Raw genomic sequence first — 56,038 nt, 5'->3', positions numbered from 1 at the left:
GAAAATCTACTTGTATTTTTCTTCTGTTTTTTTGAATACATTCTTGTATTTATAAAAGACAGACAATCAATAAAAGCTTGGTGTGCTATGCTTTTTTATCGTTTTGACCAAATAAAGACAAAAAAATAAACAATCTTCTTTTATGGAAAACCGTTTATTTTCGTCTTTTTTTATTTTTCAAGCTATTTTTTCATAAGGAATAAAGAATACTTCATATAAAAATATATAAAAAAAGAACTGCAGCAAGTTTCACTACAGTTCTCAAATTTGTTCTTCATTTCAACATAAGTTTTTCTTCAATTTGCTTATAATTTACGTGCAAAGAATGAAACGACTAATACTAAAATGATTGCACCGATTAATGATGGAATGATAGCCATTCCTGCAATTGTTGGTCCCCAAGTTCCTAATAAAGCTTGTCCAATGGCTGAACCTACTAAACCAGCAATGATGTTTGCGATGATTCCCATTGATGATCCTTTATTCGTGATTGCTCCTGCAATTGCTCCGATGATACCTCCGACGATTAATGCCCAAATAAATCCCATTTTAAATTCCTCCTAACTGACTTTTTACTTCTTATTGTACACGTGGTTCGTTATTTTCTTTGACTTTTTGTGCACCTTTGCCTACAGCAGCTTTTGCTTTATCTGTTTGGCGTGAAGCAAATTGTCCTGTTGATTTTGCTGCTTCTGTTACTTTGTCTTGTACTGTTTCTTGATCTTTTTGGTATTCTTCTTGTGTTTTGATGTCTGCAACATTCACATTCACTTCGATAACATCTAAATGTGTCATATTGTTTACTTCAGTACTGATCAATTCTTTGATTTGGTTGTAGATGTCTTCGATGTCTTTACCGTATTCTACAATCACGTCTAAATCCACAGCTACTTGTTTCTTCCCTACTTCTGTATTGATACCTGCTGTTACATTATCTGTGTTGACTAATTTTTCAGCCATATTTGAAAAGAATCCGCCATCTAATGTCAATAGACCATCTACATCTTTCAATGCATAGCCGATGATTTTTTGGATAACTTTGTCTTCATAAGTCAATTCACCATTCATCATACGGTTTTCCCCTTTTTCATTTGCTAAAACTGATCCATTTGTTGTATTCATGTTTTTGTTTTCCATCTTTGTTTCCTCCTATGATTTAAAAAATTGATCCACTATTCCTGTCTGTTTTAAATAAAACCCGATTCCTGCACCAATTGCTGTCATAATGATGATCAACAATGTTTTGAAAAATCCAATCGTTAACCATAAAACAGCTAGCAGTAGTCCAAGACCCCCAAAGATAATAGGGAGCTTGTATGCTGAAAATAGTTCTTTCATTATTTGGCCCTCCTATTCCACTCGAGAGTGCTTGTAGTCTCTTGTATCTTCTTGTTCTTCATAACCGCTGTATGTGACTGCTACTTTGACTGTTTCTTTTGTTCCAAGTACTCTAGTCACTTCTTCTTCGATGTCTTGCATCAGTACACCTGTTTTCCCTACTAATGAAGAAGTTCGCTTCAAGTCTCCGTTGACATGGATATGGATTCGATTTTTCGTTGAACGTATCCGTACTTTAGGTGAATGAATGAACTCTTCTTCGTGTAAATGGGAACGTACCAGCCCTTCGATCGCTTTTTTGTCGATCGTCAATTTGCCATCTTCCCGTTTCATAACGAAAGTTCCTCTTGATTTTGGATAGAAAAGAACGACTAGCAAGATGATAATAGCAAGAACGGCAAATACTACAGCTGCCCAGAAAATATATTGTTGCATGTAGTAATTCGTTAAGGTAAAGAAGCGAAATCGTTCCAATTGTTCAGGCATAATATACGGCGCATTGATTAACGCAATTGCTAGAAACACTGAAAGTAGCAGCAAACTCATGATAACACCGATTATTTTTAACCCCTTATTCATTTTCCACCTCCTATAAACTTATTTTTACCCTGTAAATAACTCTACCGACAATCACAGTATAGAGAGGGAACAGTTAGTTTAGCACCAATAAATAAAGCGCTACCAAACGATATTGGATCATAACGGCGTTTTATTGTCATTCTGATACTGAAATAACAACTAATCACTTATTCTCTATTTCTTTTTGATTGCTGGCTATACTTAAAGGATATTATTCAAGATTAAAAATTGCAAAGATTATGCTCAGTTATTATTACAAAATTCTATTTATTTATTAAAATTTTCCAGTGAAGAAAAAAACGCAATAAAATAACTTAAGTTACTTTATTGCGTTTTTACTTTATTTTTCTATTATCATTTTTCTTATTTTCTTCTTTGGTTTATACTATTCTTATAAATAAAAACGAGGTATGTCCTATGATGAAAAGATTGTATTATTCATTGATCATAACGATTGGCTATTTGATTGTATCGAATCTTGGAAATATGGTATTTGGTATCAGTAAAGAATTCAGCTGGACTACTACACTATGGGAATCTTTATTCTTTTTCATCTTTGTATTTTTGTTACAAAACTATCGAAAAAAATAAAACTGTGCCAACGATCTGTTGGCACAGTTTTTAGGACTTACGGTACTTTTTATTCGGCAATCCATTTTATTTTTACTTATTTTTCTACTTCTTTTTTTAATGCCTCTGGTACTTTTGGTTCATAAACTAAACCAATACAGGTACTTCCGTTTATTACAGCCTTTTCGGCAACGCTGATAGCAATTGTTGTGATTGCATGTGAGAGACTAAATTTAGTTTGTGTGTGTTTCATTTGATGATCTTCCTTTCTTTTTTTGGAATGAATACAAGTAAGATTGCGGTCAACATACCCAGTAATATCATGACTCTTGAATCATCTGCTGGAATCACTGAACCGATCAGCGTGAGGCTTATTCCTGTTATAACTAGTTTGTTTCTTACGCTTCTCCTTTTTTGTTGGTCTTGTGCGATAAAGGAACTAATGATTCCTAAAACCATACTAAGAATAGCTGCTCCGATGAAATATTCGTAGCGTGTAAGTTCCAAATGGTAATGATTAGCCAAAACAGGTAGCGCCACCAATAATCCCATACTATAGAGCGTGCAGGCCATGCTTCGGCTTGCATGATATCCTTTTGCGTATCTTCGTACAGCAATAAAAGACAAATGAGTGGTTATCACAGCAAGAATGCTATGTAAGAAAAACGCTGATACGTAAATAAGCATGAACTTGAAAAGATTAATGAACAGGATCGCTAATCCATAGTTGACTTTTGCTTCATCCAGTTCTGTTAACCCATATTTCTCTCCGAGTTTTCTGCTCATCTTGCTTGACAGCTTCTCTTCAAGAGACAGATATTCATTTGGCATATCGTTCACCCCTTTCTCACTTTTGATTATACTAAAAATAAGGATGCATATATTAAAAAGTCAAAAGTGCGCGTTTTTTTTACATAACTGCAGTGTTATCTTTCTTAATAACCCCCTTATATTCTTTAGATCTAAAAATATTCTAAAAAAAAGAACGTGACATTCGTCACGCTCCTTTGCTAAATGCAATCAATAATTTTTTTAAACTTCGTGTGGAAACAAGACACTTTTCTCCGTTAGACATAAGGATCGTTCTTTCCTTCTTGTTGATGGAACAAATATTATCCACATTTACAACAAACGATTGATGGCAACGGTAAAAGCTCGGGCTAAACGATTCAATCTCTTTGATTTTTCCATTATATTCTAGCATTCGGTTTTCAAGATGAACAATCACTTTGTGAGGAACAGGACTGGATTCAAAAACAAGATTTCGTCTACGAACAATTTTGTATTGATTGGTCCACTCTTAATACGAATCTGTTCTCTTGTAGGTAAAATTGTATCAAGATATCTTTGGTTAGCCACATCGATACATTTTGTCACACTTTCTTGCAGCAGTGTATCGTTCCCCTTCACAATATAATCCATTGCTTCTACTTTATACAAAAAAGTGAGATAAGCTAAATCTGTGTAACTGGTCACAAAAATAATTTTTGCTAGTGGATCATATTCTCTAATCGTAGCGGCTAGATTGATTCCATTCATATTGGAACTTAAGTCAATATCTAAAAAATAGATGCCTTCTGTTTTATTTGAACGTATATATGAAAGCAACACTTCCGGGTCCGAGGTATCCATTTGAAATTTGATGTCGTAATCTTGCATCATTAAATAATTTTGGATCATCTTTGTTAATTTTAATCTAAATGTTCCGTCATCTTCGCAAACAAAAATTTTCAACATAAAGATTCTACCCCTCCCAAATTGTCAGTATTTGAATAAACTGTCCTTCTTCGATTTTAGTATCTAAGTACACATTTTTATTCAACTGCACTAATTCATCAAGATTGCTTAGACCAATCCCACGTTCTTTCCCTTTTGATGAATAAGATTTTTTCTTTAATACATGTAAATCAGGTATATCAGAACGACATTTATTGGCAATAATAAAGGTTATCGCTTCTTCTTGTCTCAATCCGGCAAACAAGATTTTCGGCTTATCTATAATAGAAGATTCTTCAACTGCATTATCTAGAATGATCCCCAGCATCCGAACTAGCATGATAGAAGGAACGGGGAAAGAATCCAATTTTTGTGGCACATTTACGTCTATTTCTATTCCTTTTTCATGAGCTAAATACAACTTGCTCAACACAATGCTTTTTATTTCCTTGACTTCAAGATTTCTTATCGGTGACATTTCTAATAATTCCTGATCAAAAAGAGTTCCAGTTTCCTTGATATGGGAGTAAAAAAAATGTTTCATCCCATCTATATCATTACTTTGGATATAATTTTCCATAGAAACCAGTATGTTTTTGTAGTCGTGCTTGAACTTGCGTATTTCCATATAACTTTTTTCGATTTGCTCACTATATTCGATAAGATATTCCATTCGATTCTTTTCTTCTTTACTTTTATATTCTGCCTTTTTTATATAAACAGCTAAAAAGCTGATAAGAATAGCAAAAAGGCTATATGCCAGCATAAAAATCCCATGAGCACCCTTCATGAAACAGTCTAAATCTGAAAAGCGTTCAATCATAAGAAAAATGAAATAAATCAAAAACGTAGCAATAACAGTATACTTACTAATATCATATACCATCGATTCAAGGGGTACTTTTTTCAATATATGATTCCTTAAATAAAATGCGAAACATAAATATAAAATAATTGATAAAAAACACATACCCAAATCATTCATCGTTATAGATAATGATTTTAAGATAACGTAAATCAGATAATTAGAAAAAATAAGCAGGATAATAGATAACGAAGCATAGAATAAAGCTGATTGAAGCGTCTCTTCATGATAAATCACGAGAGCACACATGACTAGCCATACCAAACCAGTGGCAATTACATTTATCCATTGATAAAGTACCGATATCAATAGGATAACCAAGATTGATAATAAAGCATACTTTTTATTTCTTAGTTTCTTGTTCAAATAGCCCAATCCAACAAACATCGTCATCAGCTGCCCTGATATGAGTAGAGAATAACTTAACTGTAAAATATTCAATTTTAGAACCTCACTTTATGCATGTTTTACATAACAAAATAAACAGCAATTATGAATAAAAAAATTTATTTTTTAAGTTTTCCCCATAAAAATTGTAACATAGTTTACTAACTATTTGTAAATAACATATTTAAAAGTTTCCTTATAAATCAAAAAGAATCAAATGCTTACTTCAATTAAAACTCTCAAATACTATAAAACCACATTTGCTAAAAACGGCAAAAATTTATTGTTTTTCGATAAAAAGTAATTGCTTTTCAATAATTATTCTGCTATATTTTAGCTATCAAAGATAAAAGAGGGATAACAATGAAATTAAAAACATTATTACTAAAGTTTGTTGTTTTAGGTATAAGTGCCGTATTTATTTTATTCGGTATACTTTTTTATACTCAGATTGCTACAAGCGAAAAAGGATTCACTTTTGATTGGCAGACGACTTTATTTGTTTCTGTCATCTACTTCGCCCTTCTCTTAGGGATTATTATTGCTTATTTCTTATTGAGACTGTTGAAACAAATCGAAGAAAACCAGGCCTTTTCTAATCAAAGCTTAGACATTCTAAAAAAAATCGAACGAACGATTTTGATTATTGGTTTCGCCTTTTTCGGCTTGCTTCCTAAATTTTTGAAAGTAGCAGATTTAGATGATGCTCCTGGTTTGATGTTGGTAGGAATTGCTGTCGTATTCATTCCTTTTGCCGTATACACTTTGACAAGCGTGTTGGAAAATCTGCTCGAACACGCGATTTTACTTAAGACAGATCATGATTTGACAGTGTGAGATGCGACATGGCTATTATCGTTAATCTAGATGTAGTATTGGCTCAAAAAAAGATGAGTGTAACAGAATTGAGTGAAAAAGTGGGTATTACGATGGCAAATATCTCTATTCTAAAAACTGGAAAAGCAAAAGCTATCCGTTTTTCCACCCTCGAAAAAATCTGTGAAGTATTAGAGTGTCAACCGGGAGATTTGTTAAGTTATCAAAAAGACCCCGATCCTATACCAAAAAAATGAATATAAAGCATAACAATCAGTAAAAAATAATCTGAATAATAGATGTATGAGACCTTTAGCGGTCATTACATCTATTATTCAGATATTTTTTATTTTGATGGAATATCCTGTTGTCTATAGATACATATTTACACGTAGAGAGATTTTTCTTCTACTATACGGTACTTCTCCTGATAAAAATGAAGAAGATTTTGGATCTCACGTTGATTTGGAAACAGTGAAATACCGAAGACCGGAATGTTTGTCTCCTCATCTATCATCGCATTTGTAAGGATACAATCGATATCTGGATAGTATAATTTCCTTTCTTTCTGATAAAAGTTTGGGAGAACACCAAATTGATAATAGTCTCCCAATTTTTCTTGCAATCTTTTTGTTATGTATTCCGCCTGTTTTTTTCTTGTATTTGTGACTATCACTGCTTTTAATTTTTTTTCTTTCCCTTCAACGTATGATAGCAATAATGGCCAGTCGAAAAGAATTTCTAAGATAGCATGGCGAACAAATGAATCGAGTTCAGGGATGACGTATCCTTTTTCTCTGCAGTCATCTACCATCCTTCCCTTCAATTCTTCATATAAACAGGTTAAAATCGACGGATCGACTATCGTTGCCTGGCTTGGATCATTTAGGATATATTCTGGAAATCGTGGTTGTGTCAGTATCTCTTTACATCGTTGAACGATCAGATCTTTGTTCTCACATTTCAACTGATATTTTTTTTCTAAGCAATCCATCCATGTCATTAAACAATTGCTGATACAAAAATGATACTCTCTTTGCTCTCTTGCATTCCTTATTTTCAAAGCAGTATAAATGACTTCTGTATCAAATACCCACTGCCAGATTTTTTCTTCCCGTGGCAAAGAAAAATGGCTCAAGTGATTTTTTTCCAAGAATGAAAAGGTGAAACAGCTGATTTTCTTTTGCTCCATTCCCATTTTATTTTTGTTGAATCGTTGTATACGACAAGCAATAAAAAAATGTAAAAAACATAAGGTTTTCGGATCATTTTTTGCTACCTCATATAGCTGGTTTTCTTTTAAAAATAGGATAACCACGTCATAAATTGCTTCGCTAAAAGAACGATTAAAAATACTAGCAGGAGAAGGATATTTTTCCATCAACAAACGAGCTGTAAGACCGTCGATCACCTGACCCTCTCCGACAATCCGAGTCAACCCTTTGATCCTCAAATCGTATTTTTTTAATTTTGATTGGATTTTCTTTACGATTCTTCGCAATGTACTTTCTGAAATAAACAGATACTCTGCTAATTCTAAATAATTCTCTTTTGGATGTAGCAGTATGGTTTCTAAATATTTATATTCAGTAGATTGGGCGATCACGATCTGATAAATATGATCTTTTGTGAAGGCAGGTGAAAATATAGCTGTCACACCAGCATCCCGATCAGTGACGATTTGGATATCGGAAGAATATGTATTGATTTCTATAAAATCGTTCCGCAATGTTTTTCCAGAACTTGCCAATCTTTTTTCTAATTGACTAAGACGGCAACGTTCCCCCTCGAATAGTATTTCTAACAGATTCAACTGACGTTGTAATTTTTTTGAGAGAAGATTCAACATGTTTCCGCCCCTTTCTAACCAGATTCTTTTGATACATCCTGATAGATAAATGTAAAAGCACTCAATGTCGGTTTCCCTTATTGAGTGCTTGTGATTATATTATATCGTGTATCTGCTTTGGAAATTGGAGCTTTGAGAACTATTTTTTCTTACTTAAGCAAAAATCGGTTATTGATTTTCAGCTTTCTCTTTTGTTTTTCTTCTCATAACAATCGCCCCTATGCCTGCTACTAACGCGATACCAATCAATGTCCATGCAGTATTCCTAGTTGCATTGGTTTGTGGCATATTCAGTGAAGATTCATTATCTGCACTTGTTGTTGGATCATCTTGGATGCTTGGCGTCGTTCCTTCATTTCGTTCCGTACTGCCGCTTGTATCTTCATTATTTGTATGATTATTTTGTGATTCATTCGTACTGGAATTCGTTGTGTGATCACGTACTTCATACGGCATATTCAATTCTGTTGAAAAACCGCCATAAGAACTGTCAGTCGTCACGTTGACTGCGACATTGTTCCGACCAGGAGTCGATGTGTCGATTTCAGAATTTAAAGAGACTGTATAAAGATTTTCTGGAATGACCTTGTCATTTACTTTTACATTTTTGATAAATGATTTAAGATCGAGATCCGTTGCACCTCGTGGGATTTCTACTTTATTAGCTTCTACATCAATTTTCCCGCTTGGTTCGAACCCATATTCTGTGACTTCATAATAAGCATATTGAGAACCGTAAGTGAAGTTCTTCTCCTGCTCATCTTCCATCAACATATTTCGTCTAAACTCTTTCGTATGATAGATCCTGACAATGTCTCCTATGTTGACATTTAATGGCTGTCCACTATTGAATCGAGACAATGCTTGTTCGATCGTCCGGTTTCCTGTTACATCATATGTGAATCTGCTAGTGGTATTATCTTTGTTCATCACATCGAATTGATAATAAATCGAGCGATCGGAATAATCATGCACTACTTTGGACAACTCTGTATTTGCCACACCTTGAGATGCTCGGATCATCATTTGAGTATTCTGATTGTTCGGATTTGTCTGTTTGATCAGACTGAATGCGCCAATCGTTGCGCCGTCATTGTTTTTGACTCGGATGGTACTTCCCCATTTCACTACATAAGGGATCTTCACTTCTGTGAATCCAGTACCATCAGTCGTGCTTACTCTCACACGAACCCCTTTTTCTCCCACTGTTGTCGTATCGAAGTTAGACAATTGTTCCACCGTATAAAGATCACTCGTTAGCGGACGTCCGTTGAATGTCACATTTTGGATCAATTCTGCCGGGTTCACTGTATTCGTCTCATGTCCTAACAGCAGTTCTTGTGAAATCGGATCTGCCTTGATATCTGTAAACGGCCCAAACCCTTCTTCTGTTACTTTATAATAGGCATAATTAGAACCACCAGTGTAATCTCTGACCATTTCATCCATCATCAGAAGATTTCTTCCTTGTGTCTCCGCATGATAGACTTTGATGGTATCTCCTACATTGACTGCTAACGGTTGCCCACTGTTAAATCCATTCACTGCTTGACGGATCAAGGTATTCCCTGTCACTTCATAGTTGTATTTTCGCGTGTCGTTTTCCAGTACTTCGATAGCATAATAGATTCCCCTACCGAAAGGATTGTTCACTGGACGGTTCAAGTCCGTGTTGCTTGAACCAGGCGAAGCATGGATTGTGAACTGATCGCCTTCTTTTAATAAACTAAACGCGCCGACGGTCATTTCTTCCAGTCCTCGAAGAACGAATGTACTTCCCCACTGTACTTCATAAGGGACTTCGATTTCGGTTTCAGCTAACCCATCATTCATCGTAATCTTTACTTTTGTCGTTCGTTTTCCAGTTGTACTTGTGTCAATCTCTGACACTTGTTCGATCGTGTAACGATCCTCTGAGATACTTTGATGATTGATTGTGACATCTTTGACTAGTTCTTTGACATCTAATGTGCTGACGTCATCCATCAAAGAGAATGTTTGCGAAGTCCCTTCTGCTTCCATCACTGGAATCGGTTCTAAGCCAAATGCAGTCACTCTGTAATAAGCATATTCGGAATCATAAGTGAAATCCCGTTCTTCTTCATCGATCATGACAATTGAACTGTTTGGCGATTTCTGCGGATGATAGATCTTGATTACATCATCCAATCGTACATCATAGTAACCATTCCCGTTCCCAAAATTATCGATCACTTGGCGCAGAGTTCCTCTTCCAAGTACCTCATAATTGTAGATTGACTGATTGTTTCTCAGGACTTCCAATGAGTAATACAAGGCATGCATCGATTCTTCCGTACCGACCCGTTCATCTAATGCTGAAGGCAACCCACTGGTAACGGTTAATCTAGCTGCATTCCCACTTCTCAGATGCAAGGAATAAGCTCCTGCTGAACCACCTTCGCTTGACTTGATCATGAACGTATCTCCCCAAAGATAATTGACTGATGTTTCGGCTGTTCCTTTGATCGTCTCCCCTGAAATCGGGTGTTTCGCTTGTACCGTGATTCGAATATCTTGTTTGCCAGCGATTGTATTCGTCGGCTCTGTCGATTCTGCTGCTACGAATTCTAGATCATCGACCGCAACTGATTCCCCTTCAAAAGTGGCTTCTTCGATATAATTTTTAAACGTATTCGCAAGTGACGCAGAAGTTTCTCCTAATGTACGGTCTTCCATTGGCTTCAATTTCAGCTGGATAGCCGGATCAGGAAGTACAGGAAGTGGTTCAAATCCGAAAGCCGTGACACGATAATAGGCGTTATCTGTCCCGTAAGTGAAATCCTGTTCTTCTTCTTCTACCATCAAAACTGAACTTCCTGCACTCTTTTGTGGATGGTGGATATTGATGATATCGCCCAACTGTACATCAAGGTATCCATTTCCATTTCCAAATGTCGTGATCACTTGCTGTAAAGTAGCTCTCCCCGGCACTTCATGGTAATAAGCTTGTCGGTCATTTCGTAGCACCTCAATAGAGTAATACAACGAATCTTCAAGACCAATCCGTTCATCAATAGGAGAATCTAATCCTCGAGTTGCCACGATTCGAGCATTGTTCCCATTTCTCAACTGGAAGGCGTATGCGCCTGCTGATTGTCCATTATGGGCTTTCAATAAGAACGTGTCGCCCCAACGGACATTAACAGTTGTTTCAGCTGTTCCTTTGATCATTCGACCTGTAACAGGGTGTCTCGTTTGAACAGTCAGTTTGAGCGGCTGTTCTCCTACGATAGAAGAATCTGGCTCTGTTGATTCATCGGCGACAAACTCTAAATCAGCTGTATCAAGTCTTTGCCCTTCCATCGTCGCTTCTTGGATATATTCACGGAATGAAGAGGAAAGTGCAGGATAATTTCCACCGAGATGTCGATCTTCCACATCCTGCAATTTTAGTTCTACCTCTGGTTGAGGAAGGACATCCATCGTGATGGAACCAGAGGCTTCACGTCCATCAGCAGCTGTTGCTTTTGCCCGCCACGTTTTCGTACCAGCTGAACTCGTATCAGCATCGAGCCACTCTAACTGATGTGTCTGTCCAAGAGGATCTCTCACGTCAAAGTAGTCAGCAGGATTAGGGATTGCTTCGTTCACATAAATGGAATGCGGGCCAGCCTTCCCAGTAACTTGTAAATCTCTTGATTGGACAGTTATTGGAACATCTACTGTAGCCGTTCTGCCCGATCTATCTTCTGTTACCTTGATTCTAGTATTTTGAGTACCAATTGTATTCATTCTAGGTGGAGTTTCCCATTCTGTCTTCAGATCCCATTTGACATTACTCCGATCAATCGTCACATAATCAGAAGGATCAGGAAGGGCATCGTTGTGCCATACAGAATGAGGACCATTCTTTGCTTCGACCTCAATTTTACCTAACACTTGTGCAGCTGAATTAAAAGTGAGATCTCGGATATTCTCCATATTCGAGAGCCTTCCAGCAAACACGTATTGTCCAATAATTGTCGCTTGCTCAAATACTTCTTCTTCTAAAACTGGGTTATTTGCTTTTCTCAGTAATTCGATTGACAGTTGTGCATCACCAGCATTTATCCAGTGGATTCCACCAAAGATATCTCGAAAACCAGCTACACTACCAATTAACCGAATTTCCCAATTTCCACTTTTAGTAGTAGCGCGAAGCTCTGGACGAACGTCCTCCTCAAAAATTCCATTTGTGAATAACCCGATTAAATTCCCAGCAAGTGTATCAATAGGTAAATTAGGAACCAAACCTGGTACCGTTTCTTCAGTATAAACCCAAGCCACCGAATAATCTTCATTTGACCTTATCCTCTCCCCAACGGTAAAAGAATGGTCGTGTTTCTCCATCATATCAGAAAATATATGGCTTAGCTTTCGTGCTATTGCATCTGTTACCTCTTTATCAACTTCACGATCATCTAATCTCGAAGTATTTAATAATCGTAAAGAGTCCTTTTTATGTTCTAATTCCATAAGAATTGGAGGTAACGTAGATGCTCGAGGTTTGTTTTCCTCTTTCTTTGTTTCTTCCTGTTTTTTCTCTTCCTGAGGGCGCAATTGCCTTAATACTGGTAATTCGATCGAATGTAAGGCAGAGGCGGCTTCTACTACGGTACCGCCCATATTCCCTAGAACCAGTCCCAAAGATAGTGTACTAGTTAATAGCTTTTTTATTTTTTTCAATGAACGTTTTACCTCCTTTATTTTTCCTATACAGATCAAAAGCGATCTGCTTTAAACCGTCAGCAAAGAAGGTATGCTATTTTCTTGTCTTAAACATAAATAAATCGTGTAAAAAATAGTTTTGCTTGTTTCCAACCTCCGTAGCTTTTGCTCATTTGTCACAAATCGAATCGATCAAACAATATTGATTTTGCTAAACACCTAACGATCATTTGTTGTGACAAACTTGACGGTCAGCATTGTACATGAATTGCTACTGTTCCCCTTTTTACGATCTTTGAATATGTAGTTCTCTCCCCAATAACCGTAACTGGGTGTCTCCCACTCCTTTCTTTTTGGTTTTATGCGGGAGCAAACTCCCACATTTATACTGTAAAGGGGTTCTTTCTATTATGTAATGCCACTTTTTCCCATTTAATATGGAGTTTTTGACAGAATGTTTCGAATAACAATGACCCACTACTCTTTTTTCTTTTAACGTCAATTTGATAATAATGATTATTTATTTAAAAATACATTAGATAACATTTGTTACGACACGAAAAAGCTTCACAAACAAATATCGTTATTTTAAAATGAGGGCGAACTCACACTATTAGGAGGAATAGTATGCCATTCATCGTTTACTTTTTTCTTTCATTACTCGTGATCTATATCCCATTACCTACATTTTTCCTGCTCGTCAATCGTCTAGCAGAGCAACATGATACGATTACTGCTCTTACGAAGCTTTGTTTACTTCTATTTGTTTGTCTAGATTACTTTACGAGCTATTATTGGCTAAAACAGACAAGAGTAAAAAAGAGATATTATTTCTTCCTTGTCTTTTTCAATCTCTTTGAGTTTCTGATCCATTGCTTTTTACTTCATCAGTATCATACGATCCATTTGTGGATCATCTGGGTCTTTCAAGTGGTCGTACTATTTTGTATGTTCACTTTCCCTATCTCAAGAAAATTTAGGGAGACATTGTTTTATTAAAAAAGGTGGGGAAAGCTTCTCTGTATCAATAAAGACACATTTAAGGAAAATTGGGTCAATATATTGGTTTCCCCTTAAAAAACTTTTAAAAATCTAATTGGGAATTTGCCTACACAAAGAGAGCGTGAGACAAAAGTAAAGAACACTTTTGTCTCACGCTCTAAACACGTATAAACGGCAAACCATGTCGAACTATTTTTGTTTGGCTGTTCTTATTACTTGAGGCAGAACAGCTTTTTCACAACCTCTTTTTAAGAGTCTTTTTACAGTTTTCTAGCAAAGAATGAGACAATCAGTACTAAAATGATGGCACCAATCAATGATGGCACGATTGCCATTCCTGCAATACTTGGTCCCCAAGAACCTAATAATGCTTGACCAAGTGCTGATCCAACTAAACCTGCTACGACATTTGCAATAATCCCCATCGAAGAACCTTTATTCGTGATTGCTCCTGCAATTGCTCCGATAATTCCTCCGACGATAAGTGACCAAATAAATCCCATGTTTCGTTCCTCCTAATGTTTTGCTTCCTTATTACTGAACGCGTGGTTCTGTATTTTCTTTTACTTTTTCAACGCCGCTTCCAGCTGCTGATTTTACTTTATCTGTTTGATTGGAAGCAAATTCACCGGTTTTTTTCGCTGCGTCAGTTACTTTGTCTTGCACCGTTTCTTGATCTTTTTCAAATTCTTCTTTTGTTTTAATGTCCACTACGTTAGCGTTGACTTCGATCACGTCTAAGTGTGTCATATTTTTTACTTCTTTGCCGATTACTTCTTGCATTTCTTCAAAGATTTTTTCGATATCTTTGCCATATTCCACAATGATATCCATGTCAACTGCTACTTGTTTTTTACCGACTTCTGTTTCGATCCCAGCCGTTACATTATCTGTATTCACAAGTTTTCCTGCCACATTAGAGAAGAACCCACCGTTTGCAGATAATAAGCCGTCTACTTGTTCAATTGCGATTCCAATGATTTTTTGCACCACTTTATCTTCATAATTCAACTCACCGCGCATCGAATCTTCTTGCTCAGAGCCATGGTTTTTTTGGTCGTTTGTATGTTGTGAACCAAGTTTTCCTTGTCCGTTTGAGTGTTCAGAACTAAGTTTTTCTTGTGCTTTCGCATGATCAGAAGGATGCTTTTGTTCCTCTAATGGTTTAGAAGGATCGATTGCATCATGTTGTTCTGGAACTTTAGATTCTGGAGAGCCGGGATGATGAGGCGCATGTTTTTCTGCGTCATGTTTCTTTTCTTCTACACCTTGTTGAACATTTGGCACGACTGGATCTGGATGTGCAGATACTGGTGCTGTTTTGTTCTTTTCATCGTTCACACCATTTGATTGGTTTGGTGTCGTTGGGTCTGGATGTGCAGACACTGGTTTTTGGTTGTTCATTTTATTGTTGTTATTATTTTTGTTATTGTTATTCATGGATGTTTCCTCCTAAGATTTAAAATAGTGATCTAAGATTTTCGTTTGTTTCAAATAAAAACCGATAGCGACACCGATAGCTGCCATGATCAAGATCAATAAAGTCTTGAAAAAGCCGACGGTAATCCATAAAACGGCTAGTATCAACCCAAGTACCCCAAAGATGATAGGGAGCTTGTATGTCGAAAATAGTTCTTTCATTTTTGGTCCCCCCCTATTCTACTCGTTTGCGGTCATTGCTTCGTTTAGCTGGTTCTTCAAAGCCTGTGTATTTCACCGATACTTTCACTGACTCTTTTGTGCCTAATATGTGTTGCACTTCGTTTTCGATTTCTTTCATCAATGTTCCAGTTTTACCAATGAGTGCTGAAGTTCGTTTCAACTCCCCTTTTACATTGACGGCGATCTTGTTTTTCGTTGCTTTGACATTTACTTTCGGTGAATGGATAAATTCATCTTCATGCAAGTGAGAACGAACCATTCCTTCGATTGCTTTTTTATCCAACGTCAACTCCCCATCACCATGTTTCAGTAAAAAGGTTCCGATCGTTTTTGGATAAAACAAGAAAACAAGCAATGTGATAATCGTCAAAATAGCAAATGCAACAGCAAGCCAGAATACATATTGTTGCACATATGAATTAGTGATGGAAAAGAATCGAAACTTCTCTAATTGAAAAGGCAGTGGATAGGCTGCACTTAATAGTATCGCAAACAAGAGTATAGATAGCAAAAGTAACGTTCCGATCACTCCAAGCGTTTTTACTCCTTTATTCATTTTCGCACCTCCTCATAGGGGTGAAACGATCAACTTTTTATAAGTTGATCGCTTCTCCACCAGTTACTCCGTAAATTTGAGCTGTGACATAACTTGCTTTATTCGATGCTAAGAAGACATAGACCGGTGCTAATTCTCCTGGTTGACCTGCACGTTCTAGTAAACTTTGCTGACCAAATTCAGGAATCGAATCAGAAGGCTGGCCTTCGTCTAGTTGTAGCGGTGTCCAGATTGGACCAGGTGCTACACCATTTACACGGATTCCCTTAGGTGCAAGTTGTTTTGCTAAGCCAATCGTAAAGTTAGCGATTGAAGCTTTTGTTGCTGCATAATCCAACAAATGTTCACTTGGATTGAAGGCTTGGACAGAAGTTGTTGTAACAATCGCTCCTCCTGCAGGGATATGAGGAACAGCTTCTTTCACTAAAGCAAACATAGCGATGATGTTGACCATGAATGTGTCTTTGATTTGTTCAAGTGGCAGTTCAGTAATGGACTGGCAAGAAATTTGCTGTCCTGCATTCAATACCATCGTATCTAGCCCACCAAGCTCACTTACTGCTTTTTCAATGATTTCTTTAGGTGCTTGTTCATCACGAAGATCAAATGGTAGTAAGACAATCTTACGTCCTGCATCTTTGACGTATTTAGCTACTTCTTCTGCATCTTTTTCTTCTCCTGGGAAGAATTGAAGAGCGATATCTGCACCTTCTCTAGCAAATGCAATCGCTGCTGCACGACCGATCCCTGAGTCTCCACCAGTGATGAGTACACGGCGGTTTTCCAGCTGATTATTACCCTCATAGGATTCTTCTCCGCAATCAGGAACAGGAATCATGTTCTGCTGTAAAGCTGGTGTATCCTGATCTTGCTTAGGAAATTTCTCCGTATGGTACAGATTTCGCGGATCGATTAATTTTGGTTCTGTCATTGCTGTATTCCTCCTAGTTTTTCTAAATTGTATTGCCAAAACAAATTTCTTTGTTTGATACCTGTTTTAAATAGTTTGTTTAATTCGTATAATCTTTTCGGTATAGATGGTAGCCTAAAACCGCCGCTGCTATCAAAGAGCCGAATACTACGAGAATAAATCCTAAAGCAGAGCTTTTACCCGGCAATCCTCCTGTATTCATTCCCCAAATCCCTGCAAACAACGCCGGAACGGAGATGATCAGTGCAGCTGAATCTAGGTACTTCATGATATGGTTTAGGTTATTATCCATCATCCCATTGAATAAATCACCAATACTCTCCAATAAGTCTCGATAGATCTCGATCATTTTTTCTGTTTGTCGCTGTCTCAAATGAACATCATAAAGCAACTGTTCATCGTCTAACCGTTTGATGAACGTTTCAGAATTCCATAATTGATCCATCGTTTCCCGCTGATCTCTTAAGGTATGATCGATATACACAATGTCTCTTTCAAGATCTGCCTGTTTATACAGTTCCTCATTCTCCGTCGTTTTACGAGCTGCTTTATCTAAAGCGTCAATTCTATGCTTCATTTCTCTTAGTTCTTTCACGTAATGGGTATAAATATCCAGTAATGTATACGTGACGATCTTTTCAAACGAGTTTAAATGATCTCCATGCTTTGTCAGTAGGCGATCCACGAACTCGGTTTTTCTATCGATACATGTAATCAAGAGATTATCGGAAAGTACAAAAGATATCGGTGTCAATTTTTTTTCGATACGATTATCTGACTGATCCAGATTGATCACAACCAAAGAAAATGGATGCGCTAGTTTAGTCTCATAAAGGCGTTCCATCCGAGAAACTTCTTCCGGATATTCCGTGCCTACGAAAATGTCATCTGGAAGCTCGAATTCTTTAATTGCCTGCTGGATCTCTTTTGGCTTTGTATTATCGAGAATAAGCCAGTTGTATTTGTTTTCATCTGTTTCTGTGACTTTCTTTTCATCATCCACAAAGTAGTATCTCAATGTATACCTCCTTTCTGGACTTTTCAAAAACGATTAGCTGAAGAAGCAGTTCTTTAATTTGATATTATAATCGAGTACTGCACTTTCATTTTCTAATGAGAAGCTGTCAAGCTGTTTGTTAAAGTCCATGTTCAGTCGTTTACCGAAATAACTTTGTTCTACTTTAGATGTATAGATTTCCAGTAAAGGATGCTCGATTTTTGTAGCATACTCTCCGAATTCCGAAACAAAAGGAATGATTTGGAAAAAGCTGCCTTTTGCAAAAGCACCTTTATCCCTTAAAAATGGATCGGAATCATTGATGAGAGCGAGTGCGATTTTTGTATTTTCCCCCACTTTTTCGATTAACGTCTCTACTGCATTTTTAGACAGTGTAATTTCCATTCCTACTCCCCCTGTTCAGTTGTAGTCTTGTATTATTTAACAACTACGTCTGTTTTTTGTTGAACTTTTGCATATTTTGGATATTTAGGGAATTTAGCCACACAACGGAACGCCGTCATCCCTGCATATTTTTCGTAATATTTCTTCGTTGGTCCTTCAAAATCCTTGCTCCAAGGTTTCACATGTCCTGAAAAATGGATAATGTAAGGATTGTTGCGTGTTTCTTCATATTCACGTTCACCTGCTGCTGTTGGATGTTTCTTTGCTTTAGCCATGATATAGCCTTGTGCATTCCAACGCGGATGAAGCGGAAGCCAACGATCATGTAAGATTGCATTTAATGCATCTTGGTCATGGAATCTTAATTTTTCTGGATTATGTTCGATGAAGTCTAATACTTTTTGCGTAATATTTTCATCTAACCATTTTTTTACATTGATCAGCATCAATCCTGAGTTGAAGTAACGCATTGATTTAGCTGGAATCTCCATTTTTTCTAATCGTTGATGGAACCCAGCGTCTTCAACAGCTGCTACGATTGAATCACCGAAGTCAAGACGCCATAATTTAGAGATATCTTGTAAAGCGATCATGTCGCAATCCATATATAAGATACGTTCGACTTCCGTGCCGCGGAACAATTCTGGAATCGCTATGCGGTAATAAGCTGTTTCTGGAATACGATCGCTGATTACTACATTTGTAAAGAATTCTTTATTGATTTTCAAAAATTCTACATCTGAATTCATTCGTGCATTTTTCACTGAGAAGCGTAAAAGCTGTTTGCTTTCAAAATCGATATCGTCGTCAATCACATAGAACCGAACAAACTTAGACGGGTTGCAATTATCTAATACTGAGACAAATAATGCAGCTAAATGCGGTACGAATTTTGTGTTACAACTTGCGACTACTGCTATTTCTTTTTTATTCATTGATCTCGCCTACTTTCGTTAGAGTACTGTGTGCTAATTTTTTTAAGTATAAATTGGTATACGGATGATCTTTCAATGTATTCCAAGGTTTATCATGTCCTGTAAAATGAACGATCGAAGGTTTTTCATTTCCTTCTTTATACAGACGTTCATATTTTTCATTTGGTGCTGGGTGTCGTTCAAAAATCAAAGAAGTCTGCATGTTCCATTTTGGATGAAGTGGTTCCCAGTCTTCATAAAGGACAGCATTCAAAGCATCTTGATCGTGATAGATGATTCGATCACCATTTTCACTTAAATAATGGATAGTTTTTTCTGTAATTTCTTTTTTATTCCATTGATCGATGTCAATCACCATCACCCCTGAATTGAAGTACAAGTCATCGGAATCTATTCCTAATCTTTCCAATGCTTTCACTTGTCCTGGATCGATAATAGCGCCGATCGTTTTTCCATTTAATGGTTCATCATATAGTTTTACGATATCGTCTAGCACTAACACATCTGAATCTAAGTAAAGGACTTTTTTATAATCCTCTTTAGCTAATAAGTTGGGTAAAGAAATTCTTAAGTAAGCGGTAGTTGTGATATGGTCGCTGACTAGGAAGTCTTCGTAGATATCTTTTTCCACTGTCAGGAATTGGATACTTGCATTACTTGAATATTTATTTACCGTTTCTTCCAATCCTTGTTTACTATATTCTGATAGACCATCGTCAATCACATAAAATTTTATGCGTCTTGTTTTATTGCAATTTTCTAATGCAGTGGCGATCATCACGCTCAAGTAAGGAGCATAATTTTCGTCTGAAGCAGTCACCACAGGAACTACGCCGTATCTCTTCTCCATCAAAATCACTCCTTTTTCTAATCTTTTTCTAACCTGTTCTACATCTAGAATATTCCTCATTTGGCATTAAAGCAAAATATATGCTTTGTTTTCATTGAATATTTTAAAATATTTTCATCACAAAACGCATTGGTAAGCGCTAACTATTCGTTTTTCATGGCTTTTTATTCAAAGGTATTGACCAAAAACTACTATATATAGCCACCTTTTTCTTAAGAATGTTTTTTGAAAAAATTCATAACGGCAAAGCAAGTTAGTTTCATTTTTTTGATTTCTCATTTAATCTTAAGGTAACAGGAAAATAGATATGTAAAAAGAAAGTAGGAAGATAAAATGAAACTAGCAGCGATTGATTTAGACGGTACCTTGCTTGATCGAAATGGAAAGATACCAGAAGAAAATATCCAAGCACTTCGGAAATTTGATGAAAATGGCGGAATCGTAACAGTAGCTACAGGAAGGAACAGCATTTCTGCTAAAGATATTTTTTCCGAATTAGGAATCGGCGGCTATTTGATTTCTTCCAATGGTTCGCTGATTGCTGAAATGAAGGAAGGAAAGATGGCAAAGGTTCTCAGACGTTCGAAAATAGATATCGATACTCTGAAAAGAGCCTTCTTCTATGCTCAAGAAGCAAAAATCTCAATTATTGCCAGCCGAGAAACCCAAGATGATCAGCTGACATTCGATGAATCAAATCTTGTCAAAGACGACCCCTATTATGAACATTTCAATCTGCAGAATCATTCTTTTGATCAAATTTTAAGTATGTTAGAAGATCCTTCTCTTAGCTATCTTAAATTAGCGTTAACAGATAAGAGTGAAGAAAAACTACAGAAGCTACAAAGAGATCTGCAAGCAGACGGCATCAATTCAGTATTCTCTGATCCGCATTTCTTAGAAATCACGCCTACAGGTATCACTAAAGCTCATTCACTTGTTTTTCTGGCGGATTACCTTGGAATCGAGTCGAGTGACATCATGGCTTTTGGCGATCAAGAAAACGACATTGCTATGTTGAATTATAGTGGGTTGAGTATTGCGATGGGGAATGCACAGCGGCAAGTAAAAGAAATTGCAAACCAAGTAACACTGACGAATGAGGAAGCTGGTGTTGCTTATATTTTAAAAAACTTCTATTGAAAATAAAAAAATGACGTCATGAACGTAGGAGGAAAGAAAATGTTAGTTATTATCGATATGCAAAATCATATTCTTGATCCAAACAGCGAATTCTATATTCCAGAATCAGACCAATTGGCGGAACGCATTGCTAAACGATTAGCTAAAGCACGCAAAAACAAGGAATATATTCTATTCACACGGGATATTCCAGTCGAACTGAAGGACAAAGAAGAAGAACGGGAAGATTTGCAATTGATCCCTCTTCTTTCTCCCCAAGGAAATGAACGAGTGATCAAAAAGTATTACTTTACGATCCCCCCTGAAACTTTAGCTGAAATCAAGGAGACTTTGTTTGAAAGCAAAGAAGAACAAAAAGAGATCGAAGTGGTTGGGATCGAAACAAACTTATGTGTGCTCTCTAATTTGATAGGCTTGCAGAGTGCGTTCCCTGAAGCTGATTTTTTTGTTGATCCAACGTTAGTTTCTAGTAGAAAACATGGAGAATCTGCGTTGGAACTTCTGAAAGATTTCAATGTTTCGATCATCGAACCTAAAGAATAGACAGTCACACATATGCTACAGTCTATTCTTTATATAAGTTCTATTATCATTTAGCAAGCAAACTAAAAAAGAAAAAGCACGAAGAACTGTTTTCAGTCTTACGTGCTTTTTCTACAAAAGTAGATTGGCTTTTTCATGACGCCTTGGTAAACGGTGTTCTCCTACCAACTCCTCGGTCACAGTCACAATATTCAACAAACATGAGAAGCTGTTTTTTGAAATTGCTCCTTGTGACTTAGAGTTAAACGGCAGGCTCACGACCTCTTTCTTAAATGGTGTTCAATCAGCTGACTCTCGGTATTAGCTTAACAAACGGCAAAATATGAGGAACTATTTTTCCGTTTGTTAAGCTAATACTCAGGTCAAAACGCTGATTTCACAACCTCTTCCTTAAACGGTGTTCAAAAGCTTGCATCTGCGGTAATAAGTCCAACCAAGTAAAAAACATAAGAAGCTGTTTTTACTTGGCTGTTCTTATTACTTGATGCAGGGCAGCTTTTTCACAACCACTTATGTACCTTGTAGGACTCGAACCTACGACCGGACGGTTATGAGCCGTCTGCTCTAACCAACTGAGCTAAAGGTACATCATCATGAGATATATTTTAGTTACTTTTTAACTATAGCACGAATTATAGACGCTCACAAGCTTCAAAATATAAATAATATGATATATTTATTCTAATTTACTTGACTTGAAACTTGACTGTTTTTTACTTGCTTATTTCAGAAGAAATGTTATTCTTTTAAGTATTCTCAATGCTAGGAGTGATTATTTTGCCATTTATTGCGATTTTATTCGATTTAGTTGCGGCAGCAGCTTACTTTCTCCAATACAATCATCAAAGTTCAGAAGTCCTGTTTGTTGGAATGATTTTCCAAGGTGTGATCACCCTTTTGCTTCTCATCATGATAATCAGCTATAAAGGAAAAAAATATGCACGTGTCCAGACAGAAGTATTTGTTAAATATGTTTCTATTCGTTACGGAATCATCATTCTTTCCTTTTTAGTGAACGCGATTGTCCTCTTTTTATATGTATTGAATTACTTAAATATCAATCCATTGATTTTTTCTAGATAGATAACTTGTATTTAGCGGAATAGTTCTCGCGTATGAGCAGAGAGCTGTTCCGCTTTTTCATCGGTCTATTCTTCTTTGATTTTCCTAGCATTTCATTTGTGATGTATGCAATAACATGTTATCTTTTATTAGAAGAATCGTTGAGGAGTCCGTTACATGATTACGTTGGTTAGAGTTTTGTTTTGGTTGCCTTCGGTCGTCCTGATCGCAATTATTTTTTATCTTATGCATTGGAACAAAGAACGGCTTTATTTAGCTGTTTTGACTCTTCCGGTTATTTATTTTATGTGGAAGGTTTTTAATTACAACTACTTTGAACCTGATAGTGTTTTTGTAAAAGAATTATCAGGGCTGGTTTTGTCTCTATTGATCGTCATTCTTTATTTGATACGTTTAAATAAAAAACATTGAGTGCTGTTGATTGCTTGTGTAGCTTTCTATGGCCGTTACAAAACTATTCTATTATGATGAAAGGTGATTAAATGAGTATCGAAGAAGCTATTTTACTGGATACTTTACGTTGTCGTCTGAATTTTTTAAGAACTGGCCGATCTTTATCTCAAGTAGCTGTTTCTAGCGCGTTAAGTATCCCTTTATTCAAATATCGCAAATACGAACAAGGTGAAGAAATTCCAAGTATCATTGAATTGATCTACATCGCCGACTTTTACGATATTTCCGTTGACTACCTGATTGGTCGCTCAGAAACAGCAAGCAAACTGAAATGATTTTTTCCAGCCATTGTGCTGGTTTTTTCATTTAATGTTTAAAGTGAACAAACTATGTACAAAAAGGAGATGTATCTATGCGTTTATGGCATGAAAAATTGATTTCAAAACTTCCTCGTCAGCAGCTTTTAGGACAACATCGAGAATGCTGTGCGTTGAGAGGAAATGGTTGGGGAAAGAAACACGCTACTGTAGATTATGTCTTCCACTATTCTCCTTATAAATTATTTCAATATCATCAACTTGTCATGGACGAAATGGAAAAGCGTGGCTACAGCCCAGCACCAGAATGGACAAATCCTATGTACCGTGGCAAATCATGCGAAGCATTTTTTGATTTGCCTGCTGTAGAACGTAGCGTTCCGATTTATCCGGAACATGATGAAGTGTATCTAGCAGAGTGTTTAGCAAATTTGGAGCAAAAAGGAATTTATCTTATCTAAAAAAGAGACTGGGACAGAAGCGTTTAACTCCAAGAGATAAGAGGAAATTCACGAAAATTGCTTTTCAAATTTTTGGGAATTTCAGCTTATTTCCGAAGGAGTTGCTTCTGCTTCCGCCGTTTACACATGTTTAGAGCGTGAGACAAAAGTTTTTCTTTACTTTTGTCCCACACTCTGATATAACATGAAAAACTCTTCTACTCTTCCCTCATCGAAAAAGTCTTAACCAACGTAGGGTAAGCTCGAATGGTGCAAGTTGATTCTCAGGTTACCTTCGTCATCACGTATAAATCCGAAAGTATATTCTACTTTTGTTTCATCACCCGTTTCCCCAGAAGTAAAGTAATATTCTCCTGAAGCGATTGCTGAATCCGTATCGATGATCGTTTCATGATTGTCGAAGCGGATGTCTGTCCAAGGCTCTAACGCAAAACCAGAATCTTCACTGATATCACCGCCAACGAAATAAGAAAGTGCTTCTTCTTTTGTTGCCCTGAATGGTAACTCTGCAGCTTTAGTTGGTTTAAAAAGCACAGCACCTTCGTCGTATGCATACAATGTCTCGATGACTTCTTCTGCTTTTTCTGTTGCTTCCTCCATACCTTCCTCGCTTGCTGCACCGATACTTATGATTGCTTCTGCCCAGCGTTCCCGTGCTTCGTCGACTTCGGCTTCTGTGATCGTCTCAACTTTTACCTCTTCTGTCGTGTCTTCAGTTATTTCTGTTGTTGATTCAGTTGCCGAATCGGTTGTAGAACAACCTGCCATTGCTAGTGTTAATGTTAATAGTAAAAATAGTTTTTTTATCATAAGATTATCCCCCCTGAAAACAGACTAAAATAATAACATTTCGTTTTTTTATTTTCAGATAAAGCTTAATAATTTCTAAATGTTCTTAAATTTTATTTAAAAACTCTTATAACTTTTATAATACATAACATAGTTATTTTTAAATAAAAAAATTAGTTCAACACACTTAAAATAAAAGGTATAATTTAAATAATTAAAATAAATTTAGTTATTTAAAAAACAAAAAACTCTTTAAAACCTTACTGCCATTAGGCTTTTTCGTTTTAATTCTCTTTAAATAATTATGAAAAAATAATAGTTGATCTGTTTTTTTATTTTTTTAATAATCGATACACAACTTTATGTAAAATACTTCTCCAAAATACCTATTGACAAACAAACATAGCTATGAAATGAAAAAATCAAAGGACGAAACAAAAAAGCACCAAGAAAAACATCCTTCCGCCTATTCAACGATCGATGAATTTCTTCGTACAAAAAAACCGTCTTTTCTTTCGAAAAGACGGTTAAAAGTCAATTTTTATTAAGCTTTAACAATGTTTGTTGCTTGAGGGCCACGTTGACCATCTTCAACATCGTAAGACACTGCTTGGCCTTCTTCTAAAGTTTTAAAGCCGTCGCCTTGGATAGCTGAGAAATGTGCAAATACATCATTTCCATCTTCACCAGTGATGAAGCCAAAACCTTTGTCTGCGTTGAACCATTTTACTGTACCGTTATTCATAAATAAATTCCTCCTGATACGTATCAATGTACGTTTTTTCGTTGCAATAAATATTTGATAGGCAAAAGGAGTTTTATCTATGTAGATATATCGCTCAAATTACGTTTCAAAATAGATTACTTATTTAATATATCATGCTTTTTCTAATAACACAAGAATAATGCAATGAAATATAAAATTTATTGTCTTCGAATCGATGAAAAAGTTGGATAACCGCGTTTGAGCCGCCTATTGTTCTCCATTTATTTGTTTTTATCTACTAGCATTTGTTTAAGTTGTCTGTTTGCTTCAGAGATTTGTCTCTTTTGATATAGTATTCCTTGTGAATCCATCATGAATCGTTCACTAATATTTTCTAGCATTCTCTCTATGCCTGGTATGGCTTCTTCTGGCGCTGCTCCTTGAACGATCCATAGTACTGGTAACTGGTGCAATGGCGCGTTTTCTGAATCAAGTCCGATTTGGAATAATTCTGTCCAACGGTCAATAAACGTTTTAAGCAGTCCACTAATATCCCACCAATAAATCGGTGTACCAATAACTACGTAGTTCGCCTTCGCCAATCTATCCATAACGGCATCAAAATCATCATTAGCTTTGACTTGACCTAATTGAGCAATATGAAAATCTACAAGATCGATCCTCTCATAATCTATTCCTTCTAGAACTTTCGCTCCCCACTTACTAGTCATACCTTCTTTTTTTGGACTTGCATTTATAAATATAGTTGTCATTGTGTTCCCTCCCCACTTTATTTTACAACATGATTGCTAAATTTTGACTTTAAACTTTCTTAACTATGAAAACCTTTCAATTGGTGATATACTTATAAATGGAATTTCGTTATCAACGCGTTCGTTGCCTTTCAGCAAGTATTTAAAGAAAGGAGAATGGCTATGACATTCTATAACAAAGATATACAATATCGAGTAACCTTGGATACAGATTTGAATCTCTTTGTCGTTTTTGACAAAGAAAATAGCAATCATGTAGCAACAGGTGTTACGATCGAACAAGCAGTGCAAGAATTAAAAAAATCTGCATAAGGAGTGGAAACCCTCATATGGACGATTCTCGTTCTTCTCTTTAAACGCATCTACTGGATGATAACAGTAGGTGCGTTTTGTGTTTTCAATAACTTCTTCTCATCTGACAACCCTCCATCTAATTGACGATTGTATTCGACTAACTCAATCAACTAAATCTTTTCTAAGAAAAGGAAGAATCCTACTATAACAGAAAAAGTAAAAAATCCATTAAAACCTAAAAAGCCATTACCAAATATTTGGTAGTGGCTTTTCGGGTTCTGTAAGGGTGGTACAGAACATCAATAGTCGGTGGGTTAGAACGTATGTTATCACATCTTTGGAGAAGGTTGTATTGGTATTATTCGAGTGACTTATTAGGTGCGATAACAAGGATAGTATACAGCAAGGAAAAATTTATTTTTTCTTTTTTTTATTAGTTTTGTTTCTTATTTTCTAAAAAATAAAAATAAATCTTTGATGAATCAAGCATTCTCTGGACAAAACTGGCTTTCGAATACATATTAGGTTATCGTTTGTAATTTTATTTCAGAGTTGTTATGATTGTTATGTAAAATAAAAAAGTTTAGGATACATCGAATTTTTGGGGAAATTCTTTTGGGGGGTATCCTAAACCTTTTCTATTATTTTCTCATATTTTCCATTATTGGTCTAGACATATACTAATGAACTTTCTATCTATATGATGGATGAATCCTTTTTCATTTATCATGAGATATCTTTGTTCCAAACTTACTTATGATAGATGGATGGTATTTTTTGTTCACGTTCTAACAAACTTGACACATTTATGAATTCTTAATCTATCTATCCTATAATTATAAAAAAAGGAGGTGCTGCGTATGAAAGCTATTCATATTTCTTTGCTTTTTTTCGCTAGTGCATTGATTTTATTTGCTATTCATCTTTGTTCCCAGCCTTATATCAATAACAACGGAATATTAGTAGAACCAGCATTCTTTTGCTTACCGCTCGGACTTTTATCCCTTCTTGCCTCCGCTGGCTTCGGATTTGTTGCCTTTTTTAAACGATCGAAACAACAAATCTGACTTAGAAAATTTACGTAAAAGAGACCGTGGAAAACATCGTATCACCTTTCCTTATTCCGAATAAATATTTTCCATAACAACCTTTTGACAATAGGCTGGACGTCTCTTTCGCGAGAACTGATATACGGTACCTACAAGCTCTTCAGTCACCAGTCCCACTATTCATCAAACATGAGAAGCTGCTTAGTTCCTTCTGACTCGGAACTAAGCAGCTTCTTCATATCCTCTTTTACATCATGAGCGTTTATTCCTTGAAAAATGCTACTAATTTTTGGTATGTTTCTTGCGCTTGTTTATTACTAAAATCAAACTGATATTCATGGTTCAAGACAACATTTTTCTCCGTATAGTCTACTTTTGTGACTTCCACTCCTGCTTTTTCAAATATAGAAGCTGCTTGTTCCATTTGTTTCGTAAACGTATTTGTGTTTCCGTCCGTCAAGAATATTTTTTGCGTCCAATGGTCTGTATGTCTAGCTAATGCTAAATGTTTGACCTCTTCTAAACGTTCAAAGTTCTTATTATCAAAATAAGCCCATCCACATTTTGCATAAAGAAAGCTAGAAATCTTATCACTTACTTGGGTAAATGCAGAAGGGTCTAGTAGTCCAGACAAAGAAACAAATTTTGTGATCTGCTTGTTCTCCAAAGTTGGATCAAGTTGGTCGGCTTTTTTGATTTCTTCGTTTTGAAGTGCTAACAAATACTCTCCGCTAATTTGTGCACCTGCTGAATCGCCACCAATCGAAATATTCGACCAATCCGCTTGCTCTTTTATCTCTTTTTTGGCTGCTTGAATGGCTTCATTCAATTGGATAACTGGTGTAGGATGCTTTGCTTCAGGCGATCGTTCATAATCGATATTTACGACGATTTGCTGCGTGTCTGAACATAGATATTCCAAATAATCACGACAATCGTTTTTATCCCCTCCTACATATGCGCCTCCGTGCATCCAGAAAAGGATTGGCAACTTTTTCTTCTCCGTTATCGGTGTGTAGATATCCATATGATTATTTTTGTACTTTGAAGGATAAGATATTTCTTTATTTCTATCGATTTGTTTGATTTTTTGCTGGAAATCGTCTGGTCTGGCATATACTTGTTCTTTTTCACTTGTGTCAAATTGTTTTCTAACAAGCAAACTAATCGGCTTTGGTGTGATTTGATTAATCAAAAATACAGTGACTAAAATAACTACGATGATAACTGGCACTGCAATCACTATTCGCTTGAACCATTTCATTCATTTACCCTCTCTTTCTTCGCCAAATCCATGTGATAATCGTGCTAGCGGACAAAAATCCACCTGAATAAATGAGAAGCGAATGTTTCTTTTCTCCAGTTTTCGGCAACATTCTTTTTTTTGTATCTGTCTTTTTTTGTACTTTCACTGTCATCTGAATCGGTTGCGTATCATCATTTGATTGATCATCTCGAGGTTCATTCTTTCCCTTATTGTCTGCATTCTCTGTCGGATCTTGTTTTTTTGGTGGAGCTACTGGGATTTTTTTGTAATGGTAAATAATAGTTGGTATCGTCTCGTTAAAAACACCTTCAGTCGGTCCTTCAACATTTGCTAATTCGTATCCTTCGAATGTCTTTTGCTCTGTCACATAATTCTCTCCATAAGCTCCGTAAAGCTGGATTTCGTCCTGGTCTTTGAGTAGACTTTTATTGTTTTCATCCACATATTTCACGTTTATCTGATCATGGAACACTACTTTCAAAAAGTCCGTTACATGTTTCGTGTAGGCAGCATGGTCAACTTCCTGTGCCTTTCCATGCCCTGCTCCTTCTACCAATAAAAGGTCTTTATATCCTCCAGCTAACTCATATAGTTTTTGCGCGTTAGACACAGGTACTACATCGTCTGCCGTTCCATGGATGATCAATTTAGGCAATGAACCAGACATCCCAATCGTAGGTAGAGCGGCTGTTGGATCCAAATGCATCTCCTGATCAAAATAATATTGTTTCAAAAGCCCCATAAACAAATCTTCATGCTCTTGATCCCCAATGATGTCTAACTGATTTTTTATGGCAGGCGGTAATGCAGGGACTACTGTCTGGCTATACGTAAAACGTAGTTGTTCATCGATTGATGCAAATCCGCAATTTTCAATAATTCCTTTGACATTGACTGGGATATCTTTTGCTAATACAGACATCATCGTAGCTGCTCCCATGGAACCACCATACAGCAGGATCTTTTGAGATGGACGTTCTCGCACTTCTTGATTGATCCAGTAAAGGACATCATCTGATTCATATTGTCCATAGGTTACATAATCGCCTCCACTGTTACCAGTTGCTCTGGAATCAACAAATAATAAATTATACCCTGCCTTATAAAAATCATTGTATTCTTCTGTAACGATCCCATTATTCCAATTCCCTCTAAATCCGCCATGGATCATGACTGTTTTATCTGAACCCTGGTCGACATAGTAAGCATACACATCCATCATTTTGCCGTCTTGTTTGTTTAGTACAGTTTGATGAAGTTGTTTTGTGTTTGGATAGAAGCCTGTGTTTGCTGTAGGCGTCGTACCATCATCTGTACCTCCAAGCATTGACATCAACACACTATTTTTAGAAAAAGCGATATCATACAATAGATAAGTAGCAATCAGATGTTTGATAATCTCTTTATCTACACCATAATCCTTACCAAAAAGCTCACTTAATACTAAACCTATTAGTCGTGCGTTAATTTCTTCTACTGGTCCATTAAGTATTTCTGTCATCTGTTTACCGAAGTAATTCAGATATTCTTTACCATTGAAGTTTTCGCCTTTACCGATATCATCATTTTCTGTCCCATTCTCTTTGTCACTTACTTTAGCAGAAGGGGATTTGTCGTTTGGCGGTTTTGTAGCTGCTGCTTCATCTGTTTGTTGGTTATCTGTGGTAGCGGTCGTTTCTTGATCTGAGCTAGTAACAGATGTCTCAGCCGTTGTTTCAGTACTTGTTTCTGTTTGTGAAGTACTCGATTTCGTTTCGTTTCTAGCATCAGTTGTTTCCGTGGTTTCGACCTCCCTAGATCCCGATTCGGAAAAGATACTCTCTCCATATACTGACCATTGCGGGACATTTGTACTTACAGCAAATAAGACGACCAACGCTCCCTTTAACACTTGTTTTGTTCTCAATCGATTCACTCCTTTTTATGATTCTAGGAGAATTATATGTAAACGCAAACATTTTTTATACAAAAAACAAACGGTTTATCCCATAAAAATAGAACAGGATTATTTTCTCAATTTACGTAACAAAGCAGAATGGATAAACCAGTATCCATTCTGCTTTTCTTTAAATGATGAAATAACTTATTGCTCCAAAAATGTCAGAAATCGTTTATCCCAAATATTCTCGTAAAAAGCGATTGTTTCCTTTGCTTTCATAAAAGGATAATCATAAGTCGTCGCTGCTCCTCTGCACATCATAAGCTGGTAACCTAATCCATGAGCAGACTTCACAGTCGTATCTATACAATACTCTGTTTGGGCCCCACATAATTCGATTGAATGACAGTCCAATTCAGTTAATAACATACTCAAATTAGTCTTATAAAATGAATTCGCATGGGTTTTTCTCACAAAATAACTGTGTTCAGGAATAGATAATTCCGACAATAGCTCCCATGGTTTTGTTTGTGGCACTAATTGAGCATCTTCGTGTTGAACGAAAATAACTGATTTCCCAATCGTTTCGTATATTTTGATTCTTTTATTCACTAATGCTGTCACTGTTTCTAATTCGTGTAACGGCGAAGAATCAAAACATACCCCTTTTTGTCAATCGATCACTACTAATGCGTCGGCTGTGTTTGACATACGTATGCCTTCTTTCTTTTTTCTAGTTCTTTCTTCTAATGATGTTTCGTCTACTACTATTTTCCATTTTATGGTTAGAAATCAAAAAAATATATTCCATTTTCTGATTTTTTTATTGGGGTTCCTTTGATAGCGTTTCTTATCTATTTCGTTCCTTTATACGTGACAACATTTTCTTATTTTACACCTATAAATGGCACTTTTCGACTATTTCTTCATGCTATTATTTCATAAATATTTAGCTATTGGAGGAATGTATCATGATTAAATTATATACAGGTTCTGGTTGCTCGTCTTCTAGACGCGCAAAACGTTGGCTTATCGCACATGATATACCGTTTATCGAACAGAACTTAATTCGTCAACCACTAACCAAAAATGAATTTATCCACTTACTAAAATTGACAAACCACGGCGTGACCGAAATGCTCTCTACTCATTCTATTAGTTATAAAAATCTTGTTCACAGAATAGATGATCTCAGTTTGAGTGAACTATATATTGAGATTCGTACATCCCCTTCTTTATTGAAAAAACCGATTATCTACGACCAACCTGCAAAACTTTTGACTGGATTTAGCGAAGATAAAATCAGGATGTTCCTTCCTAAGACTAAAAGAAAGCAAGAGCTCAACGAACTCTTGCTTTCTGGTCATCTTGTTGATTTTAAAGAAAACAATCTTTTGGCGATGTCTTGATCTTGGTATAAGAAATCTGCTGTTCTTAATTAACGAAATCCAATTTTTCCAATATGGATCTATTTTTCTCATTCCTGATTTTTATGATCTCAGCTTTCAGACGCGCCCAATCATTTTTTGTAGGTTGTCCATTCCAGTAAAATATCTGTGTATTCGTCTGGTCATATGCCGTTTGATCGATAGGATAATCGCTAATGACAATATCAGGTAACTGATCAGCGGATGCACTATATTTTATTGGGCGTTCAGTCATAGATAATATCCTTTTCTTTGCCCATAATTCCTGTGTTTTACCATACTTTGATTGAATATAGAATATGACAGGTTGTTCGTGTTTTATAAAAATATCCCTGACTAACATACAGTATTGAAAAATCAACCGTCTGTTCTTTTCATAATAAGTATTAAGCTCTGGAATTCTGCGAGCTACCCCACTAAAAAACTGTTGCATAATTGGATACATCACTGGAAATATATGCTGAAAATCTCTGTCTTCTGCTGATTTTCCAAAAGCATCCACCTTCTTTTTTGTCCCAAAAACCCTTGAATACAAATGGATCATTGCCAAATTGACAGATAGATAATTTTTTTCTGAAGTTGTAAAAGAAATCTTGAATTTTTTTTCAAAATTTTCTACAATAGACGATTCAATCCAACCCCAACTTTCTTGTATTTTATCTGGAGCATCCAACAAATCTTCTTCCAAATAGGTATTCATTACACCAAACATAAAATAAAGGTAAGCTTGCTCTGTTGGAGTGATGTGATTCATCGACCAGAAGTTTGCTTCAAAAAAAGGCTCTAGTATGTAATGCGTAAACTCTTCTTTTGTTATCAATGGATGCACAAATTTGTTCATCTCTTCTGGGACATACGTAATTGGGTGGCCTTGTTTCATTCGTTGCAACGAAATTCTTAGGAGGCTGATCCATTTCTTTCTATCTATACTACGCGTATATGGCGCATGTTTTGCAAATTTTTCTAATAGTTGACGTTTATTTTTTATACTTGATAATATGTCAGAATGATTTTCGTCGAATGACTGCCAATACATCAAGTGAAAAAAGTATCGGATACGGTATTCTTCTCCTTCTATCGGATTCCCTTTTTTCAAGCTGCAAGATAAATGATAGTTTTTCAAAATAGTATTGAGTTCTCTTAATTTTCTTTGAATCGTACGCAAACTTATATAATTTTTTTGACTAAGATTTTCTAAGGATTGATAAGTACCTTTGTAAAGTGAATCCAGTAAAATATAGCCAATCGTTCCCTCTAACAGTATAGAATAAACTTTACTCAGTAAAAACTGAGAAGAAAATTCGACTTTTATCATCTTGTTTTCTGAAAGAAAAGATAATTTATATTCTGGATACCTTTCGCAAAACGATTCTGCTTGTTGAATCACCGAATTCATCTTAGCTAGGGTGTAGTTTAGATCTAAAGCGATATCCTTCACTACATATAATTTCTCGTCTCTTTCATAACAATAGTTCAAAAATTGATATACTTGCCTTTCATTGATATCAATAAATTCTTCAAACAAAGTACATACTCCTTTTTATCTATTATTTAGACTTATTCCGACAGCTACATGAATGACGTACAAATAGATTCGTTACTGATTTTTCAGAGATACTACCATGCGTAGTGTGCATTGTCAATTATTCTTGCTCTTATTTTCCATTTGTGTTCCTGTTATTTCCTGTTTCTCAAATAGGTTAGTAAACAAAAATAAACCTGGCAAAGCTACAACTTCGCCAGGCAATACAGCACTCTCGAATGAAATATTCACTCAAAAATCTATCGCTTTATTCAATTTTAGATCTGTTGCTTTTATTCTTTATTTCACTCGATGGAAGAGAGAACGAAAATAGCTTGCTCCTACAATCAAAATGAGTAGCACACCCATCCATGTAATTAGCTTGTTTAAGGTTCTACTACCAGTTTCTGGTAAACCGCTTTTTCTCTTATCTGTTTCTTTCGCTTTTTCTTGACGATCAATTCCACGAGAAACAAAATCAGGCTGTTTTAGCACACTTTTTAGGTTGCTCCCTGCATTTCTCTTTTGTTCCTTAGTTGGTATGATAGGTACCAAATCAAGTTCATTATTTACTTTTCCTGTGCTGCTTTCGCTACTCGTGTTTTCTATGCTGCTTTCACTGCTCGTACTCTCTGTACTGCTTTCATTACTCGTGTTTTCTGTGCTACTTTCACTGCTCGTACTATCCGTACTGCTTTCACTGCTTGTACTCTCTGTACTGCTTTCACTACTTGTGCTATCCGTACTGCTTTCACTGCTTGTACTCTCCGTACTGCTTTCACTGCTTGTACTCTCCGTACTGCTTTCACTGCTCGTACTATCCGTACTGCTTTCACTGCTCGTGCTATTCGTACTGCTTTCACTGCTCGTACTATCCGTACTGCTTTCACTACTTGTGCTATCCGTACTACTTTCACTGCTTGTGCTATCCGTACTGCTTTCACTGCTTGTGCTATCCGTACTGCTTTCACTGCTTGTGCTATCCGTACTGCTTTCACTGCTTGTGCTATCCGTACTGCTTTCACTGCTCGTACTATCCGTACTGCTTTCACTACTTGTGTTTTCTGTGCTACTTTCACTGCTCGTACTTTCTGTACTGCTTTCACTACTTGTGCTCTCCGTACTGCTTTCACTACTTGTGCTCTCCGTACTGCTCGGCGGTCCAACAACTGTCCAACTGCTTGGTTTCAAATTCTCCGTAATCGTCATCTGTCCATCATAAAAAACAATCAAATCAACTTTATCTTTACTCTTGATCTCATCAATCGATAGTTCTGCAGAAATCATTATTGTATACTCAATACCAGCGGTCCATTGTAGGTCTTTTAAATAAACTTCCCCAATAACCTTTTCTGAACTTCCATTACCATCCCAACCATATGTTAGAACAGCATGTACATCACTAGCATTCACGCTTTTGTTTGGTTTGACCGGAATAGTAATGACTTGTTGTGTCATGTCATAAACGATCCGATCAGTTTTCACAGTAAATGAAAGATTCTCATTTGCCCGTTCATTTGCAGAAGTACTGATTCCAATCATTGTTGCAATTATACTTAGCCCAAGAATAACAAATAATACGGTCGCTGTTTTCTTCATTTCTATCACTCTCCATATAATTACCTTCTATTTGATAAAGGAATTATATAAAATGAAAATGATGAGAACACGACAGTCAGTTGTGAAAATCTAACAAAAGATGTCGTGTATTTGTTTGAATTTGTTTACTTTTTAATTTAATCAATGAAAGACTTAAAAAAGCAAGACCGATATCAGCCTTGCTTTCTTCATCTTTTATTGATAAACAGCAGTGTATTTCTTCATCCGCTTTGTTTTATATGCATAGAGTAACAAACCAACAATCAAGACTAACAAGAATAATGTAGTCGATATAGACGCTTCAGCCCCAAAGTTCCCCCCAGTAATTATTGTGTTTTGCGATTGGACCAGAGTGGAGAAAAAACCTTGTTCTTGCGTTCCGCTGACTGGTATACCCAAAATAGCTCCTTGAGTCCAATTCCAAGTAATGTGAGCACCGATGGCCGTAAATAAACTTTCTGTACTGTAGATAAGTGCACTGAAAAAGCAACCTGCTAAAAAGATATTGAAAACTGCCAGAAATGTCATGTTAGGATTCAATCCGTGCAAAAGAGCAAATAATGCAGCAGATCCAATCATTGCTATTAATGGACCAAATCTAAGCAGCTGATGCTGAAAAAAGCCACGGAATAAAAGCTCTTCGGATGCCCCCACTGCAATAAATAAAATAAAACTCGTGATCAGCGGCACAATGTTCGCGTTTCCTGAATCTAACCGATACGCCCCCATCAAATATAATGGACTAGTAATAAGCAGAAACACTCCAATTCCAACAACGAGACCTCCCACTAAATATCCCCAGTCTTTTCCACGTCCAGAAATACCATAATCTTCCACTTTTTTCCCTTCTACCTTACTAGCAAGAAATAAAGCTAGTAAAAAAACAACTAAATGTCCAACCGTACCAGCAATTGCTCCAATCCATTCACTGTCTCCAATAAACATATCCGCAAGTGCATTATTGACAAGAATACCTAAAACAAAACCAACTAAGACTATTAAAACAGATCCAATCAACCGAATAATCCTAATCATCTTTCATCCCTCCTTTATATTAAGTGTAACAACCCTTTTCTTTCTTGTCTCGTGAAAACTATCTAAATGTTCTCCATCATAGAGAGAATAGATTTTTACGAACTAAGAATATCTACAGCAACCTTACGAAAATGAAAGACTGTCTGCCTAGTTCTTCTGTTAGACTGTCTTTAATAAGGAAAGGATGGGAAATTTTTTGAAAAAACAACTACTGATTATGTGCCTTTCAGCATTTGCTATTTTGCTATTCTCAGGTTGTAGCAAGTCCAATGAAACAATTGCAACGTTTAAAGGTGGAACACTTACAGTTCAGGATTTTTATGATAACCCAAAAGTTAAATCAAACAATCAAACACTATTAAAAAAAATGATTGTCTTCAAAGCATTTGATGATGTATACGGAAAAGAGATTTCTTCAAAGGAAGTAACAAAAGAATATAATGAACAAATCAAAAAACTTGGTCCAAACTACAAGGAACAATTAAAAGCAGTTGGCCAAACGGAAGAGACATATAAGAAACTTTTGAAACAGATGCTGGCTTTCCAGTACGGTTTGAAAGCCAATGTAAAATTAACAGATAAAGATCTAGACACTGCTTGGAAAGAATTCCATCCAGAAGTTAGTACACAAATCATCCCACTTTCGACTAAAGAAGAAGCAGATAAAGCAAAAAAAGAAGCAAACGAAGGGGAAAATTTCTCCAAGCTTGTTCAAACTTATGGTAAAAATAAAACATTAAAGAAAACTGATGGAAAAATGAATTTTGATTCAACCAATCCAGGGATTCCTACTGAAGTAAAAAAAGCAGCATTTCAATTAAACAACGGGGAAGTTTCTGATATCATTCCTGTAACAGATCCAACGACTTATCAGCAAAGCTATTATTTAGTAAAAATGGTAAAAAAACAGGATAAAGGTGCCAATAAAGATAAATACAAATCAGAGCTAGAAAAAATCGCCACGGAAACAAAAACTCTTGATACGGAATTCATGGATAAAACAATCCATAAAGTGATGAAAAAAGACAATGTAACTATTAAAGATCCTTATGTAAAAAATATATTCAACTAAACAAGTTTGACCCAATTGGGGATGTGGCAAAAGTGATGGCACATCCCCTTATTTGAATAAATAGTATTCAAAAACAATAAAATTTAAGTAGCTATTTTTCTGTTTTGCTTCTCTAATATTCAGAACAGAACACTGTTTTCACAGCCTCTTTCGTCTGTTTTATTATTATACTAGGTACGGTGTACGGAAAGAATCATTGATTTTTTTTATTTCCTTCAAGTCACATTTTGGTTGTCGATCATAGGTCAACAAGCCATTGATCTCTTGTTCTACATCTGTCAATTGCGTATAACAAAATCCCCAAAGCCCCTTTGATCTATATACAGCATTTATGATCCGCCGGTAGTTTTTGATAAAATCAACCTCATTTTTCACAGAGGTATATCCCCAACCTTTTTGCCCAGAAAAATCAAAACCGATGCCGCCGAATTCGGTCAACAAAATGGGCTGACCTTGATATACAAACCCGTTAGCAAATATTGGCCACGGAGTAGACGGTCGATTAAGCAAATCTTCTCTTGTACTTAAAGTTGTGACGAAATCTTGATACTTATCTTCCTCTTTTTCCTCTCCATGTCCATAATGATGGATGGCACAAATATCTGTCTCCGTCATTGCCCAACCATCATTTGAAATAACAAGACGAGTCATATCCAGACTATGCAGATAATGATACAGCGATTGAGAAAAATGTTGTTGCTGGCGGTCAAACGAAATTTTAGGTACTCCCCAGCTTTCATTGATCGGTACCCATGTAACAATACACGGATGATTATAATCGCGATCAACGATTTCTGTCCATTCCTGCATCAAACGTTTACTGGAATCATGTGTAAACACAGCAGGTGCCGCACATTCTCCCCAAACAAGGTAGCCAAGTTTATCCGCCCAATAGAGGAATCTGGGCTCTTCCGTCTTTTGGTGTTTGCGGCAGCCGTTAAACCCCATTTCTTTTGCGACTTGAATATCTTTTGCTAATGCATCATCAGTCGGGGCAGTCATTAAACCAGTTGGCCAATATCCTTGATCCAATATCAGCTTCTGATAGTAAGGTTTATTGTTAAGATAAATCATTCCGTTTTCTTGATGTATCTTTCTCAGACCAAAATAACTGGAAACAACATCTTTTATATTTTCTTTTTGCTTCAATACAAATTCTACATCAAATAAATTGGGTGTCTCTGGTGTCCAGGACCAACCTTCATGATGGAAATTGGTTCGAAAAATATAGTTCTGCAACAGGTCAACAGTCAGTATGACTCTTTTTTCGACAAAAGAATGGGACAATTTTGCGACAATTCCCCCTTTAAAAGCAATACAGCAATCGACAGTTAATCCTTCTCTAAATTCATTTAGTTCCAACTCAGCTACAACTTTTCCTTCATCGAATAGTGGGGTGAATCTCAAGTGAGAAAAATAAACATCTTCCACCACTTCCAGCCAGACAGTTTGCCATATACCCGTTGAATTGGTGTACCAGATTCCCTCAGGTTTTTCTTGCCAAAATTGCTTTCCGCGCGGAATACTCTCATCTTTATGAGGATCTTCTGCTCTTACTGATAGTTGCTGATGCTTTTCATTTGTCAAATATTCGGTTATATCAAACGAAAAAGAGGTATGTCCACCGCTATGTCGTCCGACATGATGTCCGTTCACAAATATATCGGCATAATAATCTACAGCGCCAAAATGAATGATTGCTCTCTGACCATCCTGTTTGTTTATGTCAAATTCACGGTAATACCAAACAATATCATGAGGCGTTTGATCATTTATCCCACTTTCCAGGCATTGATATACAAAAGGAACAAGGATTTTCTGATCATAATATTGCGGATGGCTTCCCCATTTTTCTTTCATTCCAACACATTGATCATCAAACGCAAAAAGCCATTCTCCATTCAGATTCTGCCATTTTTTTCTAACGAATTGTGGTCTTGGATACTCGGTTTTATTCATCAAAACATACCTTCCTTTACTTGATCCCGCTTTGTAGGGACATTGATTTCATAAAGCTTTTCTGTGCGACTAAATAAAGTGCGAATGTAGGGACAAGCGCCAACAACGCGCCTGCAGCACCTATCCCTGGGTAGGTCAGATATTGACCTTGCAGCAGCTGTAATCCTGGAGTAATTGGCAATTTATCTATATCATTGATAACGATAGAAGGCCAAAGAAAATCATTCCATGAACTGGTAAAACTGAATAAAGCAACGACTGTCAAAACGGGTTTGATCAAAGGTAGGATGATATAATAAAAGATTTGAAATTCATTTGCTCCATCAACAACTGCCGATTCGTCTAGCTCTTTTGGGATTCCAAGAATAAATTGCCTCACTAAAAAAATATTGTAGACACCTGCTGCACCAGGAACGATGACAGCCATAAACGTATTCGTCCAACCAAGCATATCAATGATCTTAAAATTAGGGATAAGATTCATTACTGTTGGAAACATCATCGTGCCTAAAAGAAGAGAAAAAATCACCTCTCGACCTTTAAAAGATAGACGAGTATAGCCGTATGCAGACATAGATACGATAAAAAGTACTAATAGCATATGCGAAAGTGAAATAATCAGCGAATTGACAAACCATCGAAAAACGGGAGACGATTCATTACCCATCAGCTGCAAATAGTTTGCTAACGTCCATTGCTGTGGTAACAAACTGAAACCTGTTGCTTGGATTTCCATTTCTGGTTTGAAGGAAGTGAAGACAGCCCAGATCAAAGGGAACAACCAAATGATACAAACAGCTAGAAGCAAGAAAAAAGCGATTTTTTTACCTAGTTTATTTTCTTTCATTTTCTGTCCTCTACTTTTCTAGTTTTTTCATGCTTACAAACTGGAATATAGATACGATCATGATAGCTAACCCTAAAAGAACAGCCATCGCGGAGGACATTCCCGCTACTGATGTACTGCTTCCAAAAGCATTTTCCTGAATATACATCATCAAGACGCGCGTTGAATTATTTGGGCCACCCCCCGTCAGCATCAAAGGCTGCCCATAAATATTAAACTGAGCAATCGTTGTCATAACTGTCGTAAACAACAATTGATTTTTGATAGACGGGAGAGAAATCTTGAAAAATTTAGTGACGTTGTTTGCACCATCCAACTCCGCGGCTTCTAGCAATTCTCGGGAAACATTGCTAAGCGCTGCAGTATAGATGATGAGATTACCTCCTGCTGTCCACCAAATCGTTACAGCTACTATCGCTAACCAAGCCCATGGTTGCGTACCTGTTAAATGAACATCAAATCCAAAGAGCTCTTTGATAGGTCCAAAAGAAAGACTAAGTAAAAACCCCCAGATGATCATTACAGCTGAAATAGCGAATAATGTAGGCAAGTAAAGAATGGATTGAAAAAAACGGGCAAGTCTTGGTTTAGCTGATAACGCTGCAGCTAAACCTAATGGAATCACGATACATAACGGAACTGACAGTAAAGCAAAAAGCATCGTGTTTTTGAATCCATTGATGAATTGAGTATGATAAATAGAATCTGTATCCCATAGCAACGTCCGAAAGTTATCTAATCCAACAAATACAGGCTGACTGTATAGATCCCATTCTGTCATTGATACGTAAATACCAATCATTGCTGGAATAAGAAAAAATAGGACAAATAAAAGCATATGCGGACCAATAAATAAAGCAGGCCACAAACTTATTTTCCCTTTGTTCTTCAATATTTGTGCACTCCTCTCACTTCAGATTCGTTCGATTTCTTTCGGTTACTTCATTTTTTCATCCACTACTTTTTGGATTTCTTCAAAAGTTTCTTTAATATCCGCCTTTCCGGTAATCATATCCCAAGAACGATTATCATACTCAGCAAATACATAAGAAAGACCATCTTGATCGTTTACCGATAAAGCTTCCTGACCCTTTTCAGTCGCCAATAAAAATGATTGAGGCATATCCGTATACGATTCATTCTCTAACATAGCTAATGAAGTAGGGTTTGCTCCTGATTTGATCCATTCCAATTGATTGCTTTGCAACCAAGTCAAAAATTCGACCATACCAGCTTTTTTATCGTCCGAACGTTCCTCTCTCGTTTTGAACATTGCGAATTGATCAACACCTGTTCCTTGAACAAGATTTTCTGCATCCCATTGTGGCGTGAAGGTCGTTCCCCATTGAAAATCACTAATTTTTTCCATTTGTCCCAACATCCACGTTCCTTCTGGTAAGAAGAGGAGTCTTTGATTCAAAAATAATTTATTTGCATCCTCACCTTCTGGAACCATCAACTTATTATCATGAAGCTTTTTGAATTCTTCTACTGTTCGATACGAATGTTCATTGTTTATATCGATGTTATTCCCGCTATCTAGCCATTCTCCTCCCATCTGCTGATAAAGGTTCGAATAGTTCTGCATCCCCCAAGTATACCCATAACTATATATCCCATCTTCTTTTGCTTTTTGTCCGGCTTCTTCTATCTCTTGGTAGGTGATGATCTCATCATCTAACGCTTGAGGATGGTATTTTTCTACTAGATCCCTATTGTAATACATGATCCACGAGCCCATCGTTGCTGGGATACCATATTGATTCTCTTCTAATTTTCCTACTTCCCAAGCAATTTCTACATAATTCTCTTTTTTCAATTCTGTATCCGCTATCATTTCATTCCAAGTTTCAAGCATGTCCTGATTCTTATAAGTAGGAAGGGCTTCGGATGCAACAAGCGCAATATCTGGAACGCCTCTTCCTGATTTTCCAGCAGTAGTGAGCCGAGAAGTAAATGTATCAGCAGCCATCGAAACAAATTTTACAGGGAAATCAGGGTTTGTTTGATTATATTCGTCGATATTCTTTTTTATCTTCTCCCCATCTGGTCCCGTAGCAGAAGACCATAAAAGAATCTCATTTTTGTTTCCTGAAGAAGTATTCCCCTCACCGCAAGCAGCTAAACCGGTTATTGCAAGTGTTGCTACAGATAATGCCATCCATTGTTTTCTTAACTTCATTTTCCTCTCTCCTTTTTAGTCAACTATTTCGTTTACTTTTTTATCAAATGGCTTGTTTATTAAATCATAACACATGGAAGAAAACGCTGTCAAAAGGATATTAAAAGGATTATAAACAGTAAACTAAACGGTTTATATTTATGTTTAGTTTGTACAAAAGTTCTATATATAGTAAACTTGAAACGAAATAAAAAGAAAGGAGATCCGCTATGGAACTCTCCCTTGATCTAGATTCACTTCTTGTTTACAAGGCACTATCAGCAGAAACTCGATTAATCATATTGGACAAACTAGCACAAAAACCACAGACTTCTAGTGAACTAGCCCAACAAATGAATTTAAGCAAAGCCATCATCTCTCGGCACTTGAAAGTTCTTGAAGAAGCTTCACTTATTTCTCTTTTGGAACTTAGCGAAGTGGAGGAAGACAATCGAAAGAAGATTTATTCTTTATCCGTGGACAAAATAGAAATCCACTTCCCTCAACAAATCTATCTTCCTTATAAAAAAAAGAGCCACGAGATTGCTTTGGGTTATTTTTCGGATTTTTCTGTGCAGCCTTCTTGCGGATTAGCTAGTCCTGAAAAAGTGATTGGAAAAATGGATGACTTGCGTTCATTCGTATCAAACGAACGAGTTGACGCTTCCCTTTTGTGGTTTTCAGATGGGTATGTAGAATATATTTTCCCTAATCCTTTAGAAGCTTCCGATCAACCGGAACTATTGGATATTTCTCTAGAGCTTTCTTCTGAATTCCCAGTTTCCAACAACAACTGGCCAAGCGACATTTCCTTTTATATCAATGATATAAAAGTTGGCACTTGGACCGCCAAAGGAAATTACTCCGACGTCCGCGGAAGATTGACGCCTGACTGGTGGGACAGTCGCTTCAGCCAATACGGTATGTTAAAGCACTTGCGCATCAATACAAAAGACACCGGGATAGATGGAGAGCAGCTATCAATAATCAATCTCTCTGATTTAAAATTGCAGCACTCCCCTTTTATCAAATTCAGGATTGGTGTCGACAAAGAGGCTAAGAACAAAGGCGGATTGACGATTTTTGGGCGCCATTTCGGTAACCACCCTCAAAATATTGTAGTTGATCTTTATTATTCACAAAAAGAAAAACATTGATTTCTCGATAAATAGTATTTATTCCATTAAAATATCCGCTTCTTTAAAAGAAACGGATATAATTAATTATTCTATTTTTATAAATCACTAGGATCGATTTCATCCGTTTCTACGATTGGAACGGATGATTTTTTTAACACTTCAAATCGTTTAACGTCATTCACCCCATACACTTGATACTCGATTCCAGATTTATTTAGTTTATTGATTGTTTCTTCTGTAGCAGCATCATTAGATACTGAGAGCAACGCTTTTTTATAACTTTTTACTTGTTCAATCTCATCTTCAAGTTTATTTTTTTGGTCATATAACCAAGATACTGTGCAGTCAGGATGATTCTTTACGACTTCGTCTCGGATCTTTTTATCCGTCAGTACAAAAAATGAACGTTCATACACACTATTTTGTTTTAGCGTGTTTACGATCTCATTAACAAAATGTTCATCCTGCCAGTTTCCTTTTGAACCATCCACGTTGACAATCAAGTTATTTTTTTTGATTTCCTTTACGGCTTCTTCAAAAGTAGGTATCTTAACTTTTTTATTTACGTATTCTGGATAGTTTTTCGTATCTAAATTAAACTTCTTTAGTTGTTTGATCGTGTATGTCTCTGGTTTTCCCGTTCCATCTGTTGTTCGATCCAATGTGTCATCATGCATCAAAAAATTCACGCCGTCTCTACTTGTCCGAACATCAATCTCGACTGCTTGGTAGCCTAATATTTTTGCTTGATGGATACTCTCCACCGTATTCTCAGGCGCAATAATGTGTGCGCCACGATGAGCCACTAAGTAAGTACCTTCATGTTCCAACCAATTATTCGCTAATGAAACACATCCTGTTAATAAAACAGTGAATAGCATTACTATTCCAATCTTTTTTTTCACTTGCCAAATCACCTCAAAAACAAGTATAGCAAACTTAAACCTGATTAAAAAGTTATTTTAAAATGAGCTAAAAACATCCCTTCTGGACTTTTTCTTCTTATTCTGTTATACTAAAGAAACACGAAAGATATTTTTATGCGACACTTTTCATTTGTTTTTATGAAATTTATTCAAAACTGGCGTAACTTCAGAGTTACAAGGATGTATTAGAGGTTAGGGAATACATCGTTTAAATGAGAAATAAGTAATAGTTAGTAATAGTCACCGAAACTTTAAATTAATGAATATTGAATCGTCAGATAGCCTTCTCGAGTTTTCGAGAAGGCTATCGTTTATTTTATGGATAAGTGAGTCCGCAAGTCATTCCTCATCCCTTATCGGAGCTCATCAAGTATTTCTGACTGTCAATGTTGAAAATCAGACGTTTTGTAAGTCTATTTCTTTTTTTGATTGAAGGCATTATCTGCGATACCTTTACTTGTTTTTCCTCTTTTTGCATCATTTGTTAAAATCCCTGAGCGTTATATAAGCAATGTTTCTCTTTTTGATATATAATTATTTTATCATTTAAGAAAGGAGAATTCTAATGAAAACTTTAGATGCTATTGCATTAACTTTATTGATTGTGGGAGGGCTGAACTGGCTGTTGGTAGGCTTGTTCGAATTTGATTTAGTAGCTATGATTGCTGGTGGTTCAACAACTATTTTTGCGAAGATCATTTATATCATCGTAGGTATTTGTGCGATCTACTGCTTGAAATTTTTCCCTATGATTACTAGAAAAGTTGATGAAAGATATTAGAAAGCTATAATTATTAAAAAAGCTATTATCTTCATGAACCTTCCCATTAGTGGGAAGGTTTTTTCATTTGAAGTCATCTGATTCCACATGGAGAGTGGTATACTGAATTAAGATAATCTATTTTAGGAGGTACCATCATGAATAAAGGGATTTACGTAGGATTGTTGGGGGTTGTACTACTTTTTTCAGCCTGCGGAAATGCTACAAAGAATTCTATTAATGAATCTTCACTAACCAATTCAACAACTGAGGTCGGTTCGACTAAAAGTACTTCTACTACTTCCATTACTAATACTTCTACTAGTAATGTAGATTCGCAATATAGCCAATCAAGCATTCAGTCGTCTCCCATTTCTTCAACATCCGAAATGCAAGAAAGAACTGAACCTTCTCTTCCATTGGAAAACTCTGATGAAGCACTTCTATTTCTTATTGCCCATCGTTCCGAATTACAAAGTGACGATATCGTTACTAGCTTTTATCAAAAAATCGATCAAGATTATTTGTTCACGACTTCTAGCAAGCAGACTCGTGCCCAAGGAGGATCAGGAAGTGTCGGTTTCTATCGAGTGTCCCCAGATGGAGTGATTTCGATTACTGATGCGTACGGCACACCGTTTTGATGATATAGAAAGTTTCACATTTCTGTCTGTTCATTGTGTGTTTTAACGCTATTTTATTTTGAAAAACGCGAACGAGTATCTCAATCGTTCGCGTTTTCTATTTCAAAATTCTCTGGCACGTCCCATTTATTCGCCACCATTTTTTTGTCAGATGCAGTCATACGATATAAGTGGCCATTTGCGTCAACTACATAGTTTGCTACAGCTACTTCTTCCATAAAAATATCTACTTCTACTTCTCTAACTTGATTGATACGAACGTCAAACCAGAAATGGTTAGCGCTTACAATAGTTGGATCTTCTAACTTCAAATGATAGTATGCCCACTTCTCTACTTGCTCTCTTGTTAAATTTGTGGTATCCACTTCGCTTTTTGTCAGTTGTGTAATAAAATTAGTCGCCGGATGGTTTTCTAAATCCAATATTTCTACATTTGGGTAAAAGAATTTGCTTATTATAAAAAATGACACGATGATGATTCCTGCTATACAACATGTGTAATAGACGATTTTTCTTCTACGGGTTTTACGCATCGTTTTTATTTGGTAATTTCGCGCTTCTCGATCTCGCCATTTTCGTTGCTGCAAAGCTGTTTTTTCTTTTTCTAAAAGATAGCCGAGTTCACGTTTCTTTTGTGGATTGTTTGTCCTAGCGATTTCTAATTCTAAATGATAGATTCTGCTTTCTTCTCGCCAATAGGGATTTGTGGTTTTTGCCATATTTTCTCCTCTCCAAATTATTTTCTTACTATTATTCTAGCAAACCCTTTCTCAAATTAGAAAGATAACCTTTGTAATTCACTAGATGAAACATTCACAAAGACAACCGTTATACTTGAATTTTTTTCAAAATAGAGTTATTACATAAATAGGGATAAATAAAAAATACTCTATTGAAAGGATGATCAACAATGGCAAATGTACCTAGCATTCGCGACATGTTCCCTGATTTCAATGATGTGTTTAGTCCAGCGTTCAATGATTTTTTAGGTGTTTCAAGTTATCCAAAAGTAGATTTAGTTGAAAACGAAAAAGAATACAAACTAACAGCTGATATGCCTGGCTGTGACAAAGAAGACACGACAGTTGAATATTCAAACAACACTTTGACGATCTCCGCCAACCATGAGTCCCATACGGAAGATAAAGAAAATGGCAACTATGTACGGAAAGAAAGACATTCGGTCTCTTACAAACGTTCATTCTATCTTCCTGATGTTGATGAAGAAAAAATCACCGGATCCTTTAAAAATGGTGTACTGAAATTAGCATTACCTAAAACGGCGCATCATCCAAAAGAAACGAAAAAAATCGAGTTAAACTAGGAACTTTCGCCTCTCTATGAATGAGAGGCGATTTTTATATTTTTGATAAGAACAAGTGATTTCTAATTGAATTTTATAGTTATTCAGAACCAATTCCATGATCCTAATTAAAAATTCAAAAGGCACAAAAAAATATTTTGTTTTGGCGATAAAGATGGTATGATCTCTCTTGGTAAAAAATATGGGAGTTGATCATTTGATTGTCTTAAGTAAACTTTTATTTTGGATACCATTCATCATAATGACCAGTATTTTCTTTTACTTATTCAAAAAACCGAACAAATACTTACTTTTAGCTGCTTGTCCAATGATTTATTTTATCCATAAAATCAGAGGATTTTATTATTATGACTCTGGTATTTCATTGTTTTACTACGAAATCGGTTTATTAGCTTCGGCCATCTTTTTTATTTGTGTGTTAGGATATTTCAGAAAAAAATAAGCTTCCAGCCAATTTTGGCTGGAAGTTTTTTATTTTGGTATAAATCTTTTCATTTGATATTCATACAAGTTGATCTATTTTTCTATTATTAAGTACATACCATTGTTACTCTTTGAATGTGGGGGAGAAAAAAATAAAAGGAGCTGGTATTTTGTTAGTTATGAGTAAAGCTTTGTTTTTACTTCCCTGCACATTCATGTTTATTGTTTTATGTTATTTCAAAAGGAGAAAAAAATGGTGTTGGATCGATGTTTTGCTATTTCTTCCCTTTTTTCCGCTTATTTATTTTCTGGAAGAAATTTGGGATGACATGGCATGTGATTCTGCTTTTCTTTTTAGTCATTCCTTTGGGCTTATGCTCTCGCTTATGTTCTTTGCCATTGTGCTATTTTTTTTGAATAAAAAATAATGTATAAACACGTTTTTCCCAACTACCGAAATATGATTTTGGTAGTTGGGGGCTATCTTTTTTGAAGTATAAAAAGATCTCAAATCAATCCACTTTACTATCCTATTATGTTATTCATAGTAACAAAATCCCACCTAATTTATCTTGTAACTTGATTTTTTGCATTAAAACTAAATAAAAAGATAAAAAAGTGCGGTATTTCGCACATTTTTATTATAGATAAACGTTTAGACAAATTGGATTACTTTTAGGTTCGTGATACATTGGCATAGAAATTATTTGCAAATTATAAGTTTACATCATTTAATTATAGTTACATACTATTTTCTCCCCTCATTCTCTGATATTCCAAAGATAATTTCTACTTTGTTTTGATTTTTGCAGTGATTCACATGACAAAAATGTTCGACTTTTCGATTGTATTTCTTACTTCAATTCATTAATAATGTGATTGTCACTTGTTTCATTTATTTAATCATTAGGAGGGAAAAATTTGAATACTGTTCGTTCGAAAAGAGGACTTTCTACCTTTGACTTGAAAATTTTAGGGATTACATTGATGTTTATCGATCACATTCATCAAATGTTTTATCCGTTTGGTGCCCCCGACTGGCTGGATTGGTTTGGTAGGCCAGTTGCTACTTTGTTCTTTTTTATAAGCGTTGTAGGCTTCTCACATACACATGATAAAAAGAAATATATGCAGCGGCTTTATCTCTCAATGGTTCTTATGGCCTTCTTTACTTATTTTTTAGGTAATATCGTTCATTATGATGAAGTGGTATTGATGAATAACATTTTCAGAGATCTGTTTATTGGTACGGTCATGATGTATGCAATCGATCTTTTCACTGATGGAAAAAATACAGGAAGTTGGAAAAAGATTGTTACAAGTATTTTCATATTCATTTTACCAATCTTGCTCTCATTATTTATCCCGTTGTTATTTTCTAGTTCTGCTATCCTTCAAAACAAAGTTGTTTTTATGCTGATTACATCATTTTTACCTGCACTGCTTTTAGCAGAAAATAATTTTATGGTTCTTTTGATTCCTTTGCTTTATTTAGCAAGAAATCACCGTAACATTCAATGTGTCATTATCTCGATTGTTGCTGGAATATTCTTCTTTTTAGGTACGACCCAGTGGATAATGATTTTTTCAATCATCCCAATCTTGCTATATAACGGACAAAAAGGAAAAGGAATGAAATATTTCTTTTATATCTTTTATCCGGCACATATTGCCCTATTATATTTGCTGTCTGCCTTTTTATATAAATACTAGACTGATGAATGACCATTTCGATTTAGTTCCTATCTTTAGTCTTTTTTACCCATTCCATGTTACAATCGCTTTGCAATCGATCTCAAAAAAGGAATCAGGAGGGAAAAAGATGAAGCAACTATTACCGTTTTTGACATATAATGGTCAAGCAGAAGAAGCAATCAATTGGTATCACAAAGCTTTTTCTAACTCCCAAATCACTAAGTTGAATCGGTATGGCGATGCGAGTAAAGAGGAATCGGATCTTATCCTTGAAGGTGAACTTAAGTTAGGCAATCAAGTAATTGGATTTTTGGATATGTCAAAAAATTTCCCTGTACCTGTCTCCACCTGGGCATCTACCATTTTGATTGAAGTAGATGATCAGGAAGAATTTGATCAGGCATTTCATACATTAAAAGTTAACGGAACCATAATGATGCATGAAAAAAATTACGAGAAGTATACGGAAGTTTGCTGGGTGACTGACAAGTTTGGCTTTACTTGGCAACTGTTATTCTAGCCATGAGATAAAGTATATCTTATTATATTGATGCAAATATTAAAAATTAATCGCTGAACGAGAAAAATCCCTTACTGTACTATTAAGTGAGGGATTTTTTTTACCAACATAAACAAAAAAACCACCTCATATGAGGCGGTTAACATTCAACATTATTTTACGATATTTACTGCTTGAAGACCACGTTGACCTTCTTCAATATCATAAGTAACTGCTTGGCCTTCATCTAAAGACTTAAAGCCTTCTCCTTGGATCGCTGAAAAATGAGCAAATACGTCATTTCCATCTTCACCAGTGATGAAACCAAAACCTTTATCTGAGTTAAACCATTTTACTGTACCGTTATTCATATATATTTCCTCCTGATACGTATATAATACGTGTTTTATTGCAATTAATATTACTTGGTAAAAGGAGTTTTTATAGTGTGAATATATCGCTCAGATTACGTTTCAAATTAGATTACTTATTTACTGTAACACGGATATAATACTAACACAAGGATAATCACTCGATATAAGGTTTAAAGATGTAAAATTTCAGGAAAATCACAACAATTGGTTAATGAACGAGCGAGAACTCTGATTAATAATCTCATATCTATCTACTTTCTGTTGGTTCTTCGTTAACTACTTGAGTTTTCAACCCGAATGATGGCAAAAGAATTATAGCGGCAATACAATTGCTCGCAACTTTATACGCTGCTTCTGTAGGAACACCGTATTTTTTAAACTTTGCTTTTATTGCAGTTAGTTCTGGTTTTCTGACTTTTTCATTCTGGGATGTTTGTCGACCATTCGGAACCATTATCCTTAATATTTGGTTATTAGTTGATAAAGTGCTATTATCCTAATTGACATAAGACGATATGGGAGATGATACGGTGGTCACATTTAGCATGCTTTTATTTTGGATTCCAGTCTGTATTGGTATCAGCTCTTTCTTTTACTTCACTAAACGTTCTAGAAAAACAGTTATATTAATGCTTTCTTTTCTTCCTACAGCAATTTTTATCATAAAAATAGTGAAATATACATTTTATCAATCGCTTTCAACATTATTTTTTTACGTAGTTGGGTTGTTTTTATCACTTATTCTTTTCATCATTGTTTTGCGATATCTTTATAAGAATGATTAATTGTTATACTTTTATAACTACAAATTTTCTCACTTGTTGTTTTTGTCTTTATACTAGTACTATTAATAGACATCTATCTGTTTCATCTTGATTCTTCCTATTTCTGCCGACATTTTTATTAAGGTATTGACTACAAAATGAATAAGAGATACTCTTTTCTAAAAGTGATTGGAGGTAGAAACATGACACCTATCAACAAACTTAACACTAATATATTTTTATATATCGGAATGATACTTGTTATTCTTAATGCTATTTTTTTAGATTTCCATTTTTTTGTAAATATTTTAGGTCTTGCTCTTATCTTATTTTCTAGCAATATTATAAAATTGATTGGTAACTTTCTAAAAGACGATCACTAGTTGATTGTCTTTTTTTTCTGAATGTCTATGTAACTAAAAAATAAAAAAGAAGCTGTTTATCTTTTCACCTAGCGATAGTCGCTAAACTTTCCTTGCCTTATTTTCTCTTCAGCAAAAATATGGATAGAAACAAAAGCATCATGTATAATTAAATTAAAATTAAAATAATTAGAGAAGGTGAAATTATGGATGAATTCCAAATGATAAAAAGTACTCTTATATCTATAAAAGAATATGTATCGATGATAAGTAGCTTTCCTAATGAAAGTGATAGAAACAGTGTAATAAGACAGTTTAATATTCAGTTCATAGGAAAAGAACGTAAAAAAATTATTTCTATAGAGATTGCTAATTATTTAAAATTAGAAAATAGTATATTTAACAAATATATTCAAGAAGTTGCCAAAGAACTCCACATCAAATTAGAAGGACTCCATAAGGTAAATTCTGCTACTTCGGAAGCTGATGCGTATTATATCTATCTTTGACAATAAGTAATTGATGTATTTTAAATAAACGTAACGTCGATGTTTATAAATTAATAGACAGCAACGGTTTAAAAATAGTAAGAACAATTAGGAAGAGTTGAAATTCACCTCCTTGTTCTTACTATTTCTGTTGCTGTCTATCGCATTTCATCATTCTTTCAATCCGAGTTAATTAGGGTACTTTATCGGCATATCTAGTATTAAACCGTCTATACCATGACTACTAGCGTAACATCTGTCTTTTATTTTCATTCCGTTCCCTCCCATTGACGAGCATCATCTTATATAGAAATCCAAGCTTACGAATAACCTCACTTGCAATAGCAACACCCTGACTTGCCGCTTTATATACTTCTTCTGTAGAAACTCCGTATTCTTTTTCAAATGTTGCCTTCAGTACGTTCGATTCTTGTTTACTCGATTTATTCATTGCTGTTTTTCCAATTCTCATCAATCAATAACATTTTAAGTCGATTTTCTGAACTTATGTATCAATGATCATATAGCTTGAAATCGTTCTTATTATACTGTAGTAATCTACGTATCTAAGCAACCCTTCATTTTTGTATAAGCCTTTTATTACCGACTTCCCCCTTCAATCTCATTTATTTCTCATGATCAATAAATAATGATAAGATAAATATATTGCGAAAGAGAAAAAATAAAGGGGATATAACTTTGTTATTTATTAGTAAAATTTTATTCTGGGTTACTTGTGCATATAAAATTATTGTTCTACACTGTTTAAAAATATGGCGTAAAAAAGATTGTTTACTGATCGTCTCATCCCTCCCATTTATCTATTTCATGATTCAGATTTGGGATGATTCAGATGCTGATCCCCTTTTTTTATCCAATTATTTAGTTGGGTTAGTATTTTCGATAGTATTTTTTATTTGCATACTAATTTATCTGAATACAAAAAATTAGGTTTTCCAGCTCTTACGGCTAGCTTTTTTTGTTTCTAGTCTATTTTTTTTAAAAGTTGCTTGAATAAATACACTTTTTGAGAGATTATAGCCAGACTATTTTTTAAAACAGCTAGGAATTTTGCGCTAACTTAAACGACATCACTCAGTTTATACATGGATTCTTTTGACTAATCCAATGTTGTTTCCGACTAATCCACTGATTCCAGGGCATCCAAGACATGATTAGATGGACACCTATTCTCATATTACAAATAAGATGAGAATTGAAACGGTAGATATCATGGAGAATTTAAGAAAAAATTCTTGAATTTTACCAACAAAAAAAACATCGGTGACAATACGGTGGCAAACCCAAAAGAAATCCAGGCTCGACTTGGTCATTCTAGATTAGTTACTACTATGGATACTTACACACATGTAACCAAAAAATGAAAAAATGAAGCTGTTGATATTTTCACCCAACGTTTGAAAAGATCTTTGATTTAAAATGCAAAAAATTCGCCCAAGTAAAAACTTGGGCGAACATAGGGCGAATATTTTGGAATTTCACAAATTTTAAAAGCTAAGAAAATCCTAAAATCCTTGCTACTTCTTACTTTCTTCTTCATCCATTTTCAGAACGGCCATGAAGGCTTCTTATAGTCTTGTATTCTAAAAGTATTACATACATTTTCAATAAGTTTTAAATTGCTTCATATAGAAGTCTTTGCAATTGCTTCATGTTCTATTGTTTTTTCACACTACTTCGTATCATCTCAAATTTTTATGTGGTTTTATATATCCTCGGTGGGATAAATGTGGGAGATATAATCTTTATCTTACTTTTAACAGTTACTCTGCTGATTGCTAATAAAGTTCTTAATCGCAAAAAATCATAGTTATCGCTTAGGAATCGTCAATACATATTCTGGAAAATCTATATCAATAGTTTGACCATCAATTACATCGCCTTTTAAATCATTGGTTCGGCGTAATTTGATAAAACATTTTCTACCAGCAAATTTCTTAATGTCCATTGTTCCATCTAATCCTAAAGGCATACCTTCTGGAATTTTATAAGCTTTATTTACGTCTTCACGCACCAAACGTTTTGATTCACAACGCCCCAATTCTAACTTAGGGTTTTCGGCATCCATAAAGAATATATAACCATGATTAAAAGGTTGTGCCCCATTTTGAGGAACCAACCAACCAGCGCCACGAAATACACCTAAACTAAACTCGTTAAATACTTCTAGTTTAGCTAAATAATTACCATTCTTTTTAACTGGCGATTTAGCGATGATATTATCATGTTTACTTGGTGTAGGGATTTCAGAACTACTATCAGCCGAATCGTTGTCCTTTCCTTTTCCCGCATTCGCATAAGCATTCCAAGCATTAGCATCACCATAGAAGTAATTTTTATCATAAGGAGTTGAAGTATATTGCCACATAACTGCATTAGACCAGTGTTTAATAGCAGGGAATTCTGATTGATAAGCTGCTACCCACAGACCATAATCAGCTTGAACAATTTCTGAAAAATCTTCTTCAAATAATACTGATGCAGAAGTATAAACTAATGCCTTGATACCCGTCTTCTGTTGAATACGATCGAGCATCTGTTTAAGTACTCCTGTTCCTTGTCGTCCATACATCTCATAATCAAGTACTAAAATGCCTTTCCCAATATATCCTTGGACATTATTTAAAAAGAAATCAGTTTGAGCTTTCCAATCTTCTCCGTTAATAAAATGATAAACTCCAAAAGGTTTACCGGCATTAACTGCTTGTTGCACAAAAGGATCACAGTAACAATCAACAAACCCCGTTCCTTCAGTTGCTTTAAACATATAAGCATCAGCAGGATAATCTACGATATTTTTTGATCCATTATTATTTGATAAATCTACTACATTCAATGTCATTGTTTTTCTCTCCAATCTTTTGGTTTTTTATAACTTAAAGCTTGCTGACTATCTGAAAATCCTTTTGTTGTTGGATCGACAATATAGCCATATAAGGCAAATACCAACGCAAATAATTGTGCAGGATTCATCACGATATTTTTCACAATTTGCACAACACCATTCCATGTTGTAACATCAGCTTCCGTCACATGCGCAACGGATCCGATAGTACTAAACAAAAACAAAATAAATGGCACCCAAAACTGCGGATTTTTAAATCTAGTTTTCCAATTGATCATTCGAGACCCCTTCTTTCAATTTAATATTTTCTAGTTTCAATACCTCATTTTCCCGCTGTAAAAGTTCGTTTTGCCCTTCTAATTTCTCAATTTCCAACTTGTAGAAATTGATTTCTTTTTCATACTTTTCTTGGAGCTTTTCGACTTTTCCTTCGAGTTTGTCTACTTTTTGCTGTAGTTGCTGATTTAATTCTTTATATTGCTCATACAATGAAGTAGCGTTCTTAATGTTTTCATTTTCTAAAGTCACTTTGTTAGTTGACTTAGTTGCTAAAAATGTTCCAACTGCTGTAATTAAAGCAGTAACTACCATTGCTAAGTGCTGTTGCTCAATATGCAAATTACTGACCTCACTTCCATCCACAATAAAAAGCGCACTCGTTTGAGTACGCTTCTATTCTTCACTATTAATAATCTCATCCGCTTCTTCATCTGTGATACATAACGGAACGAACTGTCGAACCTGTTCTTCTGTAAAACAGCCCCAGTCAAACATCATTTTCACATCGCTAAAACTGAACATACTACTCGCCTCCTTCTGATTCTGGATTTAATTGCTCTTTAATTTCTGCAATATCCTTGCTGTTTTGAAGTGAAGCAAGCATTGTCTTTGAATTGATTTGTGCTAAATTGTCAGCTTTTTCTTTCAATGTAGTATTTTCCTGTTTAATTGCTACATCATTTAGCATGAGTTTGGCATTGAGCTGTTTTAGATTACCATTCTCGTGTTCCAGAGCCTCGTACACTGCTTCAAGATTATTTAGCTTATTGTGATCCAATACATTCGTCAAAACAATCCATCGGTTTTCTTGCGGATCAAATAATTGATCATTAATTGTTAACGACTCCCCATCTGAACGAATTCCTTCTAATGGTGGGACATCAGTAAACGGGACAGTCATAACCATATCATCTACCACTTTTCCGGCATATTCCCCACCAGGCTTGCCATACTTCCAAATATCTTTCATTTATTTCACTCCTTTAATCTAAGATTCTATTTCCATAATGTGTAGCGTATTTATCTGTGCAAAATCTACTGTCTTTGATT

At 35.6% G+C, this 56,038-nt stretch carries 66 protein-coding genes, 1 tRNA gene and 2 pseudogenes; 25 read left to right on the top strand and 44 right to left on the bottom strand.

What is annotated here, in order from left to right:
* Positions 1-305 precede the first annotated feature (305 nt).
* The 4 genes from RWU19_RS06975 to amaP (RWU19_RS06960) are packed head-to-tail and all read right to left on the bottom strand — an operon-like array spanning position 306 to position 1,917.
* Entirely contained in the window at positions 306-548 is a 243-nt protein-coding gene (locus RWU19_RS06975; protein ID WP_002290686.1) for a GlsB/YeaQ/YmgE family stress response membrane protein, read from the bottom strand.
* Positions 549-579: 31 nt separating this feature from the next.
* Entirely contained in the window at positions 580-1,137 is a 558-nt protein-coding gene (locus RWU19_RS06970) for an Asp23/Gls24 family envelope stress response protein (protein WP_002290684.1), read from the bottom strand.
* Between the two features lie 12 nt (positions 1,138-1,149).
* Complete coding sequence (locus tag RWU19_RS06965) at positions 1,150-1,338, bottom strand: DUF2273 domain-containing protein (protein WP_002290682.1); 189 nt, start codon at positions 1,336-1,338, stop codon at positions 1,150-1,152.
* 12 nt (positions 1,339-1,350) lie between these two features.
* Entirely contained in the window at positions 1,351-1,917 is a 567-nt protein-coding gene (gene amaP, locus RWU19_RS06960; RefSeq protein ID WP_002297459.1) for an alkaline shock response membrane anchor protein AmaP, read from the bottom strand.
* A gap of 417 nt (positions 1,918-2,334) precedes the next feature.
* Here amaP (RWU19_RS06960) and RWU19_RS06955 point away from each other — a divergent pair, with 417 nt between their 5' ends.
* The gene (locus tag RWU19_RS06955; RefSeq protein ID WP_002291299.1) at positions 2,335-2,508 is read left to right on the top strand and encodes a hypothetical protein; all 174 of its coding nucleotides are present in this window, start codon (positions 2,335-2,337) and stop codon (positions 2,506-2,508) included.
* Positions 2,509-2,584: 76 nt separating this feature from the next.
* On the opposite strand, the gene RWU19_RS06950 is transcribed toward RWU19_RS06955, so the two are convergent.
* From RWU19_RS06950 to RWU19_RS06930, 5 genes are all read right to left on the bottom strand, one after another.
* Positions 2,585-2,740 (bottom strand): cyclic lactone autoinducer peptide, encoded by a 156-nt coding sequence (locus RWU19_RS06950; protein ID WP_123838289.1) that lies wholly within the window; start codon positions 2,738-2,740, stop codon positions 2,585-2,587.
* On the bottom strand, positions 2,737-3,318 hold the full coding sequence (locus tag RWU19_RS06945; RefSeq protein WP_024635243.1) for an accessory gene regulator B family protein: 582 nt from the start codon (positions 3,316-3,318) through the stop codon (positions 2,737-2,739). The genes RWU19_RS06950 and RWU19_RS06945 overlap by 4 nt, the downstream gene beginning before the upstream one ends.
* A gap of 166 nt (positions 3,319-3,484) precedes the next feature.
* Positions 3,485-3,691 (bottom strand): LytTR family DNA-binding domain-containing protein, encoded by a 207-nt coding sequence (locus tag RWU19_RS06940; RefSeq protein ID WP_240186508.1) that lies wholly within the window; start codon positions 3,689-3,691, stop codon positions 3,485-3,487.
* 20 nt (positions 3,692-3,711) lie between these two features.
* Positions 3,712-4,224, bottom strand: coding sequence for a response regulator (locus RWU19_RS06935; protein WP_260241641.1), 513 nt, complete (start codon positions 4,222-4,224; stop codon positions 3,712-3,714).
* A 7-nt stretch (positions 4,225-4,231) separates the two neighbouring features.
* On the bottom strand, positions 4,232-5,509 hold the full coding sequence (locus RWU19_RS06930) for a GHKL domain-containing protein (protein WP_185022586.1): 1,278 nt from the start codon (positions 5,507-5,509) through the stop codon (positions 4,232-4,234).
* Between the two features lie 309 nt (positions 5,510-5,818).
* Between RWU19_RS06930 and RWU19_RS06925 the strand changes: the two genes are divergently transcribed.
* Together RWU19_RS06925 and RWU19_RS06920 are read left to right on the top strand one after the other, a co-directional pair.
* Positions 5,819-6,292 carry a DUF2975 domain-containing protein gene (locus RWU19_RS06925; protein WP_002306633.1) on the top strand — a complete coding sequence of 158 codons (474 nt, stop codon included), beginning with the start codon at positions 5,819-5,821 and terminating at the stop codon, positions 6,290-6,292.
* A gap of 8 nt (positions 6,293-6,300) precedes the next feature.
* Positions 6,301-6,528, top strand: coding sequence for a helix-turn-helix domain-containing protein (locus RWU19_RS06920; RefSeq protein WP_002291287.1), 228 nt, complete (start codon positions 6,301-6,303; stop codon positions 6,526-6,528).
* Positions 6,529-6,656: 128 nt separating this feature from the next.
* Here the strand turns inward: RWU19_RS06920 and RWU19_RS06915 are convergent, their stop codons facing one another.
* A complete protein-coding gene (locus RWU19_RS06915) occupies positions 6,657-8,120 on the bottom strand; it encodes a helix-turn-helix domain-containing protein (protein ID WP_316002784.1) in 1,464 nt (487 codons plus the stop codon).
* A 168-nt stretch (positions 8,121-8,288) separates the two neighbouring features.
* Complete coding sequence (locus tag RWU19_RS06910) at positions 8,289-12,806, bottom strand: LPXTG cell wall anchor domain-containing protein (protein ID WP_123838229.1); 4,518 nt, start codon at positions 12,804-12,806, stop codon at positions 8,289-8,291.
* A gap of 609 nt (positions 12,807-13,415) precedes the next feature.
* Here RWU19_RS06910 and RWU19_RS06905 point away from each other — a divergent pair.
* On the top strand, positions 13,416-13,787 hold the full coding sequence (locus RWU19_RS06905) for a hypothetical protein (protein ID WP_002340670.1): 372 nt from the start codon (positions 13,416-13,418) through the stop codon (positions 13,785-13,787).
* 263 nt (positions 13,788-14,050) lie between these two features.
* On the opposite strand, the gene RWU19_RS06900 is transcribed toward RWU19_RS06905, so the two are convergent.
* The 9 genes from RWU19_RS06900 to RWU19_RS06860 all read right to left on the bottom strand — a co-directional run bounded on the left by RWU19_RS06900 (position 14,051) and on the right by RWU19_RS06860 (position 20,126).
* On the bottom strand, positions 14,051-14,293 hold the full coding sequence (locus RWU19_RS06900; protein ID WP_002291278.1) for a GlsB/YeaQ/YmgE family stress response membrane protein: 243 nt from the start codon (positions 14,291-14,293) through the stop codon (positions 14,051-14,053).
* Positions 14,294-14,324: 31 nt separating this feature from the next.
* A complete protein-coding gene (locus RWU19_RS06895; protein WP_070769943.1) occupies positions 14,325-15,230 on the bottom strand; it encodes an Asp23/Gls24 family envelope stress response protein in 906 nt (301 codons plus the stop codon).
* Positions 15,231-15,242: 12 nt separating this feature from the next.
* Positions 15,243-15,431: a DUF2273 domain-containing protein gene (locus RWU19_RS06890; protein WP_002291274.1), complete on the bottom strand. Its 189-nt coding sequence runs from the start codon at positions 15,429-15,431 to the stop codon at positions 15,243-15,245.
* Between the two features lie 13 nt (positions 15,432-15,444).
* A complete protein-coding gene (gene amaP, locus RWU19_RS06885; RefSeq protein ID WP_002291268.1) occupies positions 15,445-16,008 on the bottom strand; it encodes an alkaline shock response membrane anchor protein AmaP in 564 nt (187 codons plus the stop codon).
* 37 nt (positions 16,009-16,045) lie between these two features.
* On the bottom strand, positions 16,046-16,939 hold the full coding sequence (locus tag RWU19_RS06880; protein ID WP_002291266.1) for an SDR family oxidoreductase: 894 nt from the start codon (positions 16,937-16,939) through the stop codon (positions 16,046-16,048).
* A gap of 79 nt (positions 16,940-17,018) precedes the next feature.
* Positions 17,019-17,942: a magnesium transporter CorA family protein gene (locus RWU19_RS06875; protein ID WP_174124057.1), complete on the bottom strand. Its 924-nt coding sequence runs from the start codon at positions 17,940-17,942 to the stop codon at positions 17,019-17,021.
* A gap of 48 nt (positions 17,943-17,990) precedes the next feature.
* A complete protein-coding gene (locus tag RWU19_RS06870) occupies positions 17,991-18,341 on the bottom strand; it encodes an iron-sulfur cluster biosynthesis family protein (RefSeq protein ID WP_002291264.1) in 351 nt (116 codons plus the stop codon).
* A 32-nt stretch (positions 18,342-18,373) separates the two neighbouring features.
* Positions 18,374-19,276, bottom strand: a complete 903-nt coding sequence (locus RWU19_RS06865; RefSeq protein WP_002291262.1) for a glycosyltransferase family 8 protein — start codon at positions 19,274-19,276, stop codon at positions 18,374-18,376.
* Entirely contained in the window at positions 19,269-20,126 is an 858-nt protein-coding gene (locus RWU19_RS06860) for a glycosyltransferase family 8 protein (RefSeq protein WP_002291260.1), read from the bottom strand. Before RWU19_RS06860 ends, RWU19_RS06865 begins: the two co-directional genes overlap by 8 nt.
* Positions 20,127-20,459: 333 nt before the next feature.
* On the opposite strand from RWU19_RS06860, the gene RWU19_RS06855 reads away from it, so the two are divergent.
* Positions 20,460-21,269: a Cof-type HAD-IIB family hydrolase gene (locus RWU19_RS06855; protein ID WP_123838230.1), complete on the top strand. Its 810-nt coding sequence runs from the start codon at positions 20,460-20,462 to the stop codon at positions 21,267-21,269.
* Positions 21,270-21,308: 39 nt separating this feature from the next.
* Positions 21,309-21,812: an isochorismatase family cysteine hydrolase gene (locus tag RWU19_RS06850; protein WP_123838231.1), complete on the top strand. Its 504-nt coding sequence runs from the start codon at positions 21,309-21,311 to the stop codon at positions 21,810-21,812.
* 513 nt (positions 21,813-22,325) lie between these two features.
* Here the strand turns inward: RWU19_RS06850 and RWU19_RS06845 are convergent.
* Positions 22,326-22,399, bottom strand: a tRNA-Ile gene (locus tag RWU19_RS06845).
* Positions 22,400-22,571: 172 nt separating this feature from the next.
* Between RWU19_RS06845 and RWU19_RS06840 the strand changes: the two genes are divergently transcribed.
* From RWU19_RS06840 to RWU19_RS06825, 4 genes are all read left to right on the top strand, one after another.
* Positions 22,572-22,895 carry a hypothetical protein gene (locus RWU19_RS06840; RefSeq protein ID WP_033627383.1) on the top strand — a complete coding sequence of 108 codons (324 nt, stop codon included), beginning with the start codon at positions 22,572-22,574 and terminating at the stop codon, positions 22,893-22,895.
* A gap of 156 nt (positions 22,896-23,051) precedes the next feature.
* Entirely contained in the window at positions 23,052-23,306 is a 255-nt protein-coding gene (locus tag RWU19_RS06835; RefSeq protein ID WP_002340677.1) for a hypothetical protein, read from the top strand.
* Positions 23,307-23,377: 71 nt separating this feature from the next.
* The gene (locus RWU19_RS06830; protein WP_002306609.1) at positions 23,378-23,623 is read left to right on the top strand and encodes a helix-turn-helix domain-containing protein; all 246 of its coding nucleotides are present in this window, start codon (positions 23,378-23,380) and stop codon (positions 23,621-23,623) included.
* Between the two features lie 77 nt (positions 23,624-23,700).
* Positions 23,701-24,066 (top strand): TIGR02328 family protein, encoded by a 366-nt coding sequence (locus RWU19_RS06825; protein WP_123838232.1) that lies wholly within the window; start codon positions 23,701-23,703, stop codon positions 24,064-24,066.
* A 222-nt stretch (positions 24,067-24,288) separates the two neighbouring features.
* Here the strand turns inward: RWU19_RS06825 and RWU19_RS06820 are convergent, their stop codons facing one another.
* The 3 genes from RWU19_RS06820 to RWU19_RS06810 form a co-directional block, all read right to left on the bottom strand.
* Positions 24,289-24,876, bottom strand: a complete 588-nt coding sequence (locus RWU19_RS06820; protein ID WP_316002783.1) for a hypothetical protein — start codon at positions 24,874-24,876, stop codon at positions 24,289-24,291.
* Between the two features lie 523 nt (positions 24,877-25,399).
* Entirely contained in the window at positions 25,400-25,600 is a 201-nt protein-coding gene (locus RWU19_RS06815; RefSeq protein WP_002293303.1) for a cold-shock protein, read from the bottom strand.
* A 242-nt stretch (positions 25,601-25,842) separates the two neighbouring features.
* Positions 25,843-26,334 carry a flavodoxin family protein gene (locus tag RWU19_RS06810; RefSeq protein WP_123838233.1) on the bottom strand — a complete coding sequence of 164 codons (492 nt, stop codon included), beginning with the start codon at positions 26,332-26,334 and terminating at the stop codon, positions 25,843-25,845.
* Positions 26,335-26,496: 162 nt separating this feature from the next.
* Between RWU19_RS06810 and RWU19_RS06805 the strand changes: the two genes are divergently transcribed.
* Together RWU19_RS06805 and RWU19_RS06800 are read left to right on the top strand one after the other, a co-directional pair.
* Positions 26,497-26,646: a hypothetical protein gene (locus RWU19_RS06805; protein WP_002293298.1), complete on the top strand. Its 150-nt coding sequence runs from the start codon at positions 26,497-26,499 to the stop codon at positions 26,644-26,646.
* A gap of 842 nt (positions 26,647-27,488) precedes the next feature.
* Positions 27,489-27,695 carry a DUF3955 domain-containing protein gene (locus RWU19_RS06800; protein WP_024635266.1) on the top strand — a complete coding sequence of 69 codons (207 nt, stop codon included), beginning with the start codon at positions 27,489-27,491 and terminating at the stop codon, positions 27,693-27,695.
* Between the two features lie 244 nt (positions 27,696-27,939).
* Here the strand turns inward: RWU19_RS06800 and RWU19_RS06795 are convergent, their stop codons facing one another.
* The 3 genes and pseudogenes from RWU19_RS06795 to RWU19_RS06785 form a co-directional block, all read right to left on the bottom strand.
* On the bottom strand, positions 27,940-28,941 hold the full coding sequence (locus RWU19_RS06795; protein WP_123838234.1) for an alpha/beta hydrolase: 1,002 nt from the start codon (positions 28,939-28,941) through the stop codon (positions 27,940-27,942).
* Positions 28,942-28,945: 4 nt separating this feature from the next.
* A complete protein-coding gene (locus RWU19_RS06790; protein WP_123838235.1) occupies positions 28,946-30,859 on the bottom strand; it encodes an alpha/beta fold hydrolase in 1,914 nt (637 codons plus the stop codon).
* A gap of 168 nt (positions 30,860-31,027) precedes the next feature.
* Positions 31,028-31,534 (bottom strand): annotated as a pseudogene (locus tag RWU19_RS06785) (cysteine hydrolase family protein).
* Positions 31,535-31,791: 257 nt separating this feature from the next.
* On the opposite strand from RWU19_RS06785, the gene RWU19_RS06780 reads away from it, so the two are divergent.
* Positions 31,792-32,232 (top strand): Spx/MgsR family RNA polymerase-binding regulatory protein, encoded by a 441-nt coding sequence (locus RWU19_RS06780; protein ID WP_123838242.1) that lies wholly within the window; start codon positions 31,792-31,794, stop codon positions 32,230-32,232.
* Positions 32,233-32,257: 25 nt separating this feature from the next.
* Here the strand turns inward: RWU19_RS06780 and RWU19_RS06775 are convergent, their stop codons facing one another.
* The 4 genes and pseudogenes from RWU19_RS06775 to RWU19_RS06755 all read right to left on the bottom strand — a co-directional run bounded on the left by RWU19_RS06775 (position 32,258) and on the right by RWU19_RS06755 (position 36,406).
* Positions 32,258-33,286, bottom strand: coding sequence for a hypothetical protein (locus RWU19_RS06775; RefSeq protein ID WP_311388669.1), 1,029 nt, complete (start codon positions 33,284-33,286; stop codon positions 32,258-32,260).
* Between the two features lie 54 nt (positions 33,287-33,340).
* Positions 33,341-33,565, bottom strand: a pseudogene (locus tag RWU19_RS06770) (helix-turn-helix domain-containing protein); the annotation flags it as partial.
* Positions 33,566-34,072: 507 nt separating this feature from the next.
* The gene (locus RWU19_RS13975) at positions 34,073-35,371 is read right to left on the bottom strand and encodes a peptidase (protein WP_123838236.1); all 1,299 of its coding nucleotides are present in this window, start codon (positions 35,369-35,371) and stop codon (positions 34,073-34,075) included.
* 195 nt (positions 35,372-35,566) lie between these two features.
* Entirely contained in the window at positions 35,567-36,406 is an 840-nt protein-coding gene (locus RWU19_RS06755; RefSeq protein WP_070770198.1) for a CPBP family intramembrane glutamic endopeptidase, read from the bottom strand.
* Between the two features lie 184 nt (positions 36,407-36,590).
* Between RWU19_RS06755 and RWU19_RS06750 the strand changes: the two genes are divergently transcribed.
* On the top strand, positions 36,591-37,478 hold the full coding sequence (locus RWU19_RS06750) for a peptidylprolyl isomerase (RefSeq protein ID WP_123838237.1): 888 nt from the start codon (positions 36,591-36,593) through the stop codon (positions 37,476-37,478).
* Positions 37,479-37,643: 165 nt separating this feature from the next.
* Here RWU19_RS06750 and RWU19_RS06745 read toward each other — a convergent pair whose 3' ends face one another.
* The 4 genes from RWU19_RS06745 to RWU19_RS06730 all read right to left on the bottom strand — a co-directional run bounded on the left by RWU19_RS06745 (position 37,644) and on the right by RWU19_RS06730 (position 42,466).
* Positions 37,644-39,437, bottom strand: coding sequence for a glycoside hydrolase family 2 protein (locus RWU19_RS06745; protein ID WP_123853107.1), 1,794 nt, complete (start codon positions 39,435-39,437; stop codon positions 37,644-37,646).
* 16 nt (positions 39,438-39,453) lie between these two features.
* Complete coding sequence (locus RWU19_RS06740) at positions 39,454-40,284, bottom strand: carbohydrate ABC transporter permease (RefSeq protein ID WP_123838239.1); 831 nt, start codon at positions 40,282-40,284, stop codon at positions 39,454-39,456.
* A gap of 10 nt (positions 40,285-40,294) precedes the next feature.
* On the bottom strand, positions 40,295-41,122 hold the full coding sequence (locus tag RWU19_RS06735) for a carbohydrate ABC transporter permease (protein WP_370683723.1): 828 nt from the start codon (positions 41,120-41,122) through the stop codon (positions 40,295-40,297).
* A gap of 99 nt (positions 41,123-41,221) precedes the next feature.
* Positions 41,222-42,466, bottom strand: a complete 1,245-nt coding sequence (locus RWU19_RS06730) for an ABC transporter substrate-binding protein (protein ID WP_123838240.1) — start codon at positions 42,464-42,466, stop codon at positions 41,222-41,224.
* A gap of 209 nt (positions 42,467-42,675) precedes the next feature.
* Between RWU19_RS06730 and RWU19_RS06725 the strand changes: the two genes are divergently transcribed.
* Complete coding sequence (locus RWU19_RS06725; protein WP_123838241.1) at positions 42,676-43,602, top strand: ArsR/SmtB family transcription factor; 927 nt, start codon at positions 42,676-42,678, stop codon at positions 43,600-43,602.
* 77 nt (positions 43,603-43,679) lie between these two features.
* Here the strand turns inward: RWU19_RS06725 and RWU19_RS06720 are convergent, their stop codons facing one another.
* Complete coding sequence (locus tag RWU19_RS06720) at positions 43,680-44,465, bottom strand: glycerophosphodiester phosphodiesterase (protein WP_123838244.1); 786 nt, start codon at positions 44,463-44,465, stop codon at positions 43,680-43,682.
* Positions 44,466-45,075: 610 nt separating this feature from the next.
* On the opposite strand from RWU19_RS06720, the gene RWU19_RS06715 reads away from it, so the two are divergent.
* On the top strand, positions 45,076-45,291 hold the full coding sequence (locus RWU19_RS06715) for a DUF378 domain-containing protein (RefSeq protein ID WP_002293281.1): 216 nt from the start codon (positions 45,076-45,078) through the stop codon (positions 45,289-45,291).
* A gap of 137 nt (positions 45,292-45,428) precedes the next feature.
* On the top strand, positions 45,429-45,914 hold the full coding sequence (locus tag RWU19_RS06710; protein ID WP_104764443.1) for a hypothetical protein: 486 nt from the start codon (positions 45,429-45,431) through the stop codon (positions 45,912-45,914).
* Positions 45,915-45,994: 80 nt separating this feature from the next.
* On the opposite strand, the gene RWU19_RS06705 is transcribed toward RWU19_RS06710, so the two are convergent.
* Positions 45,995-46,633 (bottom strand): hypothetical protein, encoded by a 639-nt coding sequence (locus tag RWU19_RS06705; protein WP_104764444.1) that lies wholly within the window; start codon positions 46,631-46,633, stop codon positions 45,995-45,997.
* Positions 46,634-46,824: 191 nt separating this feature from the next.
* Between RWU19_RS06705 and RWU19_RS06700 the strand changes: the two genes are divergently transcribed.
* From RWU19_RS06700 to RWU19_RS06680, 5 genes are all read left to right on the top strand, one after another.
* Positions 46,825-47,238: an Hsp20/alpha crystallin family protein gene (locus RWU19_RS06700; protein WP_002340696.1), complete on the top strand. Its 414-nt coding sequence runs from the start codon at positions 46,825-46,827 to the stop codon at positions 47,236-47,238.
* Positions 47,239-47,419: 181 nt separating this feature from the next.
* Positions 47,420-47,680 carry a hypothetical protein gene (locus RWU19_RS06695; RefSeq protein WP_033650136.1) on the top strand — a complete coding sequence of 87 codons (261 nt, stop codon included), beginning with the start codon at positions 47,420-47,422 and terminating at the stop codon, positions 47,678-47,680.
* Between the two features lie 118 nt (positions 47,681-47,798).
* Complete coding sequence (locus tag RWU19_RS06690; protein WP_104876079.1) at positions 47,799-48,089, top strand: hypothetical protein; 291 nt, start codon at positions 47,799-47,801, stop codon at positions 48,087-48,089.
* A gap of 493 nt (positions 48,090-48,582) precedes the next feature.
* Positions 48,583-49,374, top strand: a complete 792-nt coding sequence (locus RWU19_RS06685) for a TraX family protein (RefSeq protein ID WP_123838296.1) — start codon at positions 48,583-48,585, stop codon at positions 49,372-49,374.
* A 109-nt stretch (positions 49,375-49,483) separates the two neighbouring features.
* Positions 49,484-49,876 (top strand): VOC family protein, encoded by a 393-nt coding sequence (locus tag RWU19_RS06680; protein ID WP_123838297.1) that lies wholly within the window; start codon positions 49,484-49,486, stop codon positions 49,874-49,876.
* 152 nt (positions 49,877-50,028) lie between these two features.
* Here RWU19_RS06680 and RWU19_RS06675 read toward each other — a convergent pair whose 3' ends face one another.
* Positions 50,029-50,226, bottom strand: coding sequence for a cold-shock protein (locus RWU19_RS06675; RefSeq protein WP_002324896.1), 198 nt, complete (start codon positions 50,224-50,226; stop codon positions 50,029-50,031).
* Between the two features lie 533 nt (positions 50,227-50,759).
* On the opposite strand from RWU19_RS06675, the gene RWU19_RS06670 reads away from it, so the two are divergent.
* The 3 genes from RWU19_RS06670 (at position 50,760) to RWU19_RS06660 (ending at position 51,864) form a co-directional block, all read left to right on the top strand.
* Positions 50,760-51,014, top strand: a complete 255-nt coding sequence (locus RWU19_RS06670) for a hypothetical protein (RefSeq protein WP_260241521.1) — start codon at positions 50,760-50,762, stop codon at positions 51,012-51,014.
* Between the two features lie 182 nt (positions 51,015-51,196).
* Positions 51,197-51,376 carry a hypothetical protein gene (locus RWU19_RS06665; protein ID WP_002340702.1) on the top strand — a complete coding sequence of 60 codons (180 nt, stop codon included), beginning with the start codon at positions 51,197-51,199 and terminating at the stop codon, positions 51,374-51,376.
* Positions 51,377-51,561: 185 nt separating this feature from the next.
* On the top strand, positions 51,562-51,864 hold the full coding sequence (locus RWU19_RS06660; RefSeq protein WP_123837805.1) for a hypothetical protein: 303 nt from the start codon (positions 51,562-51,564) through the stop codon (positions 51,862-51,864).
* A gap of 223 nt (positions 51,865-52,087) precedes the next feature.
* Here RWU19_RS06660 and RWU19_RS06655 read toward each other — a convergent pair whose 3' ends face one another.
* From RWU19_RS06655 to RWU19_RS06630, 6 genes are all read right to left on the bottom strand, one after another.
* Positions 52,088-52,315: a hypothetical protein gene (locus tag RWU19_RS06655; RefSeq protein WP_002348408.1), complete on the bottom strand. Its 228-nt coding sequence runs from the start codon at positions 52,313-52,315 to the stop codon at positions 52,088-52,090.
* A gap of 1,359 nt (positions 52,316-53,674) precedes the next feature.
* Entirely contained in the window at positions 53,675-54,706 is a 1,032-nt protein-coding gene (locus tag RWU19_RS06650) for a GH25 family lysozyme (protein WP_316002585.1), read from the bottom strand.
* Positions 54,703-54,987, bottom strand: a complete 285-nt coding sequence (locus RWU19_RS06645; protein ID WP_316002586.1) for a phage holin — start codon at positions 54,985-54,987, stop codon at positions 54,703-54,705. The genes RWU19_RS06650 and RWU19_RS06645 overlap by 4 nt, the downstream gene beginning before the upstream one ends.
* The gene (locus RWU19_RS06640; protein ID WP_256925884.1) at positions 54,968-55,327 is read right to left on the bottom strand and encodes a hypothetical protein; all 360 of its coding nucleotides are present in this window, start codon (positions 55,325-55,327) and stop codon (positions 54,968-54,970) included. Before RWU19_RS06640 ends, RWU19_RS06645 begins: the two co-directional genes overlap by 20 nt.
* Before the next feature lie 54 nt (positions 55,328-55,381).
* Positions 55,382-55,510 carry an XkdX family protein gene (locus RWU19_RS06635; protein WP_047927170.1) on the bottom strand — a complete coding sequence of 43 codons (129 nt, stop codon included), beginning with the start codon at positions 55,508-55,510 and terminating at the stop codon, positions 55,382-55,384.
* 1 nt (position 55,511) lies between these two features.
* Positions 55,512-55,958, bottom strand: coding sequence for a hypothetical protein (locus RWU19_RS06630; protein ID WP_316002587.1), 447 nt, complete (start codon positions 55,956-55,958; stop codon positions 55,512-55,514).
* Positions 55,959-56,038 lie beyond the last annotated feature (80 nt).

It is taken from the genome of Enterococcus sp. 2STP (assembly GCF_032465635.1).
In the GTDB taxonomy this organism is placed as follows: domain Bacteria; phylum Bacillota; class Bacilli; order Lactobacillales; family Enterococcaceae; genus Enterococcus_B; species Enterococcus_B lactis.
Note: the sequence above shows the minus strand (reverse complement) of the source record. Positions and strands in the feature narration are given on the sequence as shown.

Excerpts from the sequence above, each read along its gene's own strand:
- RWU19_RS06975 (WP_002290686.1), bottom strand. The coding sequence starts at position 548 with ATGGGATTTATTTGGGCATTAATCGTCGGAGGTATCATCGGAGCAATT.
- RWU19_RS06970 (WP_002290684.1), bottom strand. The coding sequence starts at position 1,137 with ATGGAAAACAAAAACATGAATACAACAAATGGATCAGTTTTAGCAAAT.
- RWU19_RS06965 (WP_002290682.1), bottom strand. The coding sequence starts at position 1,338 with ATGAAAGAACTATTTTCAGCATACAAGCTCCCTATTATCTTTGGGGGT.
- amaP (WP_002297459.1), bottom strand. The coding sequence starts at position 1,917 with ATGAATAAGGGGTTAAAAATAATCGGTGTTATCATGAGTTTGCTGCTA.
- RWU19_RS06955 (WP_002291299.1), top strand. The coding sequence starts at position 2,335 with ATGATGAAAAGATTGTATTATTCATTGATCATAACGATTGGCTATTTG.
- RWU19_RS06950 (WP_123838289.1), bottom strand. The coding sequence starts at position 2,740 with ATGAAACACACACAAACTAAATTTAGTCTCTCACATGCAATCACAACA.
- RWU19_RS06945 (WP_024635243.1), bottom strand. The coding sequence starts at position 3,318 with ATGCCAAATGAATATCTGTCTCTTGAAGAGAAGCTGTCAAGCAAGATG.
- RWU19_RS06940 (WP_240186508.1), bottom strand. The coding sequence starts at position 3,691 with ATGCTAGAATATAATGGAAAAATCAAAGAGATTGAATCGTTTAGCCCG.
- RWU19_RS06935 (WP_260241641.1), bottom strand. The coding sequence starts at position 4,224 with ATGTTGAAAATTTTTGTTTGCGAAGATGACGGAACATTTAGATTAAAA.
- RWU19_RS06925 (WP_002306633.1), top strand. The coding sequence starts at position 5,819 with ATGAAATTAAAAACATTATTACTAAAGTTTGTTGTTTTAGGTATAAGT.
- RWU19_RS06920 (WP_002291287.1), top strand. The coding sequence starts at position 6,301 with ATGGCTATTATCGTTAATCTAGATGTAGTATTGGCTCAAAAAAAGATG.
- RWU19_RS06915 (WP_316002784.1), bottom strand. The coding sequence starts at position 8,120 with ATGTTGAATCTTCTCTCAAAAAAATTACAACGTCAGTTGAATCTGTTA.
- RWU19_RS06905 (WP_002340670.1), top strand. The coding sequence starts at position 13,416 with ATGCCATTCATCGTTTACTTTTTTCTTTCATTACTCGTGATCTATATC.
- RWU19_RS06900 (WP_002291278.1), bottom strand. The coding sequence starts at position 14,293 with ATGGGATTTATTTGGTCACTTATCGTCGGAGGAATTATCGGAGCAATT.
- RWU19_RS06895 (WP_070769943.1), bottom strand. The coding sequence starts at position 15,230 with ATGAATAACAATAACAAAAATAATAACAACAATAAAATGAACAACCAA.
- RWU19_RS06890 (WP_002291274.1), bottom strand. The coding sequence starts at position 15,431 with ATGAAAGAACTATTTTCGACATACAAGCTCCCTATCATCTTTGGGGTA.
- amaP (WP_002291268.1), bottom strand. The coding sequence starts at position 16,008 with ATGAATAAAGGAGTAAAAACGCTTGGAGTGATCGGAACGTTACTTTTG.
- RWU19_RS06880 (WP_002291266.1), bottom strand. The coding sequence starts at position 16,939 with ATGACAGAACCAAAATTAATCGATCCGCGAAATCTGTACCATACGGAG.
- RWU19_RS06870 (WP_002291264.1), bottom strand. The coding sequence starts at position 18,341 with ATGGAAATTACACTGTCTAAAAATGCAGTAGAGACGTTAATCGAAAAA.
- RWU19_RS06865 (WP_002291262.1), bottom strand. The coding sequence starts at position 19,276 with ATGAATAAAAAAGAAATAGCAGTAGTCGCAAGTTGTAACACAAAATTC.
- RWU19_RS06860 (WP_002291260.1), bottom strand. The coding sequence starts at position 20,126 with ATGGAGAAGAGATACGGCGTAGTTCCTGTGGTGACTGCTTCAGACGAA.
- RWU19_RS06855 (WP_123838230.1), top strand. The coding sequence starts at position 20,460 with ATGAAACTAGCAGCGATTGATTTAGACGGTACCTTGCTTGATCGAAAT.
- RWU19_RS06850 (WP_123838231.1), top strand. The coding sequence starts at position 21,309 with ATGTTAGTTATTATCGATATGCAAAATCATATTCTTGATCCAAACAGC.
- RWU19_RS06840 (WP_033627383.1), top strand. The coding sequence starts at position 22,572 with ATGCTAGGAGTGATTATTTTGCCATTTATTGCGATTTTATTCGATTTA.
- RWU19_RS06835 (WP_002340677.1), top strand. The coding sequence starts at position 23,052 with ATGATTACGTTGGTTAGAGTTTTGTTTTGGTTGCCTTCGGTCGTCCTG.
- RWU19_RS06830 (WP_002306609.1), top strand. The coding sequence starts at position 23,378 with ATGAGTATCGAAGAAGCTATTTTACTGGATACTTTACGTTGTCGTCTG.
- RWU19_RS06825 (WP_123838232.1), top strand. The coding sequence starts at position 23,701 with ATGCGTTTATGGCATGAAAAATTGATTTCAAAACTTCCTCGTCAGCAG.
- RWU19_RS06820 (WP_316002783.1), bottom strand. The coding sequence starts at position 24,876 with ATGATAAAAAAACTATTTTTACTATTAACATTAACACTAGCAATGGCA.
- RWU19_RS06815 (WP_002293303.1), bottom strand. The coding sequence starts at position 25,600 with ATGAATAACGGTACAGTAAAATGGTTCAACGCAGACAAAGGTTTTGGC.
- RWU19_RS06810 (WP_123838233.1), bottom strand. The coding sequence starts at position 26,334 with ATGACAACTATATTTATAAATGCAAGTCCAAAAAAAGAAGGTATGACT.
- RWU19_RS06805 (WP_002293298.1), top strand. The coding sequence starts at position 26,497 with ATGACATTCTATAACAAAGATATACAATATCGAGTAACCTTGGATACA.
- RWU19_RS06800 (WP_024635266.1), top strand. The coding sequence starts at position 27,489 with ATGAAAGCTATTCATATTTCTTTGCTTTTTTTCGCTAGTGCATTGATT.
- RWU19_RS06795 (WP_123838234.1), bottom strand. The coding sequence starts at position 28,941 with ATGAAATGGTTCAAGCGAATAGTGATTGCAGTGCCAGTTATCATCGTA.
- RWU19_RS06775 (WP_311388669.1), bottom strand. The coding sequence starts at position 33,286 with ATGTATTGGCAGTCATTCGACGAAAATCATTCTGACATATTATCAAGT.
- RWU19_RS13975 (WP_123838236.1), bottom strand. The coding sequence starts at position 35,371 with ATGAAGAAAACAGCGACCGTATTATTTGTTATTCTTGGGCTAAGTATA.
- RWU19_RS06755 (WP_070770198.1), bottom strand. The coding sequence starts at position 36,406 with ATGATTAGGATTATTCGGTTGATTGGATCTGTTTTAATAGTCTTAGTT.
- RWU19_RS06750 (WP_123838237.1), top strand. The coding sequence starts at position 36,591 with ATGGGAAATTTTTTGAAAAAACAACTACTGATTATGTGCCTTTCAGCA.
- RWU19_RS06745 (WP_123853107.1), bottom strand. The coding sequence starts at position 39,437 with ATGAATAAAACCGAGTATCCAAGACCACAATTCGTTAGAAAAAAATGG.
- RWU19_RS06740 (WP_123838239.1), bottom strand. The coding sequence starts at position 40,284 with ATGAAAGAAAATAAACTAGGTAAAAAAATCGCTTTTTTCTTGCTTCTA.
- RWU19_RS06735 (WP_370683723.1), bottom strand. The coding sequence starts at position 41,122 with ATGCTTTTATTTGTCCTATTTTTTCTTATTCCAGCAATGATTGGTATT.
- RWU19_RS06730 (WP_123838240.1), bottom strand. The coding sequence starts at position 42,466 with ATGAAGTTAAGAAAACAATGGATGGCATTATCTGTAGCAACACTTGCA.
- RWU19_RS06725 (WP_123838241.1), top strand. The coding sequence starts at position 42,676 with ATGGAACTCTCCCTTGATCTAGATTCACTTCTTGTTTACAAGGCACTA.
- RWU19_RS06720 (WP_123838244.1), bottom strand. The coding sequence starts at position 44,465 with ATGCTATTCACTGTTTTATTAACAGGATGTGTTTCATTAGCGAATAAT.
- RWU19_RS06715 (WP_002293281.1), top strand. The coding sequence starts at position 45,076 with ATGAAAACTTTAGATGCTATTGCATTAACTTTATTGATTGTGGGAGGG.
- RWU19_RS06710 (WP_104764443.1), top strand. The coding sequence starts at position 45,429 with ATGAATAAAGGGATTTACGTAGGATTGTTGGGGGTTGTACTACTTTTT.
- RWU19_RS06705 (WP_104764444.1), bottom strand. The coding sequence starts at position 46,633 with ATGGCAAAAACCACAAATCCCTATTGGCGAGAAGAAAGCAGAATCTAT.
- RWU19_RS06700 (WP_002340696.1), top strand. The coding sequence starts at position 46,825 with ATGGCAAATGTACCTAGCATTCGCGACATGTTCCCTGATTTCAATGAT.
- RWU19_RS06695 (WP_033650136.1), top strand. The coding sequence starts at position 47,420 with ATGGGAGTTGATCATTTGATTGTCTTAAGTAAACTTTTATTTTGGATA.
- RWU19_RS06680 (WP_123838297.1), top strand. The coding sequence starts at position 49,484 with ATGAAGCAACTATTACCGTTTTTGACATATAATGGTCAAGCAGAAGAA.
- RWU19_RS06675 (WP_002324896.1), bottom strand. The coding sequence starts at position 50,226 with ATGAATAACGGTACAGTAAAATGGTTTAACTCAGATAAAGGTTTTGGT.
- RWU19_RS06665 (WP_002340702.1), top strand. The coding sequence starts at position 51,197 with ATGACACCTATCAACAAACTTAACACTAATATATTTTTATATATCGGA.
- RWU19_RS06660 (WP_123837805.1), top strand. The coding sequence starts at position 51,562 with ATGGATGAATTCCAAATGATAAAAAGTACTCTTATATCTATAAAAGAA.
- RWU19_RS06655 (WP_002348408.1), bottom strand. The coding sequence starts at position 52,315 with ATGAGAATTGGAAAAACAGCAATGAATAAATCGAGTAAACAAGAATCG.
- RWU19_RS06650 (WP_316002585.1), bottom strand. The coding sequence starts at position 54,706 with ATGACATTGAATGTAGTAGATTTATCAAATAATAATGGATCAAAAAAT.
- RWU19_RS06645 (WP_316002586.1), bottom strand. The coding sequence starts at position 54,987 with ATGATCAATTGGAAAACTAGATTTAAAAATCCGCAGTTTTGGGTGCCA.
- RWU19_RS06635 (WP_047927170.1), bottom strand. The coding sequence starts at position 55,510 with ATGTTCAGTTTTAGCGATGTGAAAATGATGTTTGACTGGGGCTGTTTT.
- RWU19_RS06630 (WP_316002587.1), bottom strand. The coding sequence starts at position 55,958 with ATGAAAGATATTTGGAAGTATGGCAAGCCTGGTGGGGAATATGCCGGA.